The 56,186-nt window shown below is 71.1% G+C and carries 56 protein-coding genes, 1 tRNA gene and 2 pseudogenes (2 of these 59 running past the window's edge); 33 read left to right on the top strand and 26 right to left on the bottom strand.

Translation table 11 applies throughout. The features are described from left to right. Positions 1-296, bottom strand: the 5' portion of a protein-coding gene (locus tag KG102_RS15860; RefSeq protein WP_208213227.1) for a YciI family protein. It extends 91 nt beyond the left edge of the window; only the first 296 of its 387 coding nucleotides appear in the window; the start codon lies at positions 294-296; its stop codon lies off the left edge, out of view. A gap of 596 nt (positions 297-892) precedes the next feature. Between KG102_RS15860 and KG102_RS15865 the strand changes: the two genes are divergently transcribed. The 4 genes from KG102_RS15865 (at position 893) to KG102_RS15880 (ending at position 4,051) form a co-directional block, all read left to right on the top strand. Continuing rightward, positions 893-1,567 carry a phosphatase PAP2 family protein gene (locus KG102_RS15865; protein ID WP_208288135.1) on the top strand — a complete coding sequence of 225 codons (675 nt, stop codon included), beginning with the start codon at positions 893-895 and terminating at the stop codon, positions 1,565-1,567. Beyond that, entirely contained in the window at positions 1,567-2,295 is a 729-nt protein-coding gene (locus tag KG102_RS15870) for a phosphatase PAP2 family protein (protein ID WP_208288134.1), read from the top strand. The genes KG102_RS15865 and KG102_RS15870 overlap by 1 nt, the downstream gene beginning before the upstream one ends. A 127-nt stretch (positions 2,296-2,422) precedes the next feature. Further along, positions 2,423-3,625, top strand: coding sequence for a serine hydrolase domain-containing protein (locus KG102_RS15875; protein ID WP_208288133.1), 1,203 nt, complete (start codon positions 2,423-2,425; stop codon positions 3,623-3,625). Between the two features lie 6 nt (positions 3,626-3,631). Further along, entirely contained in the window at positions 3,632-4,051 is a 420-nt protein-coding gene (locus tag KG102_RS15880) for a UTRA domain-containing protein (protein ID WP_213363001.1), read from the top strand. 23 nt (positions 4,052-4,074) lie between these two features. On the opposite strand, the gene KG102_RS15885 is transcribed toward KG102_RS15880, so the two are convergent. The 4 genes from KG102_RS15885 to KG102_RS15900 all read right to left on the bottom strand — a co-directional run bounded on the left by KG102_RS15885 (position 4,075) and on the right by KG102_RS15900 (position 6,471). Then, positions 4,075-4,554: a hypothetical protein gene (locus KG102_RS15885; RefSeq protein ID WP_208288131.1), complete on the bottom strand. Its 480-nt coding sequence runs from the start codon at positions 4,552-4,554 to the stop codon at positions 4,075-4,077. An 82-nt stretch (positions 4,555-4,636) separates the two neighbouring features. Then, the gene (locus KG102_RS15890) at positions 4,637-5,245 is read right to left on the bottom strand and encodes a signal peptidase I (protein ID WP_208288130.1); all 609 of its coding nucleotides are present in this window, start codon (positions 5,243-5,245) and stop codon (positions 4,637-4,639) included. Positions 5,246-5,248: 3 nt separating this feature from the next. Next, entirely contained in the window at positions 5,249-5,800 is a 552-nt protein-coding gene (locus KG102_RS15895) for a hypothetical protein (protein ID WP_208288129.1), read from the bottom strand. Positions 5,801-6,066: 266 nt separating this feature from the next. Continuing rightward, positions 6,067-6,471: a PPOX class F420-dependent oxidoreductase gene (locus KG102_RS15900; protein ID WP_208288128.1), complete on the bottom strand. Its 405-nt coding sequence runs from the start codon at positions 6,469-6,471 to the stop codon at positions 6,067-6,069. 107 nt (positions 6,472-6,578) lie between these two features. On the opposite strand from KG102_RS15900, the gene KG102_RS15905 reads away from it, so the two are divergent. The 3 genes from KG102_RS15905 to KG102_RS15915 all read left to right on the top strand — a co-directional run bounded on the left by KG102_RS15905 (position 6,579) and on the right by KG102_RS15915 (position 8,599). Continuing rightward, complete coding sequence (locus KG102_RS15905; RefSeq protein ID WP_208288127.1) at positions 6,579-7,169, top strand: carboxymuconolactone decarboxylase family protein; 591 nt, start codon at positions 6,579-6,581, stop codon at positions 7,167-7,169. An 88-nt stretch (positions 7,170-7,257) separates the two neighbouring features. Then, positions 7,258-8,082, top strand: a complete 825-nt coding sequence (sigJ, locus tag KG102_RS15910) for an RNA polymerase sigma factor SigJ (RefSeq protein WP_243883934.1) — start codon at positions 7,258-7,260, stop codon at positions 8,080-8,082. A 49-nt stretch (positions 8,083-8,131) separates the two neighbouring features. Then, entirely contained in the window at positions 8,132-8,599 is a 468-nt protein-coding gene (locus tag KG102_RS15915) for a nitroreductase family deazaflavin-dependent oxidoreductase (RefSeq protein ID WP_208288126.1), read from the top strand. An 8-nt stretch (positions 8,600-8,607) separates the two neighbouring features. On the opposite strand, the gene KG102_RS15920 is transcribed toward KG102_RS15915, so the two are convergent. The 4 genes from KG102_RS15920 to KG102_RS15935 form a co-directional block, all read right to left on the bottom strand. Next, positions 8,608-9,075, bottom strand: a complete 468-nt coding sequence (locus tag KG102_RS15920; protein ID WP_208288125.1) for a hypothetical protein — start codon at positions 9,073-9,075, stop codon at positions 8,608-8,610. Between the two features lie 85 nt (positions 9,076-9,160). Further along, positions 9,161-9,472 (bottom strand): antibiotic biosynthesis monooxygenase family protein, encoded by a 312-nt coding sequence (locus KG102_RS15925; RefSeq protein WP_208212905.1) that lies wholly within the window; start codon positions 9,470-9,472, stop codon positions 9,161-9,163. 9 nt (positions 9,473-9,481) lie between these two features. Next, positions 9,482-10,126, bottom strand: a complete 645-nt coding sequence (locus KG102_RS15930) for a hypothetical protein (RefSeq protein WP_208212906.1) — start codon at positions 10,124-10,126, stop codon at positions 9,482-9,484. A 72-nt stretch (positions 10,127-10,198) separates the two neighbouring features. Further along, positions 10,199-12,955 (bottom strand): ATP-binding protein, encoded by a 2,757-nt coding sequence (locus tag KG102_RS15935; RefSeq protein WP_208288124.1) that lies wholly within the window; start codon positions 12,953-12,955, stop codon positions 10,199-10,201. A gap of 403 nt (positions 12,956-13,358) precedes the next feature. Between KG102_RS15935 and KG102_RS15940 the strand changes: the two genes are divergently transcribed. The 4 genes from KG102_RS15940 (at position 13,359) to KG102_RS15955 (ending at position 16,127) form a co-directional block, all read left to right on the top strand. After that, positions 13,359-14,108 (top strand): helix-turn-helix domain-containing protein, encoded by a 750-nt coding sequence (locus KG102_RS15940; protein ID WP_208212909.1) that lies wholly within the window; start codon positions 13,359-13,361, stop codon positions 14,106-14,108. A 78-nt stretch (positions 14,109-14,186) separates the two neighbouring features. Next, positions 14,187-14,753 (top strand): small multidrug efflux protein, encoded by a 567-nt coding sequence (locus KG102_RS15945; protein ID WP_208288123.1) that lies wholly within the window; start codon positions 14,187-14,189, stop codon positions 14,751-14,753. Positions 14,754-14,806: 53 nt separating this feature from the next. Continuing rightward, entirely contained in the window at positions 14,807-15,478 is a 672-nt protein-coding gene (locus tag KG102_RS15950) for a GOLPH3/VPS74 family protein (protein WP_208288122.1), read from the top strand. A gap of 7 nt (positions 15,479-15,485) precedes the next feature. Continuing rightward, entirely contained in the window at positions 15,486-16,127 is a 642-nt protein-coding gene (locus KG102_RS15955) for a hypothetical protein (RefSeq protein ID WP_208288121.1), read from the top strand. A gap of 10 nt (positions 16,128-16,137) precedes the next feature. Here KG102_RS15955 and KG102_RS18850 read toward each other — a convergent pair. From KG102_RS18850 to KG102_RS15970, 4 genes and pseudogenes are all read right to left on the bottom strand, one after another. Then, a pseudogene (locus KG102_RS18850) lies at positions 16,138-16,371 on the bottom strand (IS481 family transposase); the annotation flags it as partial. Between the two features lie 160 nt (positions 16,372-16,531). Then, on the bottom strand, positions 16,532-16,990 hold the full coding sequence (locus KG102_RS15960; protein ID WP_322972663.1) for a GNAT family N-acetyltransferase: 459 nt from the start codon (positions 16,988-16,990) through the stop codon (positions 16,532-16,534). Further along, positions 16,894-17,160, bottom strand: a complete 267-nt coding sequence (locus tag KG102_RS15965; protein ID WP_208288119.1) for a hypothetical protein — start codon at positions 17,158-17,160, stop codon at positions 16,894-16,896. The genes KG102_RS15960 and KG102_RS15965 overlap by 97 nt, the downstream gene beginning before the upstream one ends. 155 nt (positions 17,161-17,315) lie before the next feature. Beyond that, positions 17,316-17,960, bottom strand: a complete 645-nt coding sequence (locus KG102_RS15970) for a TetR/AcrR family transcriptional regulator (RefSeq protein WP_208288118.1) — start codon at positions 17,958-17,960, stop codon at positions 17,316-17,318. Between the two features lie 113 nt (positions 17,961-18,073). Here KG102_RS15970 and KG102_RS15975 point away from each other — a divergent pair, with 113 nt between their 5' ends. Both KG102_RS15975 and KG102_RS15980 read left to right on the top strand, forming a co-directional pair. Then, positions 18,074-18,853, top strand: a complete 780-nt coding sequence (locus KG102_RS15975; RefSeq protein ID WP_208288117.1) for a glucose 1-dehydrogenase — start codon at positions 18,074-18,076, stop codon at positions 18,851-18,853. Continuing rightward, entirely contained in the window at positions 18,850-19,323 is a 474-nt protein-coding gene (locus KG102_RS15980; protein ID WP_243883883.1) for a nitroreductase/quinone reductase family protein, read from the top strand. The genes KG102_RS15975 and KG102_RS15980 overlap by 4 nt, the downstream gene beginning before the upstream one ends. A gap of 67 nt (positions 19,324-19,390) precedes the next feature. Here the strand turns inward: KG102_RS15980 and KG102_RS15985 are convergent. Then, positions 19,391-19,480 (bottom strand) — tRNA-Ser (locus tag KG102_RS15985). Between the two features lie 81 nt (positions 19,481-19,561). Between KG102_RS15985 and KG102_RS19000 the strand changes: the two genes are divergently transcribed. Genes KG102_RS19000 through KG102_RS16000 form a run of 3 tightly spaced genes read left to right on the top strand, consistent with a single transcriptional unit; the run spans position 19,562 to position 21,097 of the window. Beyond that, positions 19,562-19,819 (top strand): FitA-like ribbon-helix-helix domain-containing protein, encoded by a 258-nt coding sequence (locus KG102_RS19000; protein WP_208288116.1) that lies wholly within the window; start codon positions 19,562-19,564, stop codon positions 19,817-19,819. A 7-nt stretch (positions 19,820-19,826) separates the two neighbouring features. Then, the gene (locus tag KG102_RS15995) at positions 19,827-20,204 is read left to right on the top strand and encodes a type II toxin-antitoxin system VapC family toxin (protein WP_249667361.1); all 378 of its coding nucleotides are present in this window, start codon (positions 19,827-19,829) and stop codon (positions 20,202-20,204) included. A gap of 32 nt (positions 20,205-20,236) precedes the next feature. Next, a complete protein-coding gene (locus tag KG102_RS16000) occupies positions 20,237-21,097 on the top strand; it encodes an NAD-dependent protein deacetylase (RefSeq protein WP_208288114.1) in 861 nt (286 codons plus the stop codon). Here KG102_RS16000 and KG102_RS16005 read toward each other — a convergent pair. Further along, a complete protein-coding gene (locus KG102_RS16005; protein ID WP_243883882.1) occupies positions 21,085-21,564 on the bottom strand; it encodes a nucleoside deaminase in 480 nt (159 codons plus the stop codon). The two genes, KG102_RS16000 and KG102_RS16005, sit on opposite strands and share 13 nt — an antisense overlap. A 41-nt stretch (positions 21,565-21,605) precedes the next feature. Here KG102_RS16005 and upp point away from each other — a divergent pair, with 41 nt between their 5' ends. The 3 genes from upp (at position 21,606) to KG102_RS16020 (ending at position 23,441) form a co-directional block, all read left to right on the top strand. Further along, positions 21,606-22,241, top strand: coding sequence for a uracil phosphoribosyltransferase (upp, locus tag KG102_RS16010; protein WP_208212939.1), 636 nt, complete (start codon positions 21,606-21,608; stop codon positions 22,239-22,241). 198 nt (positions 22,242-22,439) lie between these two features. Beyond that, positions 22,440-22,718: a hypothetical protein gene (locus tag KG102_RS16015; protein ID WP_208212940.1), complete on the top strand. Its 279-nt coding sequence runs from the start codon at positions 22,440-22,442 to the stop codon at positions 22,716-22,718. 57 nt (positions 22,719-22,775) lie between these two features. Beyond that, positions 22,776-23,441: an NAD(P)H-binding protein gene (locus KG102_RS16020; protein ID WP_208212941.1), complete on the top strand. Its 666-nt coding sequence runs from the start codon at positions 22,776-22,778 to the stop codon at positions 23,439-23,441. A 6-nt stretch (positions 23,442-23,447) separates the two neighbouring features. On the opposite strand, the gene KG102_RS16025 is transcribed toward KG102_RS16020, so the two are convergent. Continuing rightward, entirely contained in the window at positions 23,448-27,419 is a 3,972-nt protein-coding gene (locus KG102_RS16025) for a sigma-70 family RNA polymerase sigma factor (protein WP_208288113.1), read from the bottom strand. A 223-nt stretch (positions 27,420-27,642) separates the two neighbouring features. Between KG102_RS16025 and KG102_RS16030 the strand changes: the two genes are divergently transcribed. Together KG102_RS16030 and KG102_RS16035 are read left to right on the top strand one after the other, a co-directional pair. Then, a complete protein-coding gene (locus KG102_RS16030; protein WP_208288112.1) occupies positions 27,643-28,416 on the top strand; it encodes a hypothetical protein in 774 nt (257 codons plus the stop codon). A gap of 101 nt (positions 28,417-28,517) precedes the next feature. Beyond that, positions 28,518-29,405, top strand: coding sequence for a phosphotransferase (locus KG102_RS16035; protein WP_208212944.1), 888 nt, complete (start codon positions 28,518-28,520; stop codon positions 29,403-29,405). 57 nt (positions 29,406-29,462) lie between these two features. On the opposite strand, the gene KG102_RS16040 is transcribed toward KG102_RS16035, so the two are convergent. Next, positions 29,463-29,762 carry a DUF1540 domain-containing protein gene (locus KG102_RS16040; protein WP_208212945.1) on the bottom strand — a complete coding sequence of 100 codons (300 nt, stop codon included), beginning with the start codon at positions 29,760-29,762 and terminating at the stop codon, positions 29,463-29,465. 334 nt (positions 29,763-30,096) lie between these two features. Between KG102_RS16040 and KG102_RS16045 the strand changes: the two genes are divergently transcribed. The 3 genes from KG102_RS16045 to KG102_RS16055 all read left to right on the top strand — a co-directional run bounded on the left by KG102_RS16045 (position 30,097) and on the right by KG102_RS16055 (position 38,280). Further along, entirely contained in the window at positions 30,097-31,860 is a 1,764-nt protein-coding gene (locus KG102_RS16045) for an immunoglobulin domain-containing protein (RefSeq protein ID WP_208288111.1), read from the top strand. A gap of 265 nt (positions 31,861-32,125) precedes the next feature. After that, positions 32,126-35,020 carry an immunoglobulin domain-containing protein gene (locus KG102_RS16050; protein ID WP_208288110.1) on the top strand — a complete coding sequence of 965 codons (2,895 nt, stop codon included), beginning with the start codon at positions 32,126-32,128 and terminating at the stop codon, positions 35,018-35,020. A 596-nt stretch (positions 35,021-35,616) separates the two neighbouring features. Continuing rightward, positions 35,617-38,280 carry an immunoglobulin domain-containing protein gene (locus KG102_RS16055; RefSeq protein WP_213363003.1) on the top strand — a complete coding sequence of 888 codons (2,664 nt, stop codon included), beginning with the start codon at positions 35,617-35,619 and terminating at the stop codon, positions 38,278-38,280. Positions 38,281-38,344: 64 nt separating this feature from the next. Here KG102_RS16055 and nrdF read toward each other — a convergent pair whose 3' ends face one another. The 5 genes from nrdF to KG102_RS16080 form a co-directional block, all read right to left on the bottom strand. Next, positions 38,345-39,319, bottom strand: a complete 975-nt coding sequence (gene nrdF / locus KG102_RS16060) for a class 1b ribonucleoside-diphosphate reductase subunit beta (protein ID WP_208212948.1) — start codon at positions 39,317-39,319, stop codon at positions 38,345-38,347. Between the two features lie 34 nt (positions 39,320-39,353). Continuing rightward, positions 39,354-41,501 carry a class 1b ribonucleoside-diphosphate reductase subunit alpha gene (nrdE, locus tag KG102_RS16065; protein WP_208288109.1) on the bottom strand — a complete coding sequence of 716 codons (2,148 nt, stop codon included), beginning with the start codon at positions 41,499-41,501 and terminating at the stop codon, positions 39,354-39,356. Next, a complete protein-coding gene (gene nrdI / locus KG102_RS16070) occupies positions 41,471-41,887 on the bottom strand; it encodes a class Ib ribonucleoside-diphosphate reductase assembly flavoprotein NrdI (RefSeq protein ID WP_208212950.1) in 417 nt (138 codons plus the stop codon). Before nrdI ends, nrdE begins: the two co-directional genes overlap by 31 nt. A gap of 99 nt (positions 41,888-41,986) precedes the next feature. Beyond that, positions 41,987-42,232: a glutaredoxin-like protein NrdH gene (gene nrdH, locus KG102_RS16075; RefSeq protein WP_208212951.1), complete on the bottom strand. Its 246-nt coding sequence runs from the start codon at positions 42,230-42,232 to the stop codon at positions 41,987-41,989. A 437-nt stretch (positions 42,233-42,669) separates the two neighbouring features. Beyond that, a complete protein-coding gene (locus tag KG102_RS16080) occupies positions 42,670-43,542 on the bottom strand; it encodes a hypothetical protein (protein WP_208288108.1) in 873 nt (290 codons plus the stop codon). An 86-nt stretch (positions 43,543-43,628) separates the two neighbouring features. Between KG102_RS16080 and KG102_RS16085 the strand changes: the two genes are divergently transcribed. Then, positions 43,629-44,060 carry an Rv0361 family membrane protein gene (locus KG102_RS16085; RefSeq protein ID WP_208288107.1) on the top strand — a complete coding sequence of 144 codons (432 nt, stop codon included), beginning with the start codon at positions 43,629-43,631 and terminating at the stop codon, positions 44,058-44,060. 65 nt (positions 44,061-44,125) lie between these two features. On the opposite strand, the gene KG102_RS16090 is transcribed toward KG102_RS16085, so the two are convergent. From KG102_RS16090 to dnaK, 4 genes are all read right to left on the bottom strand, one after another. Continuing rightward, a complete protein-coding gene (locus KG102_RS16090) occupies positions 44,126-44,560 on the bottom strand; it encodes a heat shock protein transcriptional repressor HspR (RefSeq protein WP_208288106.1) in 435 nt (144 codons plus the stop codon). A 2-nt stretch (positions 44,561-44,562) separates the two neighbouring features. Further along, complete coding sequence (locus KG102_RS16095) at positions 44,563-45,525, bottom strand: DnaJ C-terminal domain-containing protein (protein WP_208212955.1); 963 nt, start codon at positions 45,523-45,525, stop codon at positions 44,563-44,565. 109 nt (positions 45,526-45,634) lie between these two features. Further along, the gene (grpE, locus tag KG102_RS16100) at positions 45,635-46,198 is read right to left on the bottom strand and encodes a nucleotide exchange factor GrpE (protein WP_208212956.1); all 564 of its coding nucleotides are present in this window, start codon (positions 46,196-46,198) and stop codon (positions 45,635-45,637) included. Continuing rightward, positions 46,195-48,057, bottom strand: a complete 1,863-nt coding sequence (gene dnaK / locus KG102_RS16105) for a molecular chaperone DnaK (protein WP_208212957.1) — start codon at positions 48,055-48,057, stop codon at positions 46,195-46,197. The genes grpE and dnaK overlap by 4 nt, the downstream gene beginning before the upstream one ends. A 353-nt stretch (positions 48,058-48,410) precedes the next feature. Here dnaK and KG102_RS16110 point away from each other — a divergent pair, with 353 nt between their 5' ends. The 8 genes and pseudogenes from KG102_RS16110 to KG102_RS16140 form a co-directional block, all read left to right on the top strand. Further along, on the top strand, positions 48,411-49,052 hold the full coding sequence (locus tag KG102_RS16110) for a TnsA-like heteromeric transposase endonuclease subunit (RefSeq protein ID WP_213363005.1): 642 nt from the start codon (positions 48,411-48,413) through the stop codon (positions 49,050-49,052). Beyond that, the gene (locus KG102_RS16115; RefSeq protein WP_208288104.1) at positions 49,049-51,046 is read left to right on the top strand and encodes a helix-turn-helix domain-containing protein; all 1,998 of its coding nucleotides are present in this window, start codon (positions 49,049-49,051) and stop codon (positions 51,044-51,046) included. The genes KG102_RS16110 and KG102_RS16115 overlap by 4 nt, the downstream gene beginning before the upstream one ends. Beyond that, complete coding sequence (locus KG102_RS16120) at positions 51,043-52,107, top strand: ATP-binding protein (protein WP_208288103.1); 1,065 nt, start codon at positions 51,043-51,045, stop codon at positions 52,105-52,107. Before KG102_RS16115 ends, KG102_RS16120 begins: the two co-directional genes overlap by 4 nt. A 43-nt stretch (positions 52,108-52,150) precedes the next feature. Further along, positions 52,151-52,534: pseudogene (locus KG102_RS19055) on the top strand (TniQ family protein); the annotation flags it as partial. Between the two features lie 183 nt (positions 52,535-52,717). Continuing rightward, positions 52,718-53,776, top strand: a complete 1,059-nt coding sequence (locus KG102_RS16125) for a hypothetical protein (RefSeq protein ID WP_243883880.1) — start codon at positions 52,718-52,720, stop codon at positions 53,774-53,776. A 21-nt stretch (positions 53,777-53,797) separates the two neighbouring features. Next, positions 53,798-54,142 (top strand): hypothetical protein, encoded by a 345-nt coding sequence (locus KG102_RS16130; protein ID WP_208288101.1) that lies wholly within the window; start codon positions 53,798-53,800, stop codon positions 54,140-54,142. 124 nt (positions 54,143-54,266) lie between these two features. Then, positions 54,267-54,662 carry a helix-turn-helix domain-containing protein gene (locus tag KG102_RS16135; RefSeq protein ID WP_208288100.1) on the top strand — a complete coding sequence of 132 codons (396 nt, stop codon included), beginning with the start codon at positions 54,267-54,269 and terminating at the stop codon, positions 54,660-54,662. Between the two features lie 359 nt (positions 54,663-55,021). Beyond that, positions 55,022-56,186, top strand: partial view of a type I restriction-modification system subunit M gene (locus KG102_RS16140; protein WP_208288099.1) — the 5' portion only. 806 nt of this gene lie beyond the right edge of the window; only the first 1,165 of its 1,971 coding nucleotides appear in the window; the start codon lies at positions 55,022-55,024; its stop codon lies off the right edge, out of view.

Here is a 56,186-nt window from a genome sequence, read left to right on the forward strand (position 1 = left end):
TTGGCAGCGATGGCGATCGCCCGCTCCTCGTCCTCCACGTCGACCGTCCAGTAGCCCGCCAGGAACTCCTTGGACTCCGGGAACGGCCCGTCGGTGACCACAGGGGCCGACACCCCGTCGCTGCGGACGAGCTTGGCGGTCGACGGCCACGCGAGCCCCTGGCCGTCGACGAGCTCGCCGCTGGCCAGCAGCTCGGCGCCCAGCTCCTGCTGGAACTGGATGTGCCGCTGGATGTCCTGCGGCGCCCACTCGTCGATCGGGGGGACCCCCTCGACGAAGTAGTTCATGAGCAGCATGTACTTCACGATGCACTCCTTCGCGGGGCGCGAGCGGCCCCTCAGCCGGTGGTCGGAGCCGAGGCCGTCGTCTCGACATGCATCCTGGCGGGGATGCGGCGGGAAGGACAGTGCGAGGGCTGGCCGACCTGCCGGCGCCGGCGCACGATGGCAGGTGACGATGAGACGGACGAGGAGTGCGGCGGTGGCCGCCCTGGCGGTGTTGGTGCTGGCCGGGGCCTGTACCGACACGCCGCCCGCCGGTACGACGGTCGTCGCGGCCCCGGTCGCGGTCGAGAAGGCGCCGGCACCCCCCGTCCCCGCCCCTCCGGCCGCTGGCCGGCATCGCGACCACCGGCGCCTGGCTGCCCGCCGGGCTCGGCACCTTCCGGTCAGCTGCTCCCCCCGGGAGCGACCGGCGCCCTCGTCCGCTCCGCGGCGTACTTCGGCGGCGCCGGAGGACTCGTCCCCGCCCTCACGCTCGCGGCGTGGGTGGTGGTCGGTGCCGTGCTCAACGCGCTCGGGATCCGCCGGGCCGCCACCGTCGGCGACGCGGCCGCCGTCTGACCCTCACCGCTCGACGGGCGCGCACCGCGCCGTCCCCCTAACCTCCGGGGATGCGACCGCTGCCCCTCCGCCGCCGTGCGCTGCTCCGCGCGGCCGTGTTCGGGGTCGCGCTCACCGTCCCGGTCGCCGTCCTGGCCTACCTCGTGCGCGCGCAGGTCGGCGGCGTCGTCCGCCTCGACGAGCTGGTGAACGTGGCGGCCACCGCCTACACCCGGGAGCACCCTGACCTCCAGCAGGCGCTGCTCGTGTGGCAGGAGCTGTTCCAGGCCCGGTGGGTCAACCTGGCGGCGACGCTGGTCTGCGTGTGGGTGTGGCGCCGGCACGGGCTGACCACCCGCGCGCTGTGGGCGTTCCTCACGATCATGGCCGCGTGGGCGGTCCAGCTGGGCGCCAAGGGGCTGGTGCAGCGGGCGCGGCCCGTGGTCGAGGACGCCCTGGCGCACGCACCGGGGTCCAGCTTCCCGTCCGGGCACGCGGCGAACACGGCCGCCGTGGCACTGACCCTCACGCTCCTGCTCTGGCCGCTGCTGGGTCGCCGCGGCCGCGTCGTCGTCCCGGTCGTCGCCGCCACCGCCACGCTGCTGACGGGCCTCGACCGGGTGCTGCTCGGCGTGCACTACCCCTCCGACGTCGTCGCAGGGTTCGCGCTCGGGACGGCCCTCGCGGGCGCGTCCTACCTGGGCTACAGCGGCTGGTCCGTGACGCCCCCCGACCAGGAGACGTGATGCACACCTTCCTGCACCGCTACGAGCTCGACTCCTCGGCCCCGACCCGCAAGGAGGCCTGGCACGACTTCACCCGCCGGGTCCTCCTGCCCGCCGTGGGCCTGTGGGTGGTCATCGTCGGCATCGGGTTACTCATCACCGGCCCGCTCGGCAACCTGCCGGGCGAGGCCGCCGTCAACGAGTGGTTCGTGGCGCAGCGCACCGAGACGCTCGACGCCGTCACCGCGGTCCTGTCCGCCATCGGCACCACCGAGTTCATCATCGGCGCGTGCGTCCTGTTCGTCGCACTGTTCTGGTGGCGCACCAAGCAGTGGTGGCTCGCGCTCGTGCCGCCGCAGGCGATCGCCGTGCAGGCCATCGTCTTCATGACCGCGGCCCTCGTGGTCGGCCGCGAGCGGCCCGAGGTCGAGAAGCTCGACGAGTCCCCGCCGACGTCCAGCTTCCCCAGCGGCCACACCGGCGCGTCGACCGCGTTCTACGTGGTGCTGGCCATGCTGGCGCAGCGCATCGGCAACCCCGTCCTGCGCCGTGTCGTCACCGTGGTGTGCCTGCTGATCCCCCTCGCGGTGGGCACCGCACGGCTCTACCGGGGCATGCACAGCCTGTCCGACGTGATCGTCGGGCTGCTCAACGGGCTCGTGTGCGCGTTCCTGGCCTGGAACTACCTGCGCCGGGACACGTCGTCGGTCGCGGCACGCTCCGAGAGCCGCAGCCTGAGCCACAGCTGACCCGGGGGTGGGGTCTACCCCACCCCCGGGACGGTAGGTGGCGGCATGGTGGCCGCGGGTGCACGGGACCGACGCTGGACGGGTACCGCCCGACCTGTCCGGCACGGCCACCCCCAGGAGATCTCCCATGTCCGGTCCCACCACCCGTCGTCCCCAGCCCACCCGCCTGTCCGCCCTGGTGATGGCCTGCACGTTCGCGGCCGGCGCCGCCCTGGCCGTGCCTGCCGTCGCGTTCGCCGGTCCCCGCGGAACACCCCGCGCGGATACCGTCCAGCAGACCCTCGACCACCTCGTGGAGGTCGACGGGGTTCCGGGCGCACTGGCGTCCGTCACCGACCGCAGGGGCCGCGAGCGCAACCTGGTCGCGGGCGTCGGCGACCTGGACACCGGCAGGCGTGTCCCGGTCGACGGACAGGTCCGCGCCGGCAGCAACACCAAGACGTTCGTCGCGGCCGTGGTGCTCCAGCTCGTCGGGGAGGGCGCCGTGGACCTCGACGCGTCCGTCGAGACGTACCTGCCCGGCGTGGTGCGCGGCCCCGTGGACGGGCACGACATCACCGTGCGCGACCTGCTCCAGCACACCAGCGGCATCGGCAGCTACACAAACGGTCCCCCGTTCATCACCGACGGTGCGCCGACGCTGACCGCGCTCGAGGACTGGTACGTCGAGCCGCACGAGCTCCTCGCCCTGGGGCTGGCCCAGCCGGCGACCCCGGCGGGTGAGTGGTCCTACAGCAACACCAACTACGTGCTCGCCGGCCTGCTGGTGCAGAGGGTCACCCAGCGCCCGCTGGGCGAGGTCGTCACGGACCGGATCATCGAGCCGCTCGGCCTGACCGGCACCTACGTCCCGGAGCGGGGCGAGCGGGAGCTCCGCGGCAAGCACCCGCGGGGCTACCACGCCGAGCCGGCCGGCTCCGCGCCGTTCGAGCACACCGCCATCGACCCCGCCTCGTCCTGGGGAGCCGGCGACGTCGTCAGCACGCCGAGCGACCTGAACACGTTCTTCCGGGCGTTGCTGGCCGGCGACGTGGTGCGGCCCGCCGAGCTGGAGCAGATGAAGGCGACCGTCCCGATGGACCTGCCCGGCCTGCCTGCCGGCATGAGCTACGGGCTGGGCCTGATGTCGACCGAGCTGACCTGCGGCGGTCTGGCGTGGGGCCACGGCGGGATCATCCCCGGCTACCAGACCGAGGGCGGGGTCAGCGAGAGAGGCGACCGTGGCGTCATGGTGGCGACCACCACCATGCACGGCGCGCTCCCGGCCGAGGCGGCCGCCGACGTCTCGAACCGGATCGTGGCCCTGGTCGACACCGTCCTGTGCGCGTGAGTCGGCATGGCCTACAAGAGCCGAGTCGTCAGACCACTGCTCCCCGATGAGGCGCAGAAGATGGACCTCGCGCCCTCCGCCGAGGCCGTCGAGGTCCGCCGCTCGATCCTCGCCGACGGCGTGATCGTCGCCTACTCCTACGACCTGATCCCGCTGGCGCTCATGCCGGACGACTTCTCGACCGATCAGCTCGACGGCTCGCTGTTCGCCTACCTGCGCGACCGCGCGCACCTCTTCCCGCACCACGGCGTCGCGGAGATCCACGCGGTCCACTCCGAGCACGTCGGCTGGGACGACCCCGAGCACCCCGACCTCTACGTGCTGCTCGACCAGCTGCACTACGACGCCGACGGGACGGTGCTCATGTACTCGCGGTCGTACTTCATCGAGGGCCGGTACGCGTTCACGGTCGTGCGCTCCAGCTGACCGTTCGTCCCGGCTCGGTCCCGTCAGCTGCCCTGGATGTAGGTGCCGCTGAACGGAGAGAACCCGTTCGGGTACGTCGTGAAGGTGACGACGGGCGCGGCCCACTCGACGTTCTGCGCGCTGTCCATCTGCGCGAAGCCGGTGGCCCAGTTCCAGTCGTCGCTGTAGTTCGACAGGTCGACGCTCACCCGCGCCACCACGTCATTGGCCGGCTGGAACCCGCTGATGGCCACGCTGAACCTGGTGCCGTTCTCCCACGGGCCCATGAAGGTCACGCCGTCGACGGTGCAGGTCCCGACGACCTGGCCGGTGTAGATGTTCAGCACCTCGCAGCTGTCGCCGCCGACGGTGGCCCAGGTGCCGGAGGACGCCTGGGCGGCGAACGTGGCCCCGTCGGACCACGACGCGGCCGTCCGGGTGGCGGTCGTCCCGACCATGAGAACGACCGCAACGAGGGCGCCGACCGCAGCGAGCAGGCGTCGGCAGGTGGCGGCCCAGGTCATGCGTTGGCTCCCTTCTTCGATCGTTGTCCTGGGTGTGCAGAGCCGGGTGCGGCCGTGGGCACGGCCGCACCCGGGATTGCCCTTACGAGGCCGATCGTGACGAGGCGACTGCCAGGTGGCGTGCCGCGTCGTCGTCCTGCGGCTCGTGCGCCACGTCCTGCTGCCCGCCCGTCGGGCCGGAGCCCGGGCGAGGCATCAGGCTCAGCGCGAGGATCGCCGCGACCCCGATGAGCAGCGGAACCGCGACGCTCGGGTCGGTCAGCCGCATCAGCGCCGCACCGGCGCCCGAGATCTGCCAGCTCGGGGCCAGGACCGTGTCGTCGGTGACGACGTACTCCCCGGCGTCCGGGCTGTCGTTGGCGTCGCCCTGCATGCGGACGTGCCACGACCCGTCGTCGTGCTGCGCCACCTCGATGACGCGGTGCGTGACGAGCCGGTCCGTGACGTCGTTCCGCAGGGACAGCACGTCCCCGACCTCGACGTCCTCGACCGGGACGGGCATCGCAACCAGGAGATCACCCGTCTTGATCTCCGGCTCCATCGAGCCCGAGACGACGACGAGCGGCTGGATCAGCCCCAGCGCGGTCGCGCCCCACACCCCCAGGCTGAAGACCCCGAGGACCGCAAGGGCCCAGACGAGGACGTCGGCGGCGGTGCGCAGGACGCGCACCGCCACCACGCGGCCCGCCACTTGTCAGGACTCTCCGGTGAACTGCACGGTCATCGTCCCCTGGGCGCCCTGGTACTCCGCGGGCCAGTCGTCAGGGGTGGTGACCTGCAGCATCACCGTGTCGGTGGCACCGGCGGCCAGCTCGAAGGACGACGGGTCGTGGATCGTGGCGGTCGCCGGCGCGGATCCTGCGAACAGGGCTCCGTCCGTGGTCAGCACGCCCCGACCGAGCGTCAGCGGCACGCTGCTGACGTTCTTCAGCTGCAGGGCGATGGTCTCGTCGGCGCCCTGGTTGAGGTTCGCGAACGCGTCCGCGGGGATCTGCACGGCCTCGCCGGTGGTGTCCGCGTCGTACCAGGTGTTGCCACCGTCGACGCTGGCCTGCAGCTCGACCTTCTCGACGGCGCTCGCGCTGCCGGCGAACCACGCGTCGTCGGTCCACGCCGCGCTGGTCGCGGCGGCTCCGACACCCAGCACGGCGACGCCGGCGAGGCCGAAGCGGGCGATGGCGGCCCGGCGGCGGCGCTTGTCGCGGTCCTGGTCGGTGACTACGACGTCGGTCGTAGACGTAGTCATGTCCTGCTCCCTTCCTCGGCGTATGCCGTTCATGGCTGGCGCGCGCCAGGACGTCCGGGCATGACCTACCTACCCACCGCCCGCAGAGGTTCGCGCGGGGCGGCGTTCTCGCTCGGGGCACGCCCGGCGGAGGAGGTCGCTGCACGACCGGGGCGGCGGAGCCGCGTCCCGACGGCCGTCATGGACACTCGCGCGACTTGCACCACAAATTCTAGGAAACCTGGACGACCGTCCAGCCGGGGCCGAAAATGACGTTCGTCACATGGTCAGGCTTTGAGCGCACCCCACCCGGTCCAGCGCTCGATCTCCAGCCAGCCGCTCCACCGAGCGCCCGTGCGCTCCGCGTACTCGTGCCCGGTGTAGTGGCGTGAGAGCCGGTCGATGTCGGTGAGGTCGGGGTCCGGCTGCAGGTCCACGACGCGGCCGAGCAGCGTGACGTGGCTGTACCAGTCGTCGCCGGCGAGCACCGTCAGCGAGACGCGGGGGTCCCGACGCAGGTGCTCGAGGCGGACGCGCGTGGCGTCGAGGTTGAGCAGGACCCGCCCCTCGTCCCACAGGTACCAGGTCGCCGCCGTGACGGGTGACCCGTCGCTGCGCAGCGTCGCCATCACCGCGGGGTTGGGTCGGGCGAGCATGTCCAGGGCGTCGGCGGGCAGGGGTGGTGTGGGCACGATGGCCTCCTCGGTAGGCGTGCGACGGACTTCCAGTATCGGAGCCCGCGGTGTCACGCGCAGACCTCGACCGGTGTCTCCATGTCAACGACGACCAAGGAGCCGACATGACCAGCGATCCACGCATTCCACCGACCCAGGTCACCGGGGCATTCGGCGCCCTCGTGAAGCTCGGGGCCCGCAAGATGGTCGGCCGCGTCCCGGACTCGCTCGGGGTGCTCTGGCACCACAAGGCGATCCTGCGGGACAGCCTGCGCATCGGGCGCCGGACCGAGGCCTGGCACGAGCTCGACCAGGACCTCGCCTCGTACGCGGCGATGGCCACGGCCGCGACGGTCGGCTGCAGCTTCTGCCTCGACCTGCACTACTTCCAGGCCCACAACCACCACCTCGACCAGGCCAAGGTGCGTGCGGTGCCGCTCTGGCGCGAGTCCTCCCTCTTCACCCCGCTGGAGCGCCGAGTCATGGAGTACGCGGAGGCCGCCAGCCAGACGCCGCCCGCGGTGACCGACGAGCTGTCGGACGCGCTCCTGGCCGAGCTCGGCCCCGCCGCGCTCATCGAGCTGGCCGCGCGCGTCGGCTTCATGAACATGACGGCGCGGATGAACATCGCGCTCGGCATCCGCTCGGACGGGTTCGCGGAGTCGTGCGGACTGCCTCCCCTCGAGGTCCGGTCCGCCGGATCGACCGCCGCGTAGGATCGCGCACGTGGCCGGCGTGGTGCCCACCGACGACGACGACCCGTTCGTCGTCCACCGCCGCCTGCTCTTCACCGTCGCGTACCAGATGCTCGGCTCGGCCAGTGACGCCGAGGACGTGCTCCAGGAGTCCTGGCTGCGCTGGTCGGCCGTCGACCGGTCGCAGGTCCGCGAGCCGCGCGCCTACCTCGTCCGCCTGGTGACGCGGCAGGCCCTCAACCACCTGCGCACCGTGTCCCGTCGCCGCGAGCAGTACGTCGGGGCCTGGCTCCCCGAGCCGCTCCTGACCAGCCGCGACGTGGCGGACGACGTCGAGCTCGCGGACAACCTGTCGATCGCGATGCTCACGGTGCTGGAGACGCTGGGGCCCGCCGAGCGGGTGGTCTTCGTGCTGCGCGAGGTCTTCGACGTGCCGTACGACGAGATCGCCGACGCCGTCGGCAAGTCCTCGGTGGCGGTGCGGCAGATCGCGCACCGCGCCAAGGGTCACGTCTCCGCGCGCCGGCCCCGGATCCGTGTGGTGCGTTCCGAGCACGAGGAGGTCGTGCAGCGGCTCGTGACGGCGCTCAACACCGGCGACCTCCAGGGGCTCATGGACGTCCTCGCGCCGGACGTGGTCGCGGTGAGCGACAGCGGAGGCAAGGCACCCGGGGCGGCGCGACGGCCCGTCGTGGGGGCGGAGCGGCTGGCGCGCTACCTGCTCGGCGCGATGGCGAAGGCCGGCGACACGCTCGTCGCGGTCCCCACGTGGGTCAACGGGCAGGCCGGGATCCGGATGGAGCGGGACGGCCAGCTCGTCGGCGTGGCCGGCTTCGCCGTCGCCGACGGACGCGTGACCCGCGCCTACGCCATCGCGAACCCGGACAAGCTCGGCCGGCTCGACGCGGTCGCCGAGCTGAGCCGGCACTCGTGACGACCGTTCCCGATACGGTGGCGCCACCCTCTGCCGCAAGGAGACCGCGATGGCGCCCACCCCCGACCGGTCCGACGAGACGGCCCTGCCCACGTTCCGCACCGGCCCCGGACGCCGCGCGATCGACGCGGCCGTGGGCTTCCTCATCCGCTGGGGGCTCTTCCCCGGCTCCTACCAGCTGACCACCGTGGGCCGCCGCACCGGCCGGCCGCTCACGCACCCTGTGACGCTGGTGGAGCGGCACGGGCGACGGTGGCTGGTGTCCCCGTACGGAGAGGTCTCCTGGGTGCACAACGCACGCGCCTCAGGTCGCGTCTCGTTGCAGCGGCGGGGCCGCACCGAGGAGTGCGCCGTGCGCGAGTGCTCCGCCCGGGAGGCTGCCCCCGTGCTGAAGCAGTACCTGGCCGTGACCGGCCCGCCGCGCCGCTACTTCCGCGCCCACAAGGACGCACCGGTGCAGGCCTTCGCCGCCGAGGCGGACGCCCACCCGGTCTTCGAGCTGCTGCCGCTCGACTAGGAGCCGGGTCACGGAACGGGCGGGTCCGCCTCGTCGGCCGCCGACCGCACGGACTGGGCCAGCGCGTCGATGACGTCGCGCGCCAGGAGGTCGGTCTTGGCGCGCAGGTCGACCGCGAGCTTGCGCCCGGCCCTGCCCCCGACCGAGTCGGCCAGAGTGAGCGCGGCCTCCAGGTCGTTGGCCCTCCGCCGCCACGCCGCCGCGCGCGCGGCGAACGCCGCATCCCCGGGGCGGTCCGTCTCCATGGCCGAGGTCGCCTCGCGCACGACGGTCAGCGTGTGCCGGAGGCGCCCTGCCGACGACCGCCTCGCCCGGACGTCCCCGAGCTTGCCGCCGAGCTGACGTGCGTACGCGGCCGCCTTGCCCGGTGCGTCGGGGAACCGCTTGTTCAGCCGCTCCAGCCCTTCGAGCGCCGCCATCAGTCGCGGCGCCCACTTCATCGCCGTCTGGGTCAGCCGGGTCATCGAGCTCGCCATCAGCGGGTCCTCTCGGGTGGCGCGTCGGCCGTCGTGGGCAGTCAAGTACACACCGCGTCGGCGCGCGCGCCAGGTGCCCGCCCGATCAGCGCGGCGACACGTCCAGCACGACCTCGAACTCCAGCAGCTGGGCCCCGGCGCTCACCGGCCGCGGCCGGTCGCCCGAGCCGGCGTGCGCCGCCTTGGCATCGCCATCGCGCCACGCGGCGAACGACTCCTCGTCGGCCCAGTGCGTCACGACGAAGTAGCGGTCCTCCCCCGCGGTCGGCCGCAGGAGCTGGAACCCGAGGAACCCCGGGGAGCCCTCTATGGTCCCCGCGCGTGCGGCGAACCGGCGCTCGAGCTCGGCTCCGGCCTCGGGCGGCACGGAGATGGCGTTGATCTTCACGACGGACATGCGGCCAGCCTACGAGCGAGCCACCGGTGTGGTGGCGGGAGGGCTGGTGGGGGCCGGCGCCCGCAGCCCGAGCGCGCCCAGCTCGAGCGAGGCGAGCGCGCGCACGATCTCCGGGTCCCCGCGGCGCCACGCGTTCGCGGGGTCGTCGCTCACGCGGGCGAGCACCCGGACGGGCTGCGTGGCCAGCGCCCGCAGGGCGAACAGGTCGAGGTCCGCCGCCGAGTCCAGGATGCGGGTGGCCGCGCGGGCCCGACCGACGAACCGGGCGCGCGCGAGCAGCCAGACCCCGACAACGAGCACGATCGGTACGGCCGCGGTCAGCAGCCCGAGCAGCAGCGCGAGCTGGGAGGCCCCCTGCTGCACCTCGATCCCCGCACGTGCGATCGAGTCCGCGGCCCCGCCGGCCGCGGTGAACGGCGCGCGCGCGTCGTCACCGACGAGCGGCACGCGTGCGACGGTGTCCCCCGCCGAGGTCATGCTCTCCGAGAGGGACGAACCGGCGTCCTCCAGCGTGCGTCCCGGAGCAGCGAGTCGCCCGACCACCTCGTGCACCCACAGCCCGGCACGGACCCACAGGACGACCCAGCCGACGACGAGGAGGTCGGCGACGACCTGGCGTGCACGGCGCCACGGGGTGTGTGCGTAGAGGATCACGCGGGACATCCTGGCGTGTGCGAGCGCGGCGCGCTGGGGGACGCAGGTGCCCAGGGGCGTCGGAGGGCCCACTCAGGGAAGCGGGAGCTCCCGGAGCTGCCTGCGCGAGGTGATGTCGAGCTTGCGGAAGATGCTGCGCAGGTGCGCCTCGATCGTGCGGGGGCTGAGGAAGAGCTGTGTGCCGACCTCTCGCGACGTGGCGCCGGTGGCCACGAGCCGGGCGATGTGCAGCTCCTGGGCGGTGAGCGCGTCGGTGGGCACAGCGGTGCGCTTGCGCGGGTGCTCGCCCGTGGCGCGCAGCTCGCGAGCAGCGCGTGCGGCGAACGCCTCGGCGCCCATCCCCGACAGCAGGTCGTGCGCGGTGCGCAGCTGGTCGCGGGCGTCCTGGCGACGACCCTCCCGGCGGAGCCACTCGCCGTAGACGAGGTGCGTGCGGGCGAGGTGGGTCTGCATCCGGCAGCGGCCCAGCTGCTCGATCGCCTCGAGGTAGTGCTTCTCCGCCGCGGCTCCGGCGGTGGTCAGCGCCCGCGAGCGCGCCGCCTGCCCGAGCCCCCACGGGGTGCCGCTGGCGTCGGCTCGTGAGATCAGCTCGTCCAGCGCCTCGTCCGCATCCTCGGGTCGGCCGGCGCGGACCGCCGCCTCGATGAGCTCGAAGTGGGCGAGGTTGTTGTACCGCAGCGCCTCGGACCGGAACGCGCGGGCGGCGGCGTCGTGGGCTGCGGCGTAGTCGCCGAGACCGTTGTTCAGCACCGCCAGGGCGTACTGCGCCAGGGAGTCCTCGGTGGCGGTCGCGCGCTCGGTCGCGTTCTGGACGATCGCCGCGTGGACCTCGGCGGTCTCGTCCGGGCGGCCACGCCACGCGGACACGACGAGCTGCGCGTGGTGCACGTACACGGCCCTTGCCTCGGCGGCGATCGCGGTCTGCTCGTCGGCCCGGTCGAACGCACCGGAGAGCACCAGCGCGACGGATTGGCCGAACAGTGCCCCCTGGAGCGTGGCCATCGCGCCGGCCTCACGTGCCAACCGGACGTTGCGGGCGGCCAGCACCTGGACCAGCTCGTCGTCGAAGACCGCCATGGCGGTGCGCGTGGCCCACCACCCCCACCGGCGGGAGTGGGTGTCACGCTCCAGGCCAGGTTCCGGCCCGTCGTCGGTAAAGGCCGCCAGCGCCCGTCGCAGTCCGGGCACACCGGACGGGTACCCCTGCGTGAACGTCGTCACCAGCCCGTCGAGCAACAGGTCCGACGGACGCGGCGGCACGGGCGCTGCGGGCGCGGCGAGGGCCGCGGCGGCCACGTCCGCGACGCCCTGGCCGAGGCAGACGTCGAGGCCACCGGCGATCAGTGCCGCATCGAGCGCGTGCAGGTAGGTGTCGCGCGACCTCGCAGGATCCAGCGGTGCGAGGCTCCTCGCGGCGTCCATCAGCATCGACGGTCCGTCGCCGTCCCGGGCGAGGTGGAACGCGAGCTGCGCGCGCAGCAGCTGGAGGCGAGCCTGCTGGGCGGCGTCGAGCGGCCCGGCCGCGGCGGCCGTCAGCAGCTGGGAGGCGTCGTCGGATGCCCCGGCCTCGTGCTTGGCGTGCGCGGCCTCCAGCGACCGGCTCGCCCGGACGGCGGGATCAGGCGTCAGCCTGGCCGCCTGGTCCATGAACGCTGCCGAGGCAGCCAGCCCGCCACGGGCGCGCGCCCGGCCCGCCGAGCGCTCCAGCTCCGCGGCCGCGTCCTCGTCGGTGCCCAGCACGGCCTGCGCCCGGTGCCAGGCGTGCCGGTCGGGGTCGACGTGCGGGTCGGTCGCGGCGGCCAGGGCGCCGTGCGCGCGACGGCGGTCCGGCGGGGCGGCGGCCCGGTGCACCGCGGAACGCACCAGCGGATGACGGAACTCCACGCGGGTACCGATCTCCAGCAGCCCGGCGGTCTCGGCGGGCGCAGCCGCCTCGCGGGAGATCCCCAGGTGCTCGGCCGCCCGCCACAGCAGCGCCACGTCACCCGTGGGGTCGACCGCGGCGACCAGCAGCAGCAGTTGGGTCGGCGCCGGCAGGCCGTCCGAGCGACGCCGGAAGCTGTCCTCGATGCGGTGCGGGATGCCCGGCACCTCGGGCGACTCGAACCCGCCGGCCAGCCACCCGCCCGGCGCGGTACGTGGCAGCTCCAGCAGCGCGAGGGGGTTCCCTCGCGCCTCGGCGAGGACCCGGTTGCGCATCCCGTCGTCCAGCGGCGTGTGCACGGCCGCGGCCAGCAACGACCGCGCATCGGCCTCGTCGAGACCGCCCAGGCACACCTCCGGCAACCCGTCGAACGAGTACACGTCGCGCTCGGTGGGGTCGCGCAACCCGAATACCAGGGCCATCCCCTCGGCCGCCACCCGTCGCGCCACGAACGTGAGGACCTGCGTTGACGCCTCGTCGAGCCACTGCGCATCGTCGACTAGGCAGAGCAGCGGACCGTCCTCGGCGACCTCGGCCAGCAGGTTGAGGGTCGCCAGCCCGACCAGGAACCGGTCGGGAGCCGTGCCGCCCTGCTGCCCGAACGCCACACCCAGGGCCGTGCGCTGCGGGTCGGGCAGGGCGCCCACGCGGCCGAGCAGCGGCGCAAGGAGCTGGTGCAGGCCCGCGAACGCGAACTGGGTCTCGGACTCGACCCCGACCGAGGACGCCACCCGGAACCCCGAGATCTGCGCCGTGGACCGGACGTGCTCGAGCAGCGCCGTCTTCCCGATCCCCGCTTCGCCGCGCACCACGACTGCCCCGCTCAGCCCGGCCCGTGCCTGGGAGAGCAGGTCGTCGACCGCTGCGCGCTCGGTGCGCCGGCCCAGGAGCTCTGTCAGTGTCACTCCCCTCTGACCAGGTTGGCGCGTCTGTTAGGTAACAGTCGCCTACGCGAACTGAGCTGACCCTATCCAACCGTGTTCCCGCGACAGGGCCGGAGGTGGGGCCCCTACCGACGCGACCGCGCCGCCGCGGGGGCGAGCCTGGTGGCCCGGCACACGAAAGGAAGAGAACAGTGGGACACATCAGCACGCAGAAGCCCGCGGCACAGCCCGACGATCCCGACGGCGCAGCGGCGCCGCACGTCACGTGGCACGGTCAGGCCCTGCCCCACCGACGATCCGCGGGGGGTGGCCCCAGCCCTCGTCATGCGGGCGGCATCAGCCTCGCCGCGGTACTCGGCGGCACCCTACTGAACGTCGAGAAGAAGAAGCCGTGACGTCCGTCGTCAACCGGTGAGGAGGATCCATGGCCTGGAGCACGAGCGAGCTCGCCGACCTGGCGGGGACGACAGTGAACACCGTCCGCCACTACCACCGGCTCGGCCTGCTGGAGGAGCCAGAGCGCCGGTACAACGGGTACAAGCAGTACGGCGTGCGGCACCTGGTGCGCCTGCTGCGGATCCGGCGCCTCGCCGACCTGGGTCTGCCGCTCTCGGAGGTCGGCGAGATGGACGCAGGCAGCGGAAGCACGGCCGAGGCGCTGCGGGAGCTGGACACCGAGCTCGCCGCGCGGATCGAGCGCCTGCAACGGACGCGCGCCGACATCGGTGCGATCCTGCGCGCCGACGCGCCGGCGGACTCGCCGGCCGGCTTCGCGCCCTACGCGGCACACCTGTCCGAGGCCGACCAGTCGATCGTCCACATCTATGCGCAGCTCTACGACGAAGGCGCGATGGCAGATCTGCGACGGATGATCGAGGTGGACGTCGAGGCGGGCGCGGTCGGGGACGAGCTCAACGCACTGCCGGCGGACGCAGACGAGGCGACACGGCAGAAGCTCGCCGAACGGCTCGCGCCGGGGATCGCCCAGAACCTCATCGACTACCCGTGGCTTAACGACCCCGTGGGACACCTGGCCAAGAGCGCGCACGTGACGCAGCAGACGTTCGTCGAGGCCATGACCGAGCTCTACAACTCGGCCCAGCGCGACGTCCTCTCGCGTGCCGGCATCCTCGGGCACCAGCTCGCGCAGATGCGGCTTCCCGGGACCCCTTGACCCTGTTCCGAGAACACAGCTTCTACTCGGTCCGACTCGAGAACCGCTCGAGTCGACGACACGAACAGGAGCCCAGACATGTCCCCCATCCAGGAACTCGTCCTCAACATCCAGGAGCTCGTGGCCCGGGTGCCCGAGCTCGTCCAGCCCCTCATCGTTGCGCTCGCCGGAGCCATCCCGTTCGTCGAGGGCGAGCTCGCCGCCATGATCGGCCTCGTCGGCGGTCTGCACCCCGTCGTCGCCGGCATCGCCGCCGCCGCGGGCAACTTCCTCTCCGTGGCTGTCGTGGTGGCCGTGACGTCACGGGCTCGCACCGCCGTGGTGGACCGCAGGGCGCACGTCGGTGCGACGGTCGGCGGGGGCCTGGGATCCCTGGAGACCGTGAACGTCGCCACCTCCGAGGACACGAAGCCCTTGTCGAAGGGCCGGCAGCGTGTCCACGCGTGGCTCGTCCGCTTCGGCGTCCCCGGAGCGAGCATCCTCGGCCCGCTCGCGATCCCGACGCATTTCACCGCCGCGGTCCTCGTCGGCGCCGGCTCGCCCCGACGGTGGGTGCTGCTCTGGCAGGCGGTGGCGATCGCCCTCTGGACGACCGTGACCACCGTGTCGATCTGGATCGCCCTCACGTACGTCGTCGGGGTGTGAGCCCCGTGGCGGGAGCGACGATCGTTCGGCAGCGCTCATCCGACGTCGTCGGCGTGACGTGGTCGGCTGCCGAGCCGACCCTGCCCGAGGACCTCCTGCTCCTGATGTTCCAGCCCGGCTCGCGCGCGATCTCCGGCGGGGACGCCCTGCTCTCCGTCCTCGCCGGGGCCGTGCTCGCCGACCTCGCGCTCGACGGGCGCGTGTCGACGACGAAGAGCACCGGGACCGTGATGGTGGAAGCCGTGCAGGGTAGGGCGCCGACGGACGAGATCCTGCGTCGCGCCTGGGCCTACCTCGCAGACAGGCCCCGCGGGATCCAGGCCGCCCTCGCCGCGATCGGGCCGACGGTGCGCACACCCCTGCTGGCACGGCTCGTCGCGCGTGGGGACATCCGGGAGCAGCGACACGGGGGTCTCGGCCCGTTCTCGACCACCACCCTGATGGACGGCGGGAGCGCTCGCCGCGCCCGCCTCCTGAGCGACGTCCGCGACGTCGTCATCGGCGGCACCGAGCCGACGCCCCGCGTCGCCGCACTGGCCGGGCTGCTCTGGGGAAGCGGAACCCTCCCGGAGCTCCACCGGTCGTCCGCCGGCGCCTGCGCCCGGCAGCTCGACCGCGGGCAGTGGGTCGTCGGCGCCGCCGCCGCGATGGTCACGCGCACGACGAACGCGATCATCGCCGGCAGCGTCGTCATCGCGGCCGGCGTGCCCGCCCGGGCGCGCTGAGGCTCCGATGGCACACACCCAGACGGTGCGGCCCGGGGACGGCCACGCGCTGCCGCCCTACCGGTGGTGGCAGATGCTCTTGCGCTCCCTCTTCCATCTGCACGTCACCGGCGAGGATGGTGCGCCGCAGACCTGGTCCGTCGACGTCCGGCTCGGCGGGGACGAGGACGGCGAGGTCCGTGCGCAGCTCTACCGCGACGGCCTCCACTACTCCGGCTCGACGCTCCCCGCGGTCTTCGCGGTGCCGGGCGGCACCATCCAGGTCGCCGCCACCGGCTTCGGGCTCCGGCGCGCCCACTACGTGACGCCCGACGGGTCCGAGCGGCAGCTGGTGCCCGATCCCGCGTCGGCCGAGGGCCGACGCGCCCACCTGGACCGGACCGACCCCGCCCTCAGCCGCGCCGTGGGCATCGCCTCGGCGACCGTGCTGGTGGTCGCCCTGGTGCTCGGCGTGCCGCAGCTCGTGGAGCAGATCACGCAGATCCCACCGGTCGCGGACAGCATCGGCACGTACTCCTGCCCCTTCCGGCTTCCGGCGTGGGCGAACACCGCGCTCGTGCTGGCGACACTGGCCGCGAGCACCGAGCGTGCACTCCGGCTGCGCTACAACCGGTTCCTCGACGGCGGCCTCTTCGGCGGCGAGGAGTAGGGGGCTCCTCGGCACAGGTCGCGCCCCTCTTCTCGTCGTGGATCTCGGCGTAGGCCAGTCGGACGTGGTCATCGACGGCTGTGGCACGTAGTCGTAGGCCAGGCCGCGTCTAGGACTGGGGCGTTCGCTGCGACCGTGGGCTTTTGCAGCCGCCGACGACCGGGATCCGGCCGAGCTCCTTGACGTCGATGTGCACCAGGGAACCCGGGTAGGGGTGCTCGCACCGGTTCGCCGACATGCGCGACCGGGCGCCCAGCCGTGATTCGCTGCACCCACGCGAACCTGCCGGCCGCGGTCAACAGCGCACGAGCGTGAGACACGAGAGACCTCCGTCGGTCCTCGTGGGTTCCTTCGGCAGCTCCCACTCTCTCTCGCTACGTCGACAACGGTCTTGGTCGATACACCTAGACGACCGGACGACCGCGGCGGTCGGCGACTTCCCGCCCGACCAGGGCAAGATCGGCGGGAGTGGGCCGACGGAACCTGCCCCCGTCGGCGACGAACTCGTCACCGTGCTCTTTCAGATGGCGCGCGAAGAGCGGGCACACGGGCACGACGACGAGCCTCGCGCGGATGCTGTCCGCGAGCGCCTCCCGCACCAGCAGCCTGGCGAGGCCGCGGCCCCGGAACTGCGGGTCCACCTCGGTGTGGAAGATGATCCGCTCACCCCCGTGGGGAGGGTCGACGAAGTCGGCCCTCCCCACGCGCGCTCCGGCAACGCTCACGGTGTAGGCACTGACCCGCTCCACGCGGGCGGCACCTCCGCTCACGCCGCCACCGACGCCTCGGTCGGCTTCACGTAGGCGACCGACCCCCCGGTGGCTGGGGTCCGCGCCGGCCCGGTCCGCCGCGAGCGCACCCACACCACCACCGCCGTGGCGACGACGACGGCACCGGGGACGAGCACGATGCCGAAGAACGTCATCCCGGCGACCAGGAGGACGATCGCGAGAATGCCGCGACCGACTCCCCGCCTCTCGAGCACGCGGTGATACTCCACGCCCCGGGCGATGGTGCTGGTGCGGTGGCTCATGGCAGTGGTTCCTTCCGACTCAGGCGGGCAGCGCGATCGGCTTGCCGACCGGATCGCAGCCAACAACCTGTTGTCGGAACAGGGTCAAGCGCGCGGATGCGTACTGGTCCGCCAGCCGCTCCGCGCACACGGGACCCATCCGGGGTCGGTGGGACTCAGTCGTTCGTCGACGACCCTCGTCCGGTCGCGGCGTACCGGGCGGCGATGGTGCGAACGGCCTCGTCGACCACCTGAGCGACGCGTTCGGCGCCCACCTCCCAGTCCGGCACCAGGAGGGTCGGCCAGAAGATGTAGTTGGAGATCATGCCCAGGAACTGGGTGGCTGCGAGGTCCACGTCGTCGACCCGCACCGTTCCCGCCTCGTGCTCGGCCAGCAGGTAGCCGCGTACGGACTCGAAATAGGGCGTCTTCCCGCGCGAGAACTGCGCGTTAGCGAGCTCGGGGAATCGCGGCAGCTCCGCAATGACGATGCGGAACAGGTCCGTCATCTGGGGGCGGCTCAACAGGTCGGCGTAGCGGCGACCGATGGTGCTGAGCCCGTCGACGATGTTGCCTGCCGGCGGCGGTTCCTCTTCGTCAGCGGTCGACCAGGACTCGGTGACCATGGCGTCGAACAGAGCGGCCTTGCTCGGAAACTGCTTGAACAAGGTGGCGCGCGACACGCCGGAGCGCTCCGCGATTCGCGCCAGCGACGTCCGGTCGTACCCCAGCTCGAGGAACAACGCGGTCGCAGCCTCCAGGATCAGCGCGCGCTTCTCGTGGGCGATGCGCTGGTGATACGGCGTCATGACCTTGCTCATGCGCCGAGCATACGAGGTGAGTGGCTTGACTCACCATCACGCACACCCTAGTGTCAGACGGATGGTGAGTCGCTCGACTCACCACCGGCCCCCACGTACTGAAGGAACATCTGATGCCCCGCTTCGACGACCAGACCGTGCTCGTGACCGGTGGGACCGGCGGCCAGGGATCGAGCCACGTACGCGCCTACCACGCGGAGGGAGCGAACGTAGTGATCGGCGGCATCGACGCCGAACGCGGCGCCGCTCTCGCCGAGGAGCTCGGGCCCCGAGCTCGCTTCACCCACCTCGACGTCACCGACGAGAGCTCGTGGTCCACCGCTGTGCGAGCCGCTGAGAGCGCCTTCGGCGCCCTGAACGTCCTCGTCAACAACGCGGGTGTCCAGAACCCGCCGGCGCCGATCGAGACGACGGACCAGGCCACCTGGTCGCGCATCCTCGACGTCAACCTCACAGGCACCTTCCTCGGCATCAAGGCCGCCGCCCCCGCCCTGCGCCGCGCAGCAGGGGGAGCCATCGTCAACATCGCCTCGACCATGGGCCTGGGCGGCACGGCGCACTACGCGCCGTACGTCGCCAGCAAGTGGGCCGTGCGAGGTCTCACCCAGACGGCGGCGCTCGAGCTCGGCCGGGACCAGATCCGCGTGAATACCATCCACCCCGGCGTGATCGCGACCTCCTTCATCCACGAACCGGCGGCCGGCGCCACCGCGGCCATCGCCGACTTCTACTCCCCCGAGCCGTTCGCCATCCCCCGACTCGGAGAGCCGACCGACGTCACCCGGCTCCTCCTGTTCCTCACGTCATCAGACGCCTCGTTCATCACGGGGTCGGAGTACGTCATCGATGGCGGACTCCTGCTCGGGCCCGCCCTGCAGAGCGAGGCGGCATGAGCCGGGAGACGACCGGAGGGGACGGCGCCGTTCGGGACGCGTCGTTGTCGCACCTGCCCGATGACGTCCGGCGAGCCATCGAGATCACACCCGCCGCAGGGACGCGCGAACGGATCATCGACGTCACCACGCGGGGGCGCCGCACCGGCCTCCCGCGCCGCATCGAGATCTTCTTCTTCCGAGCCGCGGGCGCAACCTACCTGTGCAGCGGCGCCGGCAGGGCCGCCACCAACTGGCATGCGAACCTTCTTGCCAATCCCGAGTTCACCTTCCACCTCAAGAACGGGATCCGTGCAGATCTGCCTGCTCGGGCCACGCCAGTCACCGACCCGGCCGAACGCCAGGCCGTGCTGACGGAGATCGTCGCGGACCTCAACCAGCCCCACGACCCCGGCACCATCCGGCCGACTCGGCTTGAAGACTGGGCCGAGAGCCGGCTCATGCGCATCAGCTTCCTCCCTCGGGCGTGATCGCGAAGCCCTCGGGAATGACGAAGGGCCCCACATCCGCGTGATCATGCGGGTGGGGCCCTTCGGCTGGCGGTAGCGGTGGGATTTGAACCCACGGTGGACTTTCACCCACACACGCTTTCGAGGCGTGCTCCTTAGGCCGCTCGGACACGCTACCTCGGCGAGAACGTTACCCGGTCAGGCGCCATGCTCCGAATCGGTCGTTGCATGTGCTGCACATGCACGCTACGTTCGACACATGGTGATGGTCCAGATCCGGCACGTCCCCGAGGAGCTGCACAGGGAGCTGCGCGCACGGGCGGCGCGCGAGGGCCGCTCGCTGTCCGAGTTCCTCCTCGCCGAGCTGGTCCGGATCGGGTCGCGCCCGACGCTCGACCAGCTCGCGGACCGCATCCACGCCCGCGACGTCGCACCGCCCCGGCCCGACCAGCCGGTCGTCGAGATGATCGAGGCGGAACGCGACGCCCGCGACGAGCACCTGGCCTCGGGGCACTGACGTGCTGGTGGTCGACGCGTCGGCGGTCGTCGACTTCCTCCTCGATCCTGATCGGCTGCGCGAGCGCTTCCGGGCGGGCGGGGACGACCTGCATGCCCCGGCGCACATCGACGTCGAGGTGCTCAGCGCGCTGCGGCGGCTGGCGCAGCGGGGCACCCTCACCGAGGGGCGGGCACGCGGCGCCGTCGACGACCTGGCGGACCTGCCGTTGACCCGGTACGAGATCACGCCGCTGCTGCGCCGGTCGTGGGAGCTGCGGGAGCAGGTCAGCGCGTACGACGCCCCGTACGTCGCACTGGCCGAGGCGCTGGGCGCCACCCTGGTCACGCGGGACGCGCGCCTGGCCCGCACGTCCGGTCACGCCGCGCGGATCGACGCCGTCTGACCGCCCACAGGTGATCGTCGTACCGTGAAGAGGTGAGCACATCCGACGCCCGCCCGATGACCGCCAGCTCGCTGGCGGAGGTCGTCGAAGTGCTCGCGGGCCACCGGCTCGCCGTGCTCACGGGCGCGGGCGTCTCGACGGACTCCGGCATCCCCGACTACCGCGGCCCCGACTCACCGCCGCGCACACCGATGACGTACCAGCAGTTCGTCGCCGACGAGGCGTTCCGCCGGCACTACTGGGCCCGCAACCACGTCGGCTGGCGGCACGTGCACCGGACGATGCCGAACGCCGGGCACCGCGCGCTGGCTACCATGGAGCAGCGTGGCGTGGTCACCGGGGTCATCACGCAGAATGTCGACCTCCTGCACGAGGCGGCCGGCTCGCGCAACGTCATCGACCTGCACGGACGCTACGACCGGGTGCGCTGCCTGTCCTGCGGCACGGTGATCTCCCGGGCCGAGCTGGCCGACCGCCTCGACGCGCTCAACCCCGGGTTCGAGGCCCAGGTCGCGGACATCGAGATCGCCCCGGACGCCGACGCCGTCATCGAGCAGACCAGCGGTTTCGTCGTCGCGGACTGCAGCGCCTGCGGGGGGATGCTCAAGCCGGACATCGTCTACTTCGGCGAGAACGTGCCGCGTGAGCGGGTGGAGCGGGCCTTCGCGATGGTCGACGCCGCCGACGCGCTCCTGGTCGCGGGGTCGTCGCTGACGGTGCAGTCGGGCCTGCGGTTCGTGCGGCACGCGGCGCAGACCGGCAAGCCCGTGGTCGTCGTGAACCGGGGCGCGACGCGTGGGGACAAGTACGCCTCCGTGACGCTGGACGCCGGGACCTCGGAGACGCTGACCGACCTGGCCGAGTCACTACCGACCCCACGTCAGTCGCGCTGAGCCTCGAAGAAGCGCTGCAGCAGGAGTCCGCACTCGTCGGCCCGCACTCCCCCGACCACCTCGACCCGGTGGTTGAGTCGTCGGTCACGCACCACGTCCCACTGCGACCCGCACGCCCCCGCCTTCGGGTCCCAGGCGCCGAGGACCAGCCGCGGGACGCGCGCCAGCACGGTGGCCCCGGCGCACATCAGGCACGGCTCCAGGGTCACGACGAGCGTGCAGTCGTCGAGCCGCCACCGACCGAGCGTCTCCGCGGCCGAGCGCAGAGCCAGGATCTCCGCGTGCCCGGTCGGGTCGGCCTGCGCCTCGCGCACGTTGCGCCCGCGGCCGACCACCTCGCCTCCCGGCCCGACGACGACGGCTCCGACCGGGACGTCGGCGGTGAGCACCGCGCGGCGCGCCTCGTCGAGCGCGAGACCCATCGCCCAGGTGTCGGCCGCCTGCCAGGGACGGAGGGCGTCGGTCATGGGGGCATCATCGCGCACCGTGCGCCCGGTAGGTTGTGCCCATGCACCTGCACGTCGCGGACCACCCCCTGGTCGCCCACAAGCTCACCGTCCTGCGCGACGTCACCACCCCGTCGCCGATCTTCCGGCAGCTGGTCGACGAGCTCGTCACGCTGCTGGCCTACGAGGCCACCCGCCACGTGCACGTCGAGTCGGTGGACATCGTCACACCGGTCACCGCGACGACCGGCCTCAAGCTGGCCGACCCGCGCCCGCTCGTCGTGCCCATCCTGCGCGCCGGCCTGGGCATGCTCGACGGCATGACCCGCCTGCTGCCCACGGCCGAGGTCGGCTTCCTCGGGATGCAGCGCGACGAGGAGACCCTCGAGGCCATCACGTACGCGAACCGGCTTCCGGACGACCTGTCGGGCCGCCAGTGCTTCCTGCTGGACCCGATGCTGGCCACCGGCGGCACGCTGGTCGCCGCGATCGACTTCCTGCTCGCGCGCGGTGCTCGTAACGTCACCGCGGTCTGCCTGCTGGCTGCTCCGGAGGGCCTCGCGGTCGTCGAGCAGGCCGTCGGCGACCGGGCGGACGTGTCCGTCGTCGTCGCGGCTGTGGACGAGCGCCTCAACGAGAAGGCGTACATCGTGCCGGGCCTCGGCGACGCGGGCGACCGGCTGTACGGCGTCGTCTGAGCCGTCCCACCCCCTGGGACACCGCCGAATCGGCCTTGGTGCCGACCGGCGAGCGTGCGAGAGTCGCTCCATGACCACGTCTACGCAGCCCTTCCTGGCTGTGTATCCGTGCGCGTGTCATCGGTCCTGATCCCCTCAGGACCCTCGACCACACCGCCGCCCTGACCGGGCGTCGCGGTCCGCGCACCCGGAGACGACATGGCACTGCCCGCACCTCTTCCCGCACCTCAGCGCCCGGCCCAGCCGGGGCTCCTGCTGTACGTGAGCCTGCCCGAGGGCACCGCTCGAGCGCCCGGCGACCTGGCCGAGGTCGCCGAGGTGCTGCGTGAGTTCGCCACCGAGATGCTGCCCGGCGCCGAGACCTACACGGCCCTGTCGCTCGCACCCGCGGGGTCGGACGACGTGCACCGTCTGGGCGACCGGATGAGCCACCTGCGGCTGCTCGACGTCCTCGCCGACCCCGGCGACGCCGGCTGACGACGGGCGCGACGCGCTCCGGTCGCCGGACCTGGTGACCGTGCTTACCGTGGGGCGATGCGCATCGCGATCGCCGGGGGCCACGGGAAAGTCGCTCGACTCCTGTCCCACGACCTGACCAAACGGGGCGACGTCCCCGTCGCCCTCGTGCGTCAGCTCGCGCACGTGGACGACGTCGTCGCTGACGGCGCGGAGGGCGTGGTGCTCGACCTGGAGCGGGCCAACGCACGGGACGTGGCCGAGGCGATCGCCGGTGCCGACGCCGTCGTGTTCGCCGCCGGCGCCGGACCGGGCAGCGGAGCCGACCGCAAGGACACCGTCGACCGCGCGGGCGCGGCCCTGCTGGCCGACGGCGCCGAGCAGGCCGGTGTCCGCCGCTACGTCCTCGTCTCCTCGATGGGCGCGGGCGCCCCACCGCCGCCCGGCACCGACGAGGTGTTCGCCGCCTACCTCGCCGCCAAGCACGCCGCCGAGCAGGACCTGCGCGACCGCGACCTGGACTGGACGATCCTGCGTCCGGGCGGGCTGACCGACGGCCCGGCCCAGGGGCTGGTGCGGCTCGACGAGTCCGTCCCCCAGGGCAGCATCCCCCGCGCCGACGTCGCCGCGGTGCTGGCGGCGCTCCTGCACGAGCCGGCCAGCGCGGGTCTGGTCCTCGAGCTGGTGCAGGGGGTCGTGCCCATCGACGCCGCGATCGCCGCCGTCATCGAGCACGCGGACTGAGCCGGCTCAGCTCTCGGGCGTCCCGACCACGGGCCGCTCGGACCGGACGGTGATCGCCCCGATCAGGTACTGGTCGCCGTTCGTCGTGGCGGTCAGCGAGCTCACGTCGCACGCGAGCGCCACCTCCTGGAACGCCTTGACGTCCACCCCCAGGGAGTTGGGCGCGCGCCAGCCGGTCGCCGTGGAGTCGAACGCGTTCGTGCTGGAGCCGGCGGAGCCGGTGCGCACCGGGACCAGGGCGCGACCGGCGCCGGGCCCGGTGCAGGTGTCTCCCAGCGCGAGCCGGTCCCCGCTCGCGGTCCGGTCACCCTCCCAGGCCACGACCCCGATCCGCGCCAGGGTCCCTGCCTCGGAGGCGAACTCGAACGCCGGCGGTGTCGTGGACGTGCCGATCCACTGGCCGCCGTCGTAGACGGTGACGGACGCGTCCGAGCCGGGGTCGGAGTAGACGACGACCATCGACCAGCCGGCGTAGTAGCTGCGGTCCTTGTCGGTCGAGCTCGCGCTGACCGCGATGTCGGCGACGGACCAGTCGCCCGCTCCGAGCGACCGGACCTGGCCGGTGACATCGGCGAACGACTGGTAGTACCGCCGGTACGCGTTGTCGTTCAGCTCGACCAGCTTCGTCCCCGCGACGTCGACGTAGGCCCCGCCGGGACCGCGCAGGCGGGCGGTCGTGACGTCGCCGCTCCAGCGCTCCCCCGGGCCGTGGTTGGCGGACCAGTAGAGCCCGGCGAAGACGACCTCGCGGCCTGCGGGGATCTGGAGCCGCGAGCTCGAGGAGACGGGGACCGTGGCACGCGACGTGCCCGGCGCCGGTGGCGCCTCGTCGAGCGGCACCATGGCGAAGCCGTTGTTGTCCCGGTCGCCGTTCTGCAGCGCGCTCGCGCAGCCAGCAGCGGTCGCGCCGCACGTCAGCAGGGGCGCCCCGACCTCGGTCACCCCCGCGCGGGCGAAGGTCGCGCGGGCGTCGAGCCCGCCGGACGACGTCCGCACGCTGCTGGCGGAGCGGACCTGGGCCGCGCCGTCCGCGGCGGCGACCACCGTCGCCACCCCCGCAGAGCTGCCGGCCCACCGCACGTTGGCGAGCACCTGGGCGGACGACCCGGCGGGGATCGTCCCCAGCGCGCACTCGAGCGTCCGCGGGTAGACGAACGTGCAGCCGTCCGTCTGCGAGCCGGGCGCGTCCGGGTCGGGGATCAGCCCGTTCGGCAGCAGCAGCGTCGCACGCGCACCCACCGCGTCGGCGACGCTCGCGGTCACCGTGAACCGCGCGGTTCCGGAGCCGCTGGTCGCGAGCAGGATGGTGGGGTCACCGGCGGCCAGCGTGACTACCGGCGCCTGGGACGCGACCGAGATGCCGAGCCGGCCGGGGTCGGCGTCGGGCGCCTGCGCCGAGACGTCGACCGCACCGACGTCGCCGAACGCACCCGGCGCCGCCCGCAGGTCCAGGGGCAGGGGCAGCGTGGCCCCGGGCTCGATCCGCGCCGCGGTGCACACCACGGTCGTCCGGTCGCCCGCGGTGCAGCTCCACGCCGGATCGGTCACGGCGGGCTGCCCGAAGCCGAGCGAGGCGGGGCGCTGCAGCGTGACCTGGACGCCGTCGGCGGGCAGGTCGCCGCTGTTGGAGACGCTCATCGGCACGGTGGTCGGGGTGCCGAGCGCCACGGAGGCCGAGCCGGGCCCGTCGACCCTCAACGCTGCGGGCCGTTGCACGGTGAACGGCACGTTGACGGTCTCCGAGACCCGCCGCCCGCTCGGCGACAGCTGGACCACCAGGGTGCGGTCGCGCACCAGGTCCGGCGCGCTCGCCGTGAGGAGCAGGGACAGCGCGGCGTCACCCCGAGCAGCGACCGCCCCGGTCGTGCAGGTCATCGGCCTGGTGCCACGACAGGCCCACGCGGAGCCGGGCGCTGCCGTGGCCGTGACACCGTCGGGCAGGAACGCGGTGACGGATCCCTGGCCGGCCGGGATCGCGGTGCCGCCCAGGTTCGCGACGGACAGGTCCAGCTGGCGCGTCCGCGCGGAGACCAGCGGAACCGTCCCAGGGGTGCTGCGCAGCGTCAGCCGCGCGGGGGCCGCGGTGATGGCGACGGGGATCGGCGGCGCGACGTAGCGCAGCCCCGATCCCTGCACGCGCAGCTGGATCTCACCGTCGGACCGATCGAACGACTCGTCGATGGAGACGCTGAGCATGAGCGTCGAGACCGACAGGGCGGGCAGGTGGTCGAGCGTGCAGCTGGCGATGCCGGTCCCCGCCCCCATCACGCACACCCAGCCGGGTGCCACCGCCGCGAACCCTCCGGCGGGCAGTCGCTCGAGGGCACCGGTCGCCACACCGGCGAGGGTCACGCCGTCGGGCAGCACGACCTCGGCTACGAGGTCCGTCGCCGCCGTGCCGCCGCTGTTGCGCAGGCCGACCTCGAGCACCTGGTCGCTCAGCCCGGCTTCGAGGGTCAGACCCGCGGGCGGCAGCTCGACCGACACGTCGGCGGGCGTGGGCGGCGGGTCGACGGGGTCGGTCGGATCCGTCGGGTCGGTGGGCCCGGCCGGGTCCGTCGGGTCGGCGGGCTCCGTCGGGTCGGCCGACTCGGTCGTCGCCCCCGGGGCGTCGGCCGTCACGTCGCCGGGCTCCTCGGGCTCGTCCTCGTCGCCGTAGAGGACGTCGTCCGGTTCCAGATCGGTGGGCTCGGGCGTCGGGAGGTCGGTCGGCTGGGGGGTCGCTGCGGACCCGTCCGTCGACGTGGGCTCGGGCGTCGCCGCGCTTCTCGACGAGCTGGTCGACGGCGACTCGGTGGGCGCGGCGAGGATCCCCTCCGGCTCACCGAGCAGGGTGGCGATACCCACGGCGGCGGCCGCGACGAGAGCCACGCTGCCGACCGCTATCGCCGCGGCTCCGAGCGGGATCGTGGCCAGGAACGCCCCCACGCTGCTTGTTGCCGCCGCGGTTCCGGCGCTGGCCACGCCGACCGTGCCCGTGGCCACCGCTGTCGCGGCGACGGTCCCACCGCCTGCCGCGGCGCCGCCGCCGGCGGCGGCGCCACCCGCGCCCGCGCCCCCGGCACCCGCGCCGCCGGCACCAGCCCCACCGGCTCCGGCACCACCCGCTCCGCCTGCCCCGGCACCCGCAGCGGCACTCGCCGTCGCACCGGCCGCGAGACCGCCACCCACGGGCAGGACGACGCCGAGCGCCCCCAGCCCGGCCAGGCCGAGCACGAGCGGCGCGATGACGGCCTTCATCCCGTGGTTGACGTCGCCGAGCTCGAACAGGAGGCCGCGACAGTTCCCGCAGTCCTCGAGGTGCGCGGAGACCTGCCCGGTCTCACGGGTGCCCAGCCCGCCACGGACGTAGGCACCGAGCTTGCCGGCGGTCGAACGACACCGGTCGTCGAGCGGATCCTGCAGATGCTGCTGGAGGTAGGCCTGCCGGAGGCCTTCCCGGGCGCGGTACGCGAGGGCCGCGACGCCGTTCGCAGTGAGCCCGAGGATCGGCGCGATCTCCGCGGGCGGGAGGCCCTCCACCTCGGTGTGCCACAGCACGGCCTGCCAGCGCTCGGGCAGCGAGTGGAACGCGCGTGCGACGACGCCCCGCTCGAAACCCTCGAGCGCCGGGTCCTCGGCGGTGCCGGCCAGGGCGGTGCCCGCCTCCAGGACGGCGATGTCGTCGGTGGGCTGGACCCGGCGCGCCTTCTCCCGGCGCAGCGAGGCAACCCGGCGCACGACGGTGAACAGGTAGGCACGGAACGCGGACTCGGGGCCGTTCCCGCGCTTGAGCGCTCCGAAGACGGCGGCGAACGCATCGGCGACGACGTCGTCGGCGTCGGCACGGGAGTCCGAGTACTGCCGGGCGACCACCCAGGCCGCTCCCGCATGCCGCTCGTAGAGCGCGCCGACAGCCGCGGCGTCGCCGGAGCGCACGGAGGCGATGAGCTCCGTGTCCCCCGTGACACCGCCGTCCAGCTGCATGCCTGCTGCCACGAACGGCTCCCGTCGGCTTACTGCGTCCGATCGCACAGCCTGCCATATGCGACGTTTTCACATAACCAGGCGGAAACGTCGGTGGCGTCATCAGGAGCGGGTGAAAAGCGTCGTAGTGGCGTCATACCCGACATCTGTCGGCCTCCCATCCCGCGTGACGACGAATACAGGTTGGAACGACGCTGTGCCGGCGGGCCTCCTCGGCGGCGATCCCGCGCGCGCCATGCCCGCCCTCAGGGACCGCTGGCGCGACGAGAGCGTCCGATCGGTGTGGCTGCGTCCGTCGGACTGGTACCACCCGGCCGTCGACGCCCTGGCGGAGGCGCTGCTCACGGGGGGCCCGGCGGCGGACGGCGTCCCGGAGGTCCAGGCGGCGGCTCTCGACCTCGGTCACGCCCGGGGCTACGACGGCGTCGGCATCGGGGAGACCCTCGACGACCTGGCCTGCCTCTTCCGGATGCTCGGCGCCACGGAGCCGCCGCTGGTCGTCGTCCGTGCGCTGTGCGACGGCTGGGCGGACGCGCAGGCGGGCGTGGCGACGTCGGGCTCCGCACTCGATCCCGAGTCCGGGTTGCCGACCCGGCAGTACCTCGGCATCAGGCTCGCGGAGACGTACCGCGACGCGGCACTCCCGACGCAGCGCACTCGGACGGCGGCGGGCACGGGCCACCACCTGGTGCTCGTCGACGTCGCCGCCGGGGACGTCGACGCCTTCACCCGCGCGGCCCGGTCGGCCGCGGTCGGAGCGGCCCTGACCACCACCTACGGCGACGGCCACCCGATGGCGACGCTGGGCGGCGGGGTGTTCGCCGTGCTGGCCCGCGCCGACGAGGACGCCTGGCGGCCCCTCGAGGAGCTGCAGCGGGAGATCGCCCGCCGCTGCGAGCGGCTCGAGCTCCGGTCGGCGACACGTCAGCCCGTGCGGGTGTGGATCGAGCCGCTCCCGGCCACGCACGAGCAGGCGCTGCGGACCCTGGAGCGAGCCGCGCGGCCCTGATCTCGCGCTCTTCACCAGGTGTCCAGAAGGTAAAGCCCAGGTCAGCGACGTCTTGGTAGCCGATAGACGACAACTCGGTCATATGCGTCTACCGTCGATCCATGAACAGCGCTGGATTTGCTCCAAGCGATCCGACGGCGCCGACAGAAAGAAGCGCCGCTGAGGTCGCAGAAAGTTCCCCCCACGAACCCGAACCGCGGCTGCCGACGCAGCCGGACCGCCGGTCGACGAGCTCGCTCGAGCACCCGCTCCCGGCGGTCGACCTCCACCTGGCCGACGCGGACGAGCCCGGCCACCTCGTCGCCTCGGGCGCGAGCGTCGACGTGTTCGCGCTCGACGACCACCACGTCCTGCGCCGCTACCGCTCCGGGCGCGACGCCTCGCCGGAGGTCCACCTCCTGCGGCACGTCGTGGAGCACGGCTTCCCCGCTCCCGCCGTCCTGCAGGCGAGCGGACCGGACCTCGTCATGCAGCGGCTGCACGGTCCGACGCTCCTACAGGCCCTCGCCGCGGGCGAGGTGTCGCTGCCCGACGGCGCCGCGATCCTGACGGACCTGCACGACCGGCTGCACGCGATCACGCCGCCGGAGGCGTGGCGGCACGACGTGCCCGACGCGTGGCCGCTCGTCGACTCCGGGCCGTCCGTCGTCCACCTGGACCTGCATCCCGGCAACGTGATCCTCGCCGAGGGGGGACCGGCCCTCGTCGACTGGACGAACGCGCGCACCGGCCCCGCCGAGCTCGACGTGTCCATGACCGCGTTGATCGTGGCCGAGGTCGCGGTCGACGCCGGCGGCGTCTACTCCCAGGCCGCCCGGGCGCTGCTCGCGGCGTTCCTGAGCGCAACCGACGTCTCCCCCGTCACTGCGCTCGCCCAGGCCGCGACTCTGCGGGCGCTGGATCCGTCGCTGGTCCCGGGCGAGCGGGAGCTCGTCCGGCCGGCCGCCGACCTCGTCCGGAACCTCGTCGAGGTCGCCGCACACCCCTGACCCACGCTCCTCGCACGACGACGGCCGCCCCTGCGAGGGCGGCCGTCGTCGCGCGGGTCAGCGAGTGCTGAACGTCAGGCAGTCCGCCTCCACCTGGCCGGCGCCCACGCGGATCGACTCCGCGGTGCACTCGAGCGCGGAGTTGTGCGTGCACTCCGCGCGGTGGCAGGCCCCGACGTGCGAGATGACCTTGTCGAGGCCACCCCGCGTGCCCAGGGGGATGAACGTGGCGCACTGCGCGTCGCCCGTGTGGCCCCCGATGCTCACCGCGGCCGCGTGGCAGCTGGAGTGGTCGTTGTACGAACAGCCGGCGACCGAACACTCGGCGACGGCGGGCATGTCCATCAGGGTGCTCATGACGACCTCCGTGGGGCGGGCTGTGGCGCGTTGATCTCGACGGTAGACCCGTCGTCTCGCCGTGCCTAGGAAGCAAGGCCTGGCTTACCCGCAGGTCAGATCGCGCATCCCACCCATCCGTGGCGGGCCTGGCCGCACAGTTCACCCGCTGCGACCCGGACATATCGGACCACCGGCCGGATCCACGGGGACCGGAACCGTTCAGCGGGGGTGCGATGAGTTACGTTTCGCCCGGTTCGTGCTCGGGCAGGGCACCTTCTCGGCTCCAGAAACGTGGGCCAGGTAGAACCTGCCCCCGGATCTGCTGGGCGGCATCGTTGGAAGGATCGCCCCCTTGCTCCCCTTCACCCGTGCGCGGACCCGACTGGGCACCCCGACCTCACCTCGCCTGCGCGCGATCGCCGCACTGCTCGCCACCGGTCTCGCCGCCGGGCTGGTCACCCTCGCCGCGACCCCGGCCGCAGCGGCGGTGAGCACCTACACCGGCCCCGGCTTCACCGTTCCGGACTCCGGTGCCGCCAACCCCAGCCCGGTGACGGTTCAGGTGCCGGCGGGCCTCGGGGTGCTGCGGTCGCTGACGTTGACGTTGACGAGCCCCGCGCATCGTCATCCCCAGGACATGGACTTCCACCTGCGCTCCCCCTCCGGTGTGCAGGTGCAGATCGAGTGTGGCCAGTCGAGGACGACGTTCCACGACGGCAGCACGTGCAACCCGCTCGACCCCTTCTACGGAACCGACCCGGCGGGCAGGTGGGAGCTCTACCCGATCGACACCTACGGGGTAGCGGACGATCCCGACACCACGTACGGGGGCTTCACGCTGACGCTCGTCACCGCCTACCTTCCGATGGTCACCGCCGGCCCGGCGGACGTGACGGTGGAGGAGGGCGAACCGGCCAGCTTCACCGCGACCGCGACCGCTGAGCCCGCCGTCCGGATCCAGTGGCAGGTGAGCACGGACGGCGGCAGCACCTTCAGTGACATCACCGGCGCGAACCAGTCCACCTATACGGTCGCGGCCACGAGCCGCACGCAGCACCTGAACGAGTACCGCGCCGTGTTCACCGACAGCGTCGGCACGGCCACCTCGTCGGCGGCTGTCCTGCGGGTCCAGCTCGCGCCCGAGGTCACGCAGGAGCCGGCCGACGTCGTCATCGGCTCCGGCGGGAACGCGACGTTCACCGCGGGGGCGGAGGGCAGGCCCAGTCCGACCGTCCAGTGGCAGGTCAGCCACGACGACACGGCGACGTTCGCCGACATCGCGGGGGCGACCTCGCCCACGCTGGCCCTCGACGGGCGCGCGTTCGCGGACTCCGGCGCGCGCTATCGGGCGGTGTTCACGAACGACGTCGCCAGCACCCCGACCCGCGCAGCCCTGCTGACGGTCCAGCCGACCCTGCCGGTCGTCACCACCGACATCTCCGACCAGGAGGTCCTCGCCGGCACCGAGGTGACCTTCACCGCCGCCGCCACCGGGGACCCGGCGCCGACGGTCCAGTGGTGGGTGAGCACCGACGACGGGGAGACCTTCACTGAGATCGACGGCGCGACCGCCGACTCCTACACCGTCACCGCGACCGCGGCAGACGACGGGAACCAGTACCGCGCCGCCTACGTGAACGTCGGCGGCACGGTCTCCACGAGCGTGGCGACCCTCACGGTCAACGTCGCACCCGTGATCACGGTGGCCCCCACCGACCAGAGCGCGGTCGTGGGGAGCCACGCCACCTTCACCTCCCACGCCACGGGCCAGCCCGCCCCGAGCGTGCAGTGGCAGGTCAGCACCGACGGAGGGCTGACGTTCTCCGACATCGCCGGGGCGACCACGTCGACCCTGTCCGTGCTCGCGCACGACGACGCCAACGGTGACCGCTTCCGAGCCGTCCACACCAACGCCGGCGGGCAGGCGATCACCGGGACGGGCACCCTCACGGTCCTGCCCGTGCCGGTCGCTCCCGTGGCCGCGGCACCGACGGCCACGGAGGCCGCCATCGCGGCCACCGGTGCGAACAGCGGCGTCCTCGCGCTTGCCGCACTGCTCACGATCGTCGCCGGCGTTGCGGCCGCTGCGCTCGGGCGGCGCCGGACCACCGCCTAGTACCCACGCACCACCGACGAGGGCGGGCTCCATCCGGGGTCCGCCCTCGTTCGCATGCGCCCCTGACGCCTACTTCACCCGCTCCGATCCGGACATGTCGGACGGCCGCGCGGATCCGTGGGGACCGAAGTCCCTCGGGGCGTGTGGCCTGCGTTACGTTGCCGTCGGTTCGTGCTCGGGCAGGGCACCTTCTCGGCTCCGGATTCGTGGGCCAGCACGACCTGCCCCCGGACCTGCTGGGTGGCACCGCCGAGAGGACGCCCCCTTGCTCCCCACCACCCGTGCGCGCGCCCGTCAGGGCACCCGCACCTCAGCGTTCGCGCGAGGCATCGCGGCGCTGCTCGCCGTCGGCCTCACAGCCGGTCTGGTCACGCTCGCCGCGACTCCCGCCGCGGCGTCGGAGGTCACCACGACGTACACCGGCGCGGGCTTCGTCACCGGGCCGGGGGGCGGGACCAACTCGGGTCAGTCGTCCATCGTGGTCCCGGCGGGCACAGGGTCGCTGCGTTCCATGACCTTGAACCTCGTCGGGAACCCGCAGCCGGCTCCCGTCGGCCTCCAGATCCAGGTGGGCTTCCAGAACGACGTGCTGATCAACTGCGGGACGGGCGGGACCTGCGCCCTACCGCCGCGTTACGAGGGCCGGGACCCGGCCGGCAGGTGGATCCTGTTCGTCACCGTCGGGTGGGACGGCAGCCAAGGGGACGTCTCGTACAACTACGGCGGGTTCACCGTGGCCCTGACCACCGAGGTCGCCGACCTGGCGATCACCACCCACCCGGCGAACGTCTCCACGCAGTCGGGCACGGCCGTCACGCTCACCTCCGCCGCCACCGGCCACCCGACGCCCGCGGTGCAGTGGCAGGTCGACTCGGGGACGGGCTTCGCCAACGTGCCCGGCGCCACGAGCCCGAGCTACACCGTGACGCCGACGTACGCCCAGTCCGGGTACAAGTACCAGGCGGTGTACTCGAGCGCGCAGGGGACCGTCACCACGAATCCGGCGACACTGACGGTCCTGCCCCTGCTCCCCGTGGTCACGTCCGACCCGGTGTCGACTACGGTGACCGAGGGCGCTCCCGCGAGCTTCAGTGCGGGCGCGACGCCCGGCGACCCGGCGGCGACCGTCCAGTGGGAGGTCAGCCTCGACGGCGGCGCCACCTTCGTCGGCCTCGCCGGGGCGACCGCCTCGACCCACACGATCGCGCCCGCGACCCGGGCCCAGCACCTCCTGCAGTACCGGGCCGTGTTCCTGAACGCCGCGGGCACCCGCGTCGCCACCGCGGCGGCAACCCTGCGGGTCCAGTACGGCCCGGAGATCCTCACGCCCCCGACGGACGTCGACATCCCGTCGGGTGGGACCGCGACCTTCTGGGCGAGCGCGGCCGGCAACCCGACCCCGACCGTGCAGTGGCAGATCAGCACCGACGGCGAGGCGACCTTCACCGACATCGCGGGTGCGACCGAGCCCACCCTCGTGCTCGTGGACCGCCGGTACGCCCACACGGACACCTTCTACCGCGCGGTGTTCACCAACGGCGTCGTGAGCAGGACGACCGACGCCGCTCGACTCTCCGTCGACTCGATCGCCCCCGACGTCACCACCGTGCCCCTCGACCAGCGGGTCGTCGCCGGCACCCCGGTGACCTTCACGAGCGCCGCGACCGGTGACCCCGCACCCACGGTTCAGTGGTGGGTGAGCAGCGATCGGGTGTCCTTCGTCAAGATCGTCGGCGCCACCGCTGACTCCTACACGTTCACCGCCACGGCGCAGGACGACGGCAACTGGTACCGCGCCGACTACCAGAACGCGTTGGGGTCGTACTACTGGGGGCAGGCCGCCTACCTCACGGTGGGCGTCGCCCCGGTCGTGACCGCGCACCCGACCGACCAGACGGTGGTGGCGGGCACCCGCGCGACCTTCACGTCGACCATCACGAGCCAGCCCGGCTCCGAGGTCCAGTGGCAGGCCAGCACCGACGGCGGGGTGAGCTTCACGGACATCCCGGATGCGACGTACTCCACCCTCGAGCTCGACGGACTCACCTTCGCCGACTCGGGCACGCGTTACCGGGCCGTGCACACCAACTGGGTCGACAGCGCCACCACCGACCCGGCCATCCTCACAGTGACCGCGGCCCTCCCGGTGGTCACCACCGACATCGCGGACCAGGAGGTCCTCGCCGGAACCCCGGTGACGTTCACCGCCGCGGCGACCGGCGACCCGACGCCGACGGTCCAGTGGCGCCGGAGCACCGACGGCGGCCGGACGTTCAGCGACATCGCCGGAGCCACGTCCGACTCCTACACGTTCACCGCCGCCGCGGCGGACGACCGCAACCAGTACGCGGCCGTCTACACCAACGTCGGTGGGTGGCTGAGCACGAGCGTGGCGACCCTCGCGGTCAACGTCGCACCCGTGGTCTCCCTGGACCCCGTCGACCAGACCGCGAGCGAGGACACCGTGGCCACCTTCACCACCGGTGCCACCGGCCAGCCCGCACCCCGCGTGCAGTGGCAGGTCAGCACCAACGGAGGCCTGACCTTCACCGACATCCAGGGTGCGATGGCGTCGACCCTGTCGGTCCCGGCCGAGGAGAACGCGACCGGCAACCGCTACCGGGCGGTGCACACCAACGTCGTCGGCGCGGTCGTCACGGACGACGCGACCCTGACCGTGCTCCCGCTCGCCGACATCGTCACCCAGCCCACGGCCCAGGCCCTCCGCGTGGGCGCACGGGCCACGTTCACCGCCCGGTCCGACGACCCCGCCGCGACCATCCAGTGGCAGGTGAGCGCCGACGGCGGACGGACCTTCACCGACCTGCCCGGCGAGGTGGGCGGCGAGCTCACCTTCCTGACCACGACGGATCAGGACGGCAACCTGTACCGGGCGCTGTTCACGACCACCGCAGGTACCACCTCCACCACCCCCGTCGCGCTGACGCTGGACGCCGCCGTACCGGCACCCGCCGCACCGACGGCACCCGCGGCGACGGGCACGGTCGCGGTCGACGTCCCGCGCGCGGCCCGGGCTGCCGGCGCCGCGCTCGCGGTCACCGGCGCCGACAGCGGGCTGCTGGCCCTCGCGGCGGCCCTGCTGCTCGCGACCGGTGCTGCGGCCACCGTGATCGGTCGAAGGAGGCACGCCGCCCGGTAGCCGCGGCGCGACGACGAACGGCCGGTTCCCTCGGGACCGGCCGTTCGCCGTGTTCGCCAACCTGCCGGTCCAGTACCAGCCGGAGATCCGCGAGCAGCCGGTCGATGTCGTCGTGAACTCCGGCGGGAACGCGACCTCCACCGCAGCCGCGGTCGGCAGCCCCAGGCCGTGGCGCTCTGCCCGGCCAGACCGAAGGCGCGCTCACCTTCCTGACGACCGCGGACAGGACAGGGCTGACAACCTTCAGCCTCCGTGGCCGCCTGTGCCACCGTCCGCGAGCGTCGACAGGCGCCATCCGGAGAAGCCGCTCCCCGCTCGTAGGGCGCGTCCTCGCGGACATTCCGGGGCTCGGGACCGACGCCTGACGTCGACGAGCCCGACGCTCGCCCTGTTGCCGAATCGCAGGCCAGAGCGCATTTGCGGATGTATCGGACTCTTCGAGAAGTCCACCCCACCCGAGCGGTCGGAGTAGTTGAATATCGGGCTACATTGCGGTCGGTTCGTGCTCGGGCAGGGCACCTCCTGGGCTCCAGAAACGCGGCCAGCACGACCGTGCGGCCAGACCTGCTGGGCGCACACCGCCGAGAGGACACTCCTTGCTCCCCGTCACCCGAGCGCGCGCCCGAAAGGGCACGACCGCCTCACGCCTCTCGCAAGGGATCGCCGCGCTGCTCGCCGCCGGCCTCACCGCCGGACTGGTCACCATCGCCGCGACCCCAGCCTCCGCGGCGGAGACCGTCACGACGTACTCGAGCAGTGGATTCACCATCGCAGCCGGCGCCGTGTCGTCCTCCCCCGCTGCGGTGAGCGTCACCGTGCCGGCAGGGACCGGTCGCCTGCTGGCGCTGAGGCTGTCCATCGTCAATCCGCCGGCGATCATCCCGGAACAGATGAACTACTACGTCATCTCTCCCTCCGGCACTGCACGTTTCGTCGGGTGCAACACCCAGCGGACGACGTTCGACGACACCTTTTCCTGCGCGGGGCTCCAGGGCTTCTACGGCACCGACCCCGGCGGCGTGTGGACCCTGTCCGCGACCGACAGCGCTCCGAGCGGACAGCCCACCTCGTGGGGTGGCTTCGCCCTGGAACTGACAACGGAGCTCTCCGCACCGGTGGTCACGAAGGACCCGTCCGACACCTCGGCCCGCGCCGGCACGCCCGCCACGTTCTCCGCGACCGCCTCGGGTTGGCCGACGCCGTCGGTGCAGTGGCAGGTCAAGGACGGTACAGAGTTTGTCGACATTCCCGGCGCCACGACCTCGAGCTACTCCTTCACGACGGCTATGGCCAACTCGGGCAGTCAGTACCGGGCCGTGTTCTCCAACTCACAGGGTCCCGACGCCTACTCCACCCACGCGACACTGACGGTGACTCCGCCCGTGCCGCTGATCACGAACCAGCCGCAGAGCACCACCGTCGACTCCGGCAGCCTGGCCACCTTCTACTCGACCGCCGACGGAACCCCGACCCCCACGGTCCAGTGGCAGCACGCCGCCCCGGGTGGCTCGTTCACCGACATCTCCGGCGCCACCAGCTCGTCGTACACGTTCACGGCCCAGGCTGCGCAGGACGGCTACCGCTACCAGGCCGTGTTCATCAACTCCCACGGCGACGTCACCTCGAACCCGGTGACGCTGACGGTCAGGCCCCGGGGGCCTGTGGTCACGTCCAACCCCGGCAACGTCACCGTCAACGAGGGTGGCCCCGCCACCTTCACCGCGGCCGCGACCGGCGACCCCGAAGCCACGGTCCAGTGGTACGTCAGCACCGACGCCGGGGTGACCTTCACCGACATCGCCGGTGCGACCTCGCCCACCTACACGATCGCGTCGACGGACCGCGCCCAGCACCTGTCCCAGTTCCTCGCCGTGTTCACCAACATCGCCGGGGACGCACCCACGACGCCCGCGACCCTGCAGGTCCAGTACGCGCCGGAGGTCCTCGAGCACCCGGTCGACGTCGTCGTCGACTCCGGCGGGACCGCGACCTTCAAGGCCGCCGCGGCCGGCACACCGACGCCCACCGTCCAGTGGCAGGTCAGCACGAACGACGGGATCACCTACAACGACATCGACGGCGCCACCGGACCGACCCTCGAGCTCACCGACGTCCGGTTCGCCGACTCGGGCACGTACTACCGGGCCGCGTTCACCAACGCGGTCGGCACCACCTACACCGGGCCCTACGGTGCCCGGCTCGGTGTGCGGGTGCTGCACCCCACCATCACCACAGACATCACCGACCAGCAGGTCGCGGCCGGCAGCACGGTGACGTTCACCGCCGCCGCCACCGGCGACCCCACCCCCACCCCCCAGTGGCAGGTCAGCACCGACGACGGCGCCACGTTCACCAACATCGCCGGGGCCACCTCCGACACCTACACCTTCACCGCCACCGCTGCGGACGACGGCTTCCAGTACCGCGCCCGCTACGGCAGCGACGCCGGCGGGTCGGTGGCGACCAGCCCCGCGACGCTGGCCGTCACCGTCGCCCCCGTGATCACCCTCTCCCCGGCCGACCAGAGCGCCCCCGAGGGCACCCGGGCCACGTTCACCTCCCGGGCCACCGGTCAGCCCACCCCGACCGTGCAGTGGCAGGTCAGCACCGACGGCGGCACGACCTTCACCGACATCGGCGGAGCCACCGACCCGACCCTGGAGGTCCTGGCCGACGACACCTCCGCGGGCAACCGCTACCAGGCGGTCCACACCAACTCCACCGGGCACGCCACCACGGACGCCGCGACCCTGACGGTGCTCCCGCTCGCCGACGTCGTCACCCAGCCCACCCCGCAGGCCGTGGGCGTCGGCGCGCGGGCAACCTTCCGGGCCCGGTCCGACGACCCCACCGCCATGATCCAGTGGCAGGTCAGCACGGACGGCGGACGGACCTTCACCGACCTGCCCGGCCAGGTCGGCGACGAGCTCACCTTCCTGACCACGAGCGACCAGAACGGCAACCTCTACCGGGCCCTGTTCACCACCACCGGGGGCATCACCGCCACCACGCCGGTCGCCCTGACACTTCCGGCCGTCGCGCCCATCGCGCCGGTCGCCCCGGGCACTCCCGCACCGGTCACCGCGGTGACCCCTGACACGGCCACGGCGACGGCTACGCCCGTCACGCCCAGCGCCCGGGGTGCCGCCCTCGCGGTGACCGGTGCGGACAGCGGGCCGCTGGCACTCGCGGCGGCACTGCTGCTCGCCGCCGGCATCACGGCCGTCACGATCCGACGCCGCAGGCACACGGCGTCCTGACGCGGAACAGAACGACGACGGCCGCCCGAACAGGGCGGCCGTCGTCGTTCGTGCAGCGTCGGACTCAGAAGTCCCAGTCGTCGTCCTCGGTGTTCACAGCCTTGCCGATGACGTACGACGAGCCCGACCCGGAGAAGAAGTCGTGGTTCTCGTCGGCGTTCGGGGACAGGGCCGACAGGATCGCCGGGTTGACGTCCGTCTCGTCGCGCGGGAACAGCGCCTCGTAGCCCAGGTTCATCAGGGCCTTGTTGGCGTTGTAGCGCAGGAACTTCTTGACGTCCTCGGTCAGACCGACGCCGTCGTAGAGGTCCTGGGTGTACTCCACCTCGTTGTCGTACAGCTCGAAGAGGAGCTCGAAGGTGTAGTCCTTCATCTCGGCCCGCTCGGCCAGCGACAGCTTCTCGAGGCCCTTCTGGTACTTGTAGCCGATGTAGTACCCGTGCACGGCCTCGTCGCGGATGATCAGGCGGATGAGGTCGGCCGTGTTGGTCAGCTTGGCGCGGCTGGACCAGTACATCGGCAGGTAGAAGCCCGAGTAGAACAGGAACGACTCCAGCAGCGTGCTGGCCACCTTGCGCTTGAGGGGCGAGTCGCCGCGGTAGTACTCCATGACGATCTCGGCCTTGCGCTGGAGGTTCGGGTTCTCCTCCGACCAGCGGAACGCCTCGTCGATCTCCTTGGTGGAGCACAGCGTCGAGAAGATCGAGCTGTACGACTTGGCGTGCACCGACTCCATGAACGCGATGTTCGTGTAGACGGCTTCCTCGTGCGGCGTGATCGCGTCCGGGATCAGCGAGACCGCGCCGACGGTGCCCTGGATCGTGTCCAGGAGCGTCAGGCCGGTGAAGACGCGCATCGTGAGCGTCTTCTCCTCCTCCGTCAGGGTCGCCCACGACTGGACGTCGTTCGACACCGGGACCTTCTCGGGCAGCCAGAAGTTGCCGACCAGACGGTCCCAGACGTCGGCGTCCTTGTCGTCGTCGAGCCGGTTCCAGTTGATCGCCGAGACGCGGCTGACGAGCTTGAGCTTCTCGCTCATCGGGCTACTTCCTTCGTGTCGTTCAGAGAGGAGGTCAGAGCATGCACGAGACGCAGCCCTCGACCTCGGTGCCCTCCAGCGCGAGCTGGCGCAGGCGGATGTAGTAGATCGTCTTGATGCCCTTGCGCCACGCGTAGATCTGCGCCTTGTTCAGGTCACGGGTGGTCGCCGTGTCCTTGAAGAAGAGCGTCAGCGACAGGCCCTGGTCGACGTGCTGCGTCGCCTCGGCGTACGTGTCGATGACCTTCTCGTAGCCGATCTCGTACGCGTCCTGGTAGTACTCCAGGTTGTCGTTGGTCATGAAGGGTGCCGGGTAGTAGACGCGCCCGATCTTGCCCTCCTTGCGGATCTCGATCTTCGACGCGATCGGGTGGATCGAGCTCGTCGAGTGGTTGATGTACGAGATCGAGCCGGTCGGCGGGACGGCCTGGAGGTTCTGGTTGTAGATGCCGTGCTCCCGCACGAGCTCCGCCAGCACCTTCCAGTCCTCCTGCGTGGGGATGTGCACGCCGGCGTCCGCGAACAGGGCGGCGACGCGCTCCGTCCGGGGCAGCCAGGCCTTCTCGATGTACTTCTCGAAGTACTCGCCGGTCGCGTACTTGGACTCCGCGAAGCCCTCGAACGCGCGGCCGCGCTCCTGGGCCAGCAGGTTCGAGGCCCGGATCGCGTGGTACGCCACCGTGTAGAAGTAGATGTTGGTGAAGTCGAGGCCCTCGTCGGACCCGTAGAAGATGCGCTCGCGCGCCAGGTAGCCGTGCAGGTTCATCTGGCCGAGGCCGATCGCGTGACCGCCCGCGTTCGCCTTCTTGATCGACGGCACCGACTCGATGTCCGTCTGGTCCGAGACACCGGTCAGGGCGCGGATGGCGACCTCGACCGACCGGCCGAGGTCCGGCGAGTCCATCGACAGGGCGATGTTCATCGACCCGAGGTTGCAGGAGATGTCGCGGCCGACGGTCTTGTACGAGAGGTCCTCGTTGTACTCCGAGGCCGTCGAGACCTGCAGGATCTCCGAGCACAGGTTCGAGTGCGTGATCTTGCCCTTGATGGGGTTGGCGCGGTTGACCGTGTCCTCGAACATCACGTACGGGTAGCCGGACTCGAACTGCAGCTCCGCGAGCGTCTGGAAGAACTCGCGGGCGCTGATCTTGGTCTTCTTGATCCGCGCGTCGTCGACCATCTCGTAGTACTTCTCGGTCACGTTGATGTCCGCGAACGGCATCCCGTACACGCGCTCGACGTCGTACGGCGAGAACAGGTACATCGGCTCGTTCTTCTTGGCCAGCTCGAACGTGATGTCCGGGATGACGACGCCCAGCGAGAGGGTCTTGATCCGGATCTTCTCGTCGGCGTTCTCGCGCTTGGTGTCGAGGAACCGGAAGATGTCCGGGTGGTGCGCGTGCAGGTACACGGCACCGGCGCCCTGACGGGCACCCAGCTGGTTGGCGTAGGAGAACGAGTCCTCGAGCAGCTTCATCACGGGGATGACGCCGGAGCTCTGGTTCTCGATGTGCTTGATGGGCGCGCCGTGCTCGCGGATGTTGCTGAGCAGCAGGGCCACGCCGCCGCCGCGCTTGGACAGCTGCAGGGCGGAGTTGATGCCGCGCGCGATCGACTCCATGTTGTCCTCGATGCGCAGCAGGAAGCAGGAGACCGGCTCACCGCGCTGCGCCTTGCCGAGGTTGAGGAACGTCGGGGTCGCCGGCTGGAAGCGGCCCGAGACGATCTCGTCGACCAGGGAGATCGCGAAGTCCTGGTTGCCCTCCGCCAGGGCGAGGGCGACCATGCACACGCGGTCCTCGAAGCGCTCGAGGTACCGCTTCCCGTCGAACGTCTTCAGCGTGTACGACGTGTAGTACTTGAACGCGCCGAGGAACGTCTGGAAGCGGAACTTCTTGGAGTACGCGTACTCGAACAGGGTCTTGATGAACGCGCGGTCGTACTGCGCGAGGACCTCGGGGTCGTAGTACTTGTTCTCGACGAGGTAGTCGAGCTTCTCGTTGAGGTCGTGGAAGAAGACCGTGTTCTGGTTGACGTGCTGCAGGAAGTACTGCCGTGCCGCCTCACGGTCCTTGTCGAACTGGATCTCTCCGTTCGGGCCGTACAGGTTGAGCATGGCGTTGAGGGAGTGGTAATCCAGTCCCGACGTCTCTACGCGGGTATCTGTGACTGTCGTTGCCAAAATCTTCCCAATCCCTCACGGACGCGGATGACGTCCTCTGTCGTTCCCATGAGCTCGAACCCGTACAGGTAGGGGACGTGGCACTTGGCCGCGATGATGTCCCCTGCGATGCAGTAGGCCTCGCCGAAGTTCGTGTTGCCGGCCGCGATGACGCCGCGGATCAGCGCACGGTTGTCCTCGTCGTTGAGGAACTTGATGACCTGCTTCGGTACTGCGCCACCTTCGTTCCCTCCGCCGTACGTCGGCACGATGAGCACGTACGGCTCGGGGGCGTGCAGGAACGGGTCCGTGGGCCGCACCGGGATGCGGTGGGCGCCCGGACCGAGCTTCTGCACGAACCGGTGGGTGTTGTCCGAGGTGGAGGAGAAGTAGACCAGGGAGCTCATCGGTCCTGTCCCTTCACGCTCGGGTCGCTCGGTGGAACCGGGCGGAGCGCCCGCCGAACCGGCGCGGCGTCGAGACCGGCGCCGGCCCGGGGCGTCCGCTCAGGCGACGGCCGTGGCCATACGGTCGGCCAGCGCCTTGATGCGGTCGGGGCGGTAGCCCGACCAGTGCTCGCCGTCGACGATCACGACGGGCGCCTGCAGGTGACCGAGCGACATGACGTAGTCGCGCGCGTCGGCGTCCTCGCTGATGTCCACCACCGTGTACTCGGCGGCGAGCTTGTCGAGTGCGCGGTAGGTCGCGGTGCACTGCACGCACGCCGGCTTGCTGTAGACCGTGATCGTCATGGTGGGCTCCCGGTTGTTCTGTCTGCGGCACACTCCCCGGGGAGCGTTCGCGAAGCTGTTCGTGTGCTGTTCGTGCGCTGGTGGGCCCGTCTCCGAGCCTGGACGCGGGGCCGAGAACCCGTCCTGCGATCTCTGCACTGCGTCGTTACTAGACACTACACCTAGGGGTCCCACAAGCAATGGACCACTAGGGGTTGTAGTGACAGGTGTGTCATTCTTCACCCTGTGGAGAACTTCAAGGCTATCGGCGACCACTGACACGGCCCCCGACCAGCGCCTATGCGCGGTCGTGCACAGGCGTCCACAGGGGGCCGTCCGGCGCCCACAGGGTGCTCCACACGGCAGTGCACACCCGGGCTGTCCGGTTCGTCGGGAATGCCTCGCACGACACGCCCGCGTCGCCGTGACGATGCACTCGAACGGATGACGGTCGGCCCTCAGGGCGTGGTCGGGGGCCGGCTCGCGAGCAGCCGGGCGATCGCCGCCTCCAGGGACGCCCGCGTCTGCGCCTCGAGCTGCACCTGTGCCGCCTGCCACGCCGGGTCCACGCCGGACATCCCCGCCACGCTGCGGGACTGCTTGGACAGGTTGGCCTTCCACGAGAGCCACTGGAAGTTCACGGGTGAGCGCGTGACGACGTACATGTACTCGGGCGGCAGCTGGAGAAAGCCCGGCATGTTGAGCTGCTCCGCGATCGGGACGATGTGGTCCGGCGACGCGGCGGACGCACCCTTCTTGTTGGCACCGAAGACGAGGTTCGGGTACGCCGGGTCCTGCCCACCGACGACCGGCCGGGGGCTGCCCTGCAGGACCGCGTTGCCCAGGTTCCCCGGGTTGTCGGCCCGCAGCGCGTCGTACAGGTCCCGCGGCGGCGAGTTCTTGGGCACCCGCCAGTTCTTGCCGACGACGGGCGGCGCCGGTGGGACGAAGCCGTTCGGGATCTTGTCCTTGGCGTTCTGCAGCGTGGCGAGCAGCCGCTCGGGGGGAGGGTTGACGTCGAGCGTCGAGTTCCCGGACGCGAGCGAGCTCATGGCGTCGACGCATGCCTGCGCGTTGGCCTGCGCGGAGGCCTGCTCGGCGGTGAGCTGGGCCGCCTCGGCGTTGTAGGCGGCCAGCGCCGCCGTCTGGTTCTGGTCGAAGACGTTGGGCTGCGCGTTGTGCACCACGATCCGCTGGCGCACGGCCTCGAACGCCGCGATGAGCGGGGCGCAGACGTCGGTCGGCGCCGCCGTCGTGGGCGCCGCCGGGGCGGCAAGCACCAGCACCGTCGCGAGCACGGTGGCGACCACCGAACGGACGCGCGCAACCATCGCCTGCCCCATGGTCGAGAAGTACCAGATTGTGGCGGTTCCCGTCGATCTGATACACCGGGACCGCCGTCCGAGGGGAGACGCACATGTCGCCACCACCCGACCCGCCACGCCGACGCCGCTGGCCGTGGGTGGTCGCCGCGGCCGCCGTCGTCCTGGTCGTCGCGGCCGCGGTGGTGCTGCCCGGCATCCTCCGCCGCGCGTTCGGCGACGAGGCGCAGATCCGTGCCGTGGTCGAGGACTTCGCGCGGGCCGTGGACCGCGAGGACCAGGCCGCCGTCATCGCGCTGCTGTGCGACGAGGAGGCCTCAGCGATCACCGAGGACGACGACTACGACCCGGCCAACGACGGCGGCGTCGCCGATCCCCCGTCGCCGCGACCGGTGCGGACGTCCGAGATCCGCGTCACCGGTGGCGTGGCCAGTGCGCGGGTGGCCCGATCCGGGCAGCCGACGATCACGCTCTGGTTCCGGCAGGAGGACGACCGCTGGACCGTGTGCGCGCCCGCCGAGCAGTGAGTGTCGGCCCCACCCTCCCGCCGGACCCGCCCACGACAAGGTCCGACCGCGTGCGGACGGCGGGGTCAGTTGCGGTTGGGCTTGAGGTCGGGCTTCCACAGGACGACCGCGCCGCGGTCCTCCGGGGTCCTGGGCCGACGGTTGCGCCCGGGCACGCGGTTGACCGCGACGACGTCGCCGCGGGGGTCGGCCGTGAAGATGCGGCGACCGGGGTCGACGAACGCCCGCAGGTACTCGACCTGCCGCCTCAGGCCCTCGACCTCACCCTCGAGCTCGAGGATCCGCTTGATGCCGGCGAGGTTCACACCCTCGTCCTGGGACAGCCGCTGCACCTCCCGCAGCGTGGCGATGTCGCGCAGCGAGTACCGCCGGCCGCGGCCGCTCGTCCGGCTCGGGCTGACCAGGCCCAGTCGGTCGTACTGCCGCAGGGTCTGCGGGTGCATGCCGGCCATCTCCGCGGCGACCGAGATGACGTAGACCTTCGCGTCCTCGGCAGGCATGGCTACTTCCTCGCCGCGGCGAGCAGGTCGGCCCGCACGTCCTGTCCGGAGGTGGCGATGCCGAAGGCCTGGACGGCCTCCCGCGCCGCGGCGTTGAGCCGCTGCGGGACGACCACCTGGACGGTGATCAGCAGGTCACCCTTGCTCCCGGGAACGCCCTTGCCCTTGACGCGCAGCACGCGACCCGACGGGGTGCCCTCCGGGACGCGCACGCGCACGGTCGACCCGTCGAGCGTGGGCACCTCGATGGTGGCGCCCAGCGCGGCCTCGTCGAAGGCCACGGGCACCGTGATGCGCAGGTTGTCGCCGTCCAGCGAGAAGACGGGGTGCGGCGACACGCGCACGGTGATGACGAGGTCGCCGGCGGGACCGCCGTTGGCACCCGGCCGCCCCTTGCCGCGCAGCCGGATCTTCTGACCGTCGCGCACGCCCGCCGGGATGCGGGCGTTGATCGTGCGGCCCTCGACGGTGAGCGAGACCGTCGACCCCTCGACCGCCTGCCGGAACGGCAGGGTCGCGCTGGTGGCCAGGTCGGCCCCCTGCTGCGGTCCCTGCGAGAACCCACCGGCGTTGCCGAAGAGCCCGCCGAGGATGTCCTCGAACCCGGCGGCTCCGCCGGGGGCGTTGGTGTACCGGACGCGTCCGCCACCCTGCTGACCGCCGAACATGCCGCCGAACACGTCCTCGAACCCGGCGCCGCCGCGTCCGCCCGCCGTGAACCGCGGGCCGCCCGCCATGGCGCGCAGCTGGTCGTACTGGCTGCGCTGCTCCGGGTCGGACAGCACCGCGTACGCCTCGCCGACGTCCTTGAACCGGGCCTCGGCCTTGGGGTCACCGGGGTTGTGGTCGGGGTGCTCCTTGCGGGCGAGCTTGCGGTACGCCTTCTTGATGGTCGCGGCGTCGGCATCCTTGGGGACGCCGAGGACCGAGTAGAAGTCCTTCTCGAGCCAGTCCTGTCCGGTCACGCCGCTCCTTCCTTCGTCTCGTTCTTCGTCGTCTTCGTCGTGCCTCGTGCTGGGGTGTCCGAGGATCCACGGGTCGGAACCCGTGGATCCTCGGACGGTACTGGGCTTCTTACGCCTCGGGGTCCACCACGGCGACGCGCGCCGCCCGCAGGATGCGCTCCGGGGTGCGGTACCCCGGCTGCAGCACCGTCTGCACGGTGGCCTCGGTCACGTCCGCGGAGTGCGAGTGCATGAGCGCCTCGTGCACCGCGGGGTCGAACGCCTCGCCGGCCTCGCCGTAGCGGACGACGCCGAACCGGGCGAGCGTGCCCTCGAGCTTCTCCGCGATCGCCGCGAACGGACCCGTGAGGTCACCGTGCTGGCGAGCCAGCTCGATGTCGTCCAGCACCGGGATGAGCGCCTCGACGATCGTGTGCACCCCCCGTTCGTGAGCGGCCAGGGACTCGGCCTTGGACCGCTTCACGAACCCGGAGTACTGCTGCTCGAGGTTGTAGTACGCCGCCTGCGACCGCTGCAGCTCCTCGAGCCGCTCGGCCGCGAGCTTCTCCGCGGCGACGAGACCCTCGAGGACGACCTCCTCCTCGGCCGAGGCCGCGATGGACTCGGCGTCGGCGAGCACCTGCTCCTCAGGCGTCCGCTCGTCGCCCGGCTCCTCGGATGGGGTTGTGGTCACTTGCGGACCTCACCCTCGTCGTCCACGATCTCGGCGTCGACGACGTCCTCGTCGGACGTGGCGTCCGCCGCGGGCGTCTCGTCGGCCGGCGTCGCGGTGCCCATGTTCTCGGCCGAGTACAGCGCCTCGCCGATCTTCTGGCTCGCCGCGAGCAGAGCCGAGTGCTTGGCCTTGACCTCGGCCACGTCGGAGCCCTCGAGCGCCGTCTTGAGCTCGGTCACCGCGGCCTGCACCTCGGTCTTGACCTCCTCGGGCAGCTTGTCCGCGTTGTCGACCAGCAGCTTCTCGGTCGAGTAGACCAGCTGCTCGGCCGTGTTGCGGGTCTCGGCCTCCTCGCGACGCGCCTTGTCCTCGGCAGCGTGCTCCTCGGCCTCGCGCACCATGCGCTCGATGTCCTCCTTGGGGAGGGCCGAGCCGCCGGTGATCGTCATCGACTGCTCCTTGTTGGTGCCGCGGTCCTTGGCGGACACGTGCACGATGCCGTTGGCGTCGATGTCGAACGTGACCTCGATCTGCGGCACACCACGCGGAGCCGGCGCGATGCCGGTCAGCTCGAACGTGCCGAGCGGCTTGTTGTCCCGCGCGAACTCGCGCTCGCCCTGGAACACCTGGATCAGCACGGACGGCTGGTTGTCCTCGGCCGTGGAGAAGATCTCCGACCGCTTGGTGGGGATGGCCGTGTTGCGCTCGATGAGCTTGGTCATCACGCCGCCCTTGGTCTCGATGCCGAGGCTCAGCGGGGTGACGTCGATGAGCAGGACGTCCTTGCGGTCGCCCTTCATGACACCGGCCTGCAGCGCGGCACCGACGGCGACGACCTCGTCCGGGTTGACACCCTTGTTGGGCTCCTTGCCGCCCGTGAGCTCCTTGACCACCTCGGTGACCGCGGGCATACGGGTCGAGCCGCCGACGAGGACCACGTGGTCGATCTCGGAGAGCTTGATGCCCGCGTCGCGGATGACCGACTGGAACGGCGCCTTGGTGCGGTCGAGCAGGTCCTGCGTCATCTGCTGGAACTGCGCGCGCGTGAGCTTGGTGTCCAGGTGGACCGGGCCGTTCTCGCTCATCGACAGGTACTGCAGCGAGATGTTGGTGCTCGTCGCGGACGAGAGCTCCTTCTTGGCCTGCTCGGCCGCCTCGCGCAGACGCTGCACGGCGATCTTGTCCTTGGCCAGGTCGACGCCCGTGGAGTTCTTCACCTCGGAGACGAGGAAGTCGACGATCCGGTTGTCCCAGTCGTCGCCACCCAGCCGGTTGTCACCGGAGGTCGCGCGGACCTCGATCGTCGAGAAGCCGTCGTCGTCCTTGCCCACCTCGAGCAGGGAGACGTCGAACGTGCCACCACCGAGGTCGAAGACGAGGATGAGCTCGTCCTCCTTGCCGCGCTCCAGGCCGTAGGCCAGGGCGGCCGCGGTGGGCTCGTTGATGATGCGCAGGACGTTCAGGCCCGCGATGGCGCCCGCGTCCTTGGTGGCCTGGCGCTCGGCGTCGTTGAAGTACGCCGGGACGGTGATGACGGCCTCGGTGACGGGCTCGCCCAGGTAGGCCTCCGCGTCCCGCTTCAGCTTGGACAGCACCCGCGCGCTGATCTCCTGCGCGGTGTACTTCTTGTCGTCGATCGTGACGGACCAGTCCGTGCCCATGTGGCGCTTGACGGACGTGATCGTGCGGTCGACGTTGGTGACCGCCTGGCGCTTGGCGATCTCGCCGACGAGGACCTCACCGGTCTTGGAGAACGCCACCACCGACGGCGTCGTGCGCGACCCCTCGGCGTTCGCGATGACGGTGGGCTCGCCACCCTCGAGGACGGCGACCACGGAGTTGGTCGTGCCGAGGTCGATGCCGACTGCTCGTGCCATGTGTGTTCCTTCTTTCGTGTCGTGCGTGGGTTCTAGGTCTCGGTCTTGAGTCCGGCTGGCTCAAGTCTGCGGCCGGAGCGTGGCCGGCGCAAACGCTTAGCAGTCGAACTTGAGTCTATTGGGCTCAACCCTGGGTCGGTTCGGTGCATTCCCGAGCGCGTCCAGCCTCTTACCGTTCGCATCTGTGGGATCTCATCTGAGTTGTCCAAATCTCACGTACTTGTCCACGGCGTGTCCGAATCTCACCGAGTTGTCCACGGAGGATGCTCATCTTCGTGGGACCGAGCGCGGCTCGAGCCGCGTACGTGACAGCTGAGGGGCGCGAGCTCGAAGCCGACCTCTCAGCAGTCGACATGTCCCTCGTGGCGCATGGGGTCCCCGTCCGCATCCCCCCGTCCTACGCAGGCCAGCGCCACTACCCTGGCCTGTTCTGGTCGACGACGAACCAAGCTCACGTCGTATACGAAAGTCTGCTTGAGTTGTCATGGCTCTGGCTCGCGGACTTCGATCCGTGCGTGGTGCGGCTGGCGGCCCAACCGATGAGGGTGACGGGCCTTGACGGGAGTCGCACCAGGGTGCGGTATCCGGACTTCGCAGCGCTTCACGCAGACGGTCGCGCGCTCGTCGTCGATGTGAAGCCAGTCGACATGCTCGAGGACGACGATGTCCGCGCATCGTTGGCGTGGACGGCGCGGGTGTTCGGCGACGCCGCTCTGGCGTACTCGGTGTGGTCGGGCGCGCCGCGGGAACAGTTGCGGAACGTGCGACTCCTGGCGTCGGCCCGCAGGCCGGGCTTGGTCGCCGACGGAGACATCGAGGCGGCTGTGCATCTCTGTTCGGAGGAGGGCACCCAGATCGGCCACCTGGAACGTCAGCTTGCTGCCGAGACCAGTGCACCTCCGCGCGCCGCGGTCTTCGCCGCGATGTGGCGTGGACAGCTTCGCTGCGACATGACCCGTCCGATCTCTGCACTCACCGAGGTGGTGCCGGTATGAGCCAGGCGGGGACGTTCGAGATCCGACCGGGTGGCCGCGTCTGGTGGAGTGGAGCGGTCTGGCAGGTCGAAGCAGTCAGCGCAAGGGATGTCGTCCTCCGTCGCGACCTCGAGGTTGTCCGTGTCGTGGCGGAGTCGCTCATCGACGGATCGCGCCATCTGAACAACGACGAGCATGCCCGGTCAGACCTTCCGGCGGTACTTGGGTCGGTCGCGCTCGATGCGCTTCCTGCGTCAGCTCGGCGCGTCGTTGAAGCGGAGGCTCGTGCGATCGCAGGCGTCGTCGATGGCGAGGGGAGTTTGGGCTCGCGAGTCGCTCGGGCCGCCGACGAGCTTGGTGTTGACGTTCGTACCGTGAGGCGCCGCGTCGCTGCCTATCAGCGCGCCGGCATCGACGGGTTGGTGGACGGGCGTTGGGCCGGAAAGCGGTCGGCCAACGTCGATCCGCGATGGGATGCCGTGCTCGTCGCCGTCCTGAGGAGTTACACCAATGCGTCGACGCCTTCCGTGTTGGCGGTGATCGACGAGACGAACCGGCAGGTCGTTTCCGTGCATGGATCCGACGTCGAACTGCCGTCTCGCGCGACGGCGTACAGGCGAGTCGATTCGCTGAGCAAGGGGCGGCACACGTTTAGGTCGGCGAAATCTCGTCGCTCTGTGGCGAAGCGGCCCAACGGGGTGCTCGGCCGGCTTCGTGCTGACCGCCCCGGCGAGTACGTCGTGCTCGACACGAACTCGCTCGACGTGTTCGCGATGGAGCCGGTGACGCGGCGATGGGTGCCGGTGCAGCTGACGGTTGCGATGGACCTCTTCTCTCGCTGCATCCTCGGGCTGCGCCTGACTCCGGTGTCGACGAAAGCCGTCGACGTGGCGAACGTGCTGTTCCAGTGCGTGCTGCCACAGAGTGACGGCCGAGAGCCATGGCCGTACCACGGGGTGCCATCGAACGTGCTCGTCGGCACCGAGGAGCCCGACGGTGTGCACCAGCAGCGGCGCGGAGGACTGCCAGCGATCATCCCGGACACCATCGTCACGGACCACGGCAAGCAGTACCTATCGGCGCACGTGATCGGCGCATGCGCTCGTCTGGGGATCTGCGTGCAGCCGGCGATCAAGGACAAGCCGACGGACAAACCAACTCTGGAGCGGTTCTTCGGCACGTTGCGCCTGTCCCTGTTGCAGCACCTGTCCGGCTACAAAGGACCCGACGTTTACTCGCGCGGCAAGGACGTCGAGGACGGAGCTTTCTACTACGTCGCGGAGTTGGAGCAGATCATCCGCGAGTGGGTTGCGACGGTCTACCACCACTCGCTGCACGACGGGCTGGCGGTCGCCGAGCTCCCGCGGGCTCGGTTCACGCCGGCGCAGATGTTCGAGGTCGGCCTGGCCCGTATGGGAGGCCTGGTGCTGCCCTCCGCACGCGACCTGGCGTTCGAGTTCCTTGATGTGAAGTGGCGGACCATTCAGCACTACGGGGTCGAGGTCAACGGCTTGCGCTACGACGGTGAAGCCCTCAACCCGTACCGCAATCTGCGGTCTGCGTACGGCGGTGCCTACGCGGGCAAGTGGCCTCTGCACGTGGACACGCACGACGTGCGGCACGTGTGGTTCCGAGATCCCGTCGATGACTCGTGGCACGAGCTGACATGGGAGCACGCACCTTCTCTCGACGCACCCTTCAGCCTCGACGCCGTCGACTACGCGAAGAAGGTTGCACTCCAGGGCATCCACGTCGACAACCCCTCGGCAGCCGTCTATGAGCTGCTCGCCTCGTGGCAGCGCGGTGAAGTGACGACGCGCCGCCACCAGAGCCTTGCCCGTCGCCTCGCGTCCCAGCCGGCGCAGGACGCCCAAGGCGATGCGCGGCAGGTCGCGGCACTGCCTGGAGTCATCGATCTGCTGGAACGTCGTGCGGCTCGTCAACAGCCGGCGGACGATCTGGACGTGTTCGAGCGGTATGCCCACCTCGAGTCGCTAGAGGTGTTCGACGAGTGACGAACCGATGGGCGGAGTGGCTGAGGCGCAACGGCACCACGCGGTTCGACATGGCTCGCAAGGCGGGTTGGGATGCGTTCGTGAACGCGGCTCCGCGCGAGCCTTTGGAGCGCCTGGATCGCCGCCAGATTGCGGCGCTCGACGAAGAGGAGCTGGAGGACTACAACGAGGCACGGATCGTGTGGAACGCGAACCTGCCTACGGTGCAAACACCGCAGCTGCTCGCCGCGTACGCCGTCTTCGAGCAGGTGCTGGCCTCGGGACGTCGTGACGGCGACCGGCAGCGCGGATCCGTGGTGGTGAGCGCCGACGCCGGTCGTGGCAAGTCAACGACCGCCCAGCAATTTGGGCGGGATCTGCATCGGCGCATCTGCCGGCGCGAGGGTGCGCTAACGGCGGAGGGTCATCAGAGATGGCCAGTCGCCTTCATCCCCCTCTCTGCCGGGATGACCCTCAAGGGATTGAACCAGAAGATCCTCGAGTTCTACGGGCACCCAGCCGCGGCGAGGTCATCGACATCGTCGCTGGGGTCGTTCGCGGTTGACTGCGTCCTGTCGTGCCAGACCCGATTGATCGTGCTCGATGAGCTGCACTTCATCGACTTCCGACACCGGCACGGGATCGAGGTGTCCAACCACCTGAAGTGGCTGGCCAACGAGATGCCGGTGACTTTCATGTACGTCGGGATCAATCTCGCCGAGAGGGGGTTCTTCGATGACGGGCTCGCTGGCGAGCAGGCGATCTATGCGCAGACCAGCAGGCGGGCAACGCGCTGCACTCTGTCTGCGTTCAGCCTCGACAGCGACGCGAGCCACGCGATGTGGATTAAGACGCTGCGGGCTCTCGAGGGCGGCATCGTGCTAGCCGAGGCCCGCCCGGGGATGCTCACTGACCACGCCCGGGAGATCTTTCGCCGCACTCAGGGCAACATCGGCTCGCTGACCAACCTCATCGACGGCGCCTGCCTCCTGGCGATTACCAAGGGCGCCGAGACTATTGACGCGGACATCCTGGCCGCGGTGGTTATGGACAATGCCGCGACTCGCAGCGCAGCACGCTGACCGCGCTACGCGCTCAGATGACCGTCCGCGACTGCGTGTCACGATGGCGGGATACGACGTCAATCAGTGGCCGATCGCGGTGCCTCCCTACGACAATGAACTGCCGCAGTCCTGGCTGTCGCGTGTCGGAGCTCGCTACGGAGTTCCGCCCTCGACGGTCGCGCGGCTCGCCAAGGACCCGTCCGTCAGATTGACGTCGTTGACCGCCGGGCAACTGGCCCCTTCAGTGGCGCTGCTTCTTCGAGTCCAGGCCCCTCCTGCATCACCTACCTACCGGGAGATGGAGGTCGACCGGTGGGCCGCCACCTACGGCCGAATGCGACGGAGTCGGCAGGGCGCGTCGTTCTGCCCACTCTGTCTAGGCGATCCTGACCCCTTCTGGCGCACGGAGTGGACCGAGCCCTTGCGCCTCGTGTGCCGACGTCACCGGGTTCTATTGGTCGACGTCTGCCCAACGTGCGGTAAGCGACCGTTCGGCCCGCACTCCTCGTGGTCGCAGCGGATCGCACCGGCGTGGATGTGCCCGTCGCGACGCGACGACGACGTCCGCATCCACCGGACTCGCCGCGAGTGGTGCAGAACGGACCTGCGGGCCGGCGGGACATCCGTGGTGAGCGACGCTCAGCTTGACGCGGCCGAGCACCTCGATCAGGCGCTGGAAGCTGCCGCTCGCGATCCGGGTGGCCCGACTGCGCTGTGGCAGTGGATGACGACGTCTACCGAGTACGCCCATGCGTTGTTGGAATTGATCGACGAACAGGTACCGGCGAACAGATGGGCGCATGCCAGTTCGCGTGAGCTCGTCACGGCCATCGATGTCGCGTCGCAGGTCATGACAGCCGCCTCCCCAGAGGCCGTCGAGGCCATCGCGGCGCGTCATGGTGTTCTTGATCCCGTCGGTACCCACACGCCGATTGCGCCCAAGGAACACGACTACCACCCGCGAAATGCCCTGCTCGTTTCGCTACGCCTCGCGTCCCTGGCACCGCACCTGTCGCTCGGGCAGCAGCTCATGTTCCGCACCGCCTCCGGATGCCCGCGACCTCCTGTGAGGACCGAGCGCCGCGATGGTCCCCGCCGCCTGACGGAGGGCACGTGGCCCGCCAGGGGATGGGTCCCGCCGGCGCTGTGGGCTGGCGAACTGACCGACCACGTCAGCGTCGACGACAGCTGCGGCCGGGCGGCACTGTCGCTGGCACTCTCCAAGGTCGGGTCGAGCGTCCCGTTGCGGGCGATCGCGCTCGATCTCGGGCTGCCGTCGTGGCTTGCCGACCGGATCGCGAAGACTCTGAGCAACCGCACGCGCAACGAGCTCGAACGACTGACTGCTGATCTTGAGCGGCTGTTCTCCCGCCTCGAGGCGGCTCCTCCCCCGATCGACTACTCGCATCGCGTTGCCGTCGGGCGCGATCTCGCGACGGTTCGGGCGGCGGCCGTCGAGGCTGCGAGCTTTCAAAGCATCGCGTTGGACGAGGCCGAAGAGGTTGCGGCCTCAGTCGCCTTATGGGTCGCCTACACCGGTTCGCACCCACGATTCTGCCCGATGTCCGTCAGCGACGGACTGCAGCCACCGTGGCCCTCCGGACTCGATCGGGCGGAGTTCCTCGACGACGGCTTCCAGCAACTTCCCCACGACCAAGGGGAGCCAATGGCGTGGTTGCCACCTTGAAGATCAGCCAGTAGCGCCCCCGTGGCCATCACCGGTCGACGGCGACGGCGGGCAATGTCGGGGTTCGGCGGACAAGATTCCGACGTCGCCTATGCGATGGAGCGGCTGATCTGGTCGACGAGCCCGTCACCCGAGCGAACCTTCGACGGCATCACGCACGTCAAGGGTGATGGCAACGGGAGCTGGTACTCGGAAAGTGGCGAAGTCGTGCGACGCGTCCTGGCCGGCGCCGCTCTCCACGGCATCACCAGTTCGCACCCGAGCTTCGCGGCGCTCTCGTACACGCTGGGCGACGGGAGCGCGGACTGGGACTTCGTGCTCGGTCGCTCACGCGACGACGTCCTCATCCCGAAGGCGCAACGATGATCCCGAGGCCGATCAGGCGGCCGTCACCGTCCACGAAGGCGACATCGAGGCCGTCGGGGGCCTCCAGGAAGTCTGCTACCCGCACGAACTGTCGAAGCACGCCAAGCGGCAGAGGGCCGGGCAGGTGAATAGCAACTTCGAGGTCTGCCGTCTCTGCTTCATCCGCCATTGCCACACGCCCGCCTTCCATGCCCTGCTAGCGGGGCAGACATTCGTGCCCTACTCGTATGACATCACAGACGTGCCGGTGGATCCCCTGACTGTCGAACCTGAACGGCGCGAAGCCTGGGCTCGCAGCCGGCGGCAGGTCGGCTCAAACGTCCGCCGGCTCAGGCTCGCCGCGGGTCTGACACAGGAGGCCCTCGCGCTCGAAAGCGGATTGAGCCGCAACATCTTGATCGAGCTCGAGCACGGTCGACGCGGCGTCCTGTTCGAGCGGCTGTTCGACGTTGCCGAAGCCCTGGGGACCGGCGTCGACGAACTGATCATCGGCCTCCCTCGCGCCGGTGCCGCAGATTAGGGCACACGAACCGGGACGGCCGCCAACTCGGGGCCTGACTACGCAGCCGACACGAGCGGGTTATCGCGCACGTGGCGGGTGAGTGTGTCCGAGGTGTCCGCCCGTCGCTCGGCCGAGATGGTCGTGACGTGCACCTCGCGGTGCAGTCGCTGTTCGACGCCGCCGTTCGTCGTCGAGGGCGCGCCCATCGAGAGACCCCACCAGCAGGTCGATCTCTTGCTCGGCGACGGAACGGGCGGGCGGGCGGCACGTCACGAACGGGACGACGTCGCGGCGGTAGCCTCGCCATGGGTCAGCGGCGATCGCTACCGGTTCGTGTAAGCCATCCAGGGCATGCCAGAGGGACGAGGGCGTACCAAGTGAGCAAGCTCAGCGGTTTCGTGTGGTCGATCGCGGACCAGTTGCGCGGTCCGTATCAACAGCACGAGTACGGGTCGGTGATACTGCCGATGACGATTCTTCGGCGGCTCGACGCGATCCTCGAACCGCACCGTGAACAGGTCGCCGAGTTGATCGCGGGCGTTGACTCGGAGATGCGCCAGGCCTCGTTGGTGCGCCAGGCCACCGGGCTGCGGTTCTACAACACCTCGAAGTTCACGCTGACGACGTTGCTCAAGGACCCCGACGGCCTTCAGGCCAATCTCACCGAGTACGTCAACTCCTTCTCCTCGGCGATCGACGTGTTCGACCGCTTCAAGTTCGACGAGGTCATCGCCAAGCTCGCCGAGAAGGACCGCCTCTTCCTCGTGGTGGAGCGGTTCGTCAAGGTCGACCTGCACCCAGATGTCATCTCTAACTCCGACATGGGCGACCTGTTCGAGGACCTGATCCGCCGTTTCGCTGAGGCTTCCAACGCCACGGCCGGCGATCACTTCACACCTCGCGATGCGGTACGCCTCGTCGTGGACCTGATGTTCGCCGAAGACAACGATGCCCTGCTCGAGAAGGGTGCTGTGCGAACGGTCTACGACCCGACGGCCGGCACCGGCGGCATGCTCTCGCTCGCCGAGGAGCACCTGCGGGCCCAGAACCCCGAAGCCCGCCTGACCCTCTACGGGCAGGAGATCAACGACCAGTCGTACGCGATCTGCAAGTCGGATCTGCTCGCCAAGGGCCAGAACCCCGAGAACATCAAGATGGGTGACACCCTCGCGGACGACCAGTTCCCCGGCCAGACCTTCGACTACTGCCTAGCCAATCCTCCCTACGGCGTGGACTGGAAGGCATCCGAGAAGGCCGTTCGCGACGAGCACAAGCGCGGCTTCGCCGGTCGATTCGGCCCCGGGCTTCCCGGTGTCGGCGACGGCCAGATGCTCTTCCTGATGCACCTCGCATCCAAGATGCGCCCCGCGTCCCAGGGCGGCGGCCGCGTCGGCGTAGTGATGAACGGGTCGCCGCTGTTCAACGGAGGTGCGGAATCGGGGCAGTCCGAGATCCGGCGCTGGCTGCTCGAGAACGACCTGGTCGAGGCGATCGTCGCCCTGCCGACTGACATGTTCTACAACACAGGAATCTCCACGTACG

Source organism: Cellulomonas fengjieae, from assembly GCF_018388465.1.
Classification (GTDB): Bacteria; Actinomycetota; Actinomycetes; order Actinomycetales; family Cellulomonadaceae; genus Cellulomonas; species Cellulomonas fengjieae.

Excerpts from the sequence above, each read along its gene's own strand:
- KG102_RS15865 (WP_208288135.1), top strand. The coding sequence starts at position 893 with ATGCGACCGCTGCCCCTCCGCCGCCGTGCGCTGCTCCGCGCGGCCGTG.
- KG102_RS15870 (WP_208288134.1), top strand. The coding sequence starts at position 1,567 with ATGCACACCTTCCTGCACCGCTACGAGCTCGACTCCTCGGCCCCGACC.
- KG102_RS15875 (WP_208288133.1), top strand. The coding sequence starts at position 2,423 with ATGTCCGGTCCCACCACCCGTCGTCCCCAGCCCACCCGCCTGTCCGCC.
- KG102_RS15880 (WP_213363001.1), top strand. The coding sequence starts at position 3,632 with ATGGCCTACAAGAGCCGAGTCGTCAGACCACTGCTCCCCGATGAGGCG.
- KG102_RS15885 (WP_208288131.1), bottom strand. The coding sequence starts at position 4,554 with ATGACCTGGGCCGCCACCTGCCGACGCCTGCTCGCTGCGGTCGGCGCC.
- KG102_RS15895 (WP_208288129.1), bottom strand. The coding sequence starts at position 5,800 with ATGACTACGTCTACGACCGACGTCGTAGTCACCGACCAGGACCGCGAC.
- KG102_RS15905 (WP_208288127.1), top strand. The coding sequence starts at position 6,579 with ATGACCAGCGATCCACGCATTCCACCGACCCAGGTCACCGGGGCATTC.
- sigJ (WP_243883934.1), top strand. The coding sequence starts at position 7,258 with ATGCTCGGCTCGGCCAGTGACGCCGAGGACGTGCTCCAGGAGTCCTGG.
- KG102_RS15915 (WP_208288126.1), top strand. The coding sequence starts at position 8,132 with ATGGCGCCCACCCCCGACCGGTCCGACGAGACGGCCCTGCCCACGTTC.
- KG102_RS15920 (WP_208288125.1), bottom strand. The coding sequence starts at position 9,075 with ATGGCGAGCTCGATGACCCGGCTGACCCAGACGGCGATGAAGTGGGCG.
- KG102_RS15925 (WP_208212905.1), bottom strand. The coding sequence starts at position 9,472 with ATGTCCGTCGTGAAGATCAACGCCATCTCCGTGCCGCCCGAGGCCGGA.
- KG102_RS15940 (WP_208212909.1), top strand. The coding sequence starts at position 13,359 with ATGGCCTGGAGCACGAGCGAGCTCGCCGACCTGGCGGGGACGACAGTG.
- KG102_RS15945 (WP_208288123.1), top strand. The coding sequence starts at position 14,187 with ATGTCCCCCATCCAGGAACTCGTCCTCAACATCCAGGAGCTCGTGGCC.
- KG102_RS15955 (WP_208288121.1), top strand. The coding sequence starts at position 15,486 with ATGGCACACACCCAGACGGTGCGGCCCGGGGACGGCCACGCGCTGCCG.
- KG102_RS15965 (WP_208288119.1), bottom strand. The coding sequence starts at position 17,160 with ATGAGCCACCGCACCAGCACCATCGCCCGGGGCGTGGAGTATCACCGC.
- KG102_RS15970 (WP_208288118.1), bottom strand. The coding sequence starts at position 17,960 with ATGAGCAAGGTCATGACGCCGTATCACCAGCGCATCGCCCACGAGAAG.
- KG102_RS15975 (WP_208288117.1), top strand. The coding sequence starts at position 18,074 with ATGCCCCGCTTCGACGACCAGACCGTGCTCGTGACCGGTGGGACCGGC.
- KG102_RS15980 (WP_243883883.1), top strand. The coding sequence starts at position 18,850 with ATGAGCCGGGAGACGACCGGAGGGGACGGCGCCGTTCGGGACGCGTCG.
- KG102_RS19000 (WP_208288116.1), top strand. The coding sequence starts at position 19,562 with ATGGTGATGGTCCAGATCCGGCACGTCCCCGAGGAGCTGCACAGGGAG.
- KG102_RS16005 (WP_243883882.1), bottom strand. The coding sequence starts at position 21,564 with ATGACCGACGCCCTCCGTCCCTGGCAGGCGGCCGACACCTGGGCGATG.
- upp (WP_208212939.1), top strand. The coding sequence starts at position 21,606 with ATGCACCTGCACGTCGCGGACCACCCCCTGGTCGCCCACAAGCTCACC.
- KG102_RS16015 (WP_208212940.1), top strand. The coding sequence starts at position 22,440 with ATGGCACTGCCCGCACCTCTTCCCGCACCTCAGCGCCCGGCCCAGCCG.
- KG102_RS16020 (WP_208212941.1), top strand. The coding sequence starts at position 22,776 with ATGCGCATCGCGATCGCCGGGGGCCACGGGAAAGTCGCTCGACTCCTG.
- KG102_RS16030 (WP_208288112.1), top strand. The coding sequence starts at position 27,643 with ATGCCCGCCCTCAGGGACCGCTGGCGCGACGAGAGCGTCCGATCGGTG.
- KG102_RS16035 (WP_208212944.1), top strand. The coding sequence starts at position 28,518 with ATGAACAGCGCTGGATTTGCTCCAAGCGATCCGACGGCGCCGACAGAA.
- KG102_RS16040 (WP_208212945.1), bottom strand. The coding sequence starts at position 29,762 with ATGAGCACCCTGATGGACATGCCCGCCGTCGCCGAGTGTTCGGTCGCC.
- nrdF (WP_208212948.1), bottom strand. The coding sequence starts at position 39,319 with ATGAGCGAGAAGCTCAAGCTCGTCAGCCGCGTCTCGGCGATCAACTGG.
- nrdI (WP_208212950.1), bottom strand. The coding sequence starts at position 41,887 with ATGAGCTCCCTGGTCTACTTCTCCTCCACCTCGGACAACACCCACCGG.
- nrdH (WP_208212951.1), bottom strand. The coding sequence starts at position 42,232 with ATGACGATCACGGTCTACAGCAAGCCGGCGTGCGTGCAGTGCACCGCG.
- KG102_RS16080 (WP_208288108.1), bottom strand. The coding sequence starts at position 43,542 with ATGGTTGCGCGCGTCCGTTCGGTGGTCGCCACCGTGCTCGCGACGGTG.
- KG102_RS16085 (WP_208288107.1), top strand. The coding sequence starts at position 43,629 with ATGTCGCCACCACCCGACCCGCCACGCCGACGCCGCTGGCCGTGGGTG.
- KG102_RS16090 (WP_208288106.1), bottom strand. The coding sequence starts at position 44,560 with ATGCCTGCCGAGGACGCGAAGGTCTACGTCATCTCGGTCGCCGCGGAG.
- dnaK (WP_208212957.1), bottom strand. The coding sequence starts at position 48,057 with ATGGCACGAGCAGTCGGCATCGACCTCGGCACGACCAACTCCGTGGTC.
- KG102_RS16110 (WP_213363005.1), top strand. The coding sequence starts at position 48,411 with ATGTCCCTCGTGGCGCATGGGGTCCCCGTCCGCATCCCCCCGTCCTAC.
- KG102_RS16115 (WP_208288104.1), top strand. The coding sequence starts at position 49,049 with ATGAGCCAGGCGGGGACGTTCGAGATCCGACCGGGTGGCCGCGTCTGG.